This window comes from Aeromonas sp. FDAARGOS 1418 (genome assembly GCF_019048585.1).
GTDB lineage: Bacteria > Pseudomonadota > Gammaproteobacteria > Enterobacterales > Aeromonadaceae > Aeromonas > Aeromonas caviae.
In genome coordinates, this window is the sequence record NZ_CP077387.1 from 1,853,914 (window position 1) to 1,909,860 (window position 55,947).

Consider the following 55,947-nt stretch of genomic DNA (forward strand, 5'->3'; position numbering starts at 1 on the left):
GGGAGGGGATCACCGATCTGCTGTTCAGGGATGCAAAGGGCAAGGTGGCCCATGACTTCCAGGGACGCCTCTCCTTCTCGTGGCCCTTCAGCAAGTGCGCCACCACCATCAATCGCACGCCCACCCATATCCCGGGCTGGCAGCGCCTAGCCTTCGAGCAGGATCCCGCGGGTGAGTACGCACCGCTCTTCCCCTATGGCTACGGGCTCAGCTACGGCAAGCCTTCCCCTGTGGCGGCCCGGGTCAGCAACCTCAATACCCTGACCCTGGATAAACGTACCTTCGGCTGCAACGAGAGCGACCCCGCCAAACTGAGCGCCGCTGACAAGGTGCTCGAGCTGTTCGGGCCAAAAGCGGGTGAAGAACACCGTCTGCGCATGGGGGATGCCAGCAACTGGACGGGGACTGAAGTCTCCGGCAACAGCGTGACCGAGATGACCTTCATCAAGGTTCAGCCCATCGACTACCTGCGCCAGCAGGATGCGCGAGCGGTCACCTTCCTCGGGGCTAACAAGCCGGGTGTCGACTCCGGGGCCACGATCCAGTTGCAGACCACCCAGGTCAAGGGGGCGGATCGTCGCACCTACCTGAAGGGCGAGAGCGAGCTGCAGGTGACGCTGCGGGTGCAGCAGGCGCCAGCGGGGGACATGACGCTGGGGCTGCAGTGTGGCTGGCCCTGCGGCAAGTCCATCGAGATTGCTCCGGCCTTGCGCCAGTTGCCCCCGCAGAAGTGGGTGACCCTGAGTCTGCCCCTGCGCTGCCTCGAAGAGGGCATGGACTTCGCGAAGGTCAATACCCCCTTCATCCTGGGTACCAGTGGACAGGCGCGTATCGACATGGCGACCGTTCGCTGGGTACCGGCTTCTCTGCTGGGGGTCTCAGGGGAAGTGGTCAGGCTCGATTGCCAGGGCAGGTTGAGTCGATAAGCCGTCAGCCAGATGCACCAGGATGCCTGTCGGGCTCCTGGTGCCTTGATAACCGGCTCCGCCCCGATGCGGAGGGAGAGGTGGGAGAGAAGGATGTCGATCGTACAGCGGATCAGATTGGGCTTTACGCTGCTGCTGGTCCTGTTGCTATTGCTCGGGGCCATCAGTTACCTGAAGACGACCTCCATTCACGGTCGTTTCCAGCAGGTGACCGAAGAGGCGACGCCTCAGGCCCTGACCGCCAGCCGGCTGCGCGCCGCGTTGCTGATGGCTGACAGGGACAGCCTGGCGCATCTCGCCATCTGGGAGACGTCGGCGTTCCCCGAGTCCCGTCAGCGTGTTGCCCATGACAAGGTCCGCTATGAGCAGCACATCAAGGCATTCGCGGCCCTGACACTCGATACCGAGAGTGAGCGGCAACTCGCCCGGGTCACCGACCAGGCCCCCCGGCTGTTTACCATCTCTGAGCAGTTGATGAGCCTGCACGAAGAGTCGGTCGAGCTGGAGCGGGTGCTCGCACGGATGCGGAGCGAGCTGCTGCACCTGGACGACAACTACCGTTCGGCGGCGGACCTGCTGGTGCGTTACACGGCGGGGCGGCGCTCTTTGCAGAACAAGGCGGAGCTCATCACCAGCGGTATTGCACGGGATCTCAAGCTGATCCTGCGTGCCGACGGCAACACGGATCTGGTGGCGCTACAGGGGGTGCTGGCCAAAGACATCGACATTGCGAACCAGCGTCTGGAGCGGATTGTTGTCCCCGATGACGTCAAGGCCAGGTTCACCCGCCATGTGGCGCGCATTCCCCAGCAGGTATTTGGCGACAAGGGGCTGATTGCCACCCTGGTGCGCCGTCAGCAAATCAGCCAGCAACTCCATGGCTTGCGTGAGCAGCAGGAGGCGCAGAGCCAGCAACTGGGGGAGGTCCTGGACAGGCTTATCGCCATCAGCAACCAGAGCATGCAGGAGGACAGGCTGAGTGCCGACGTCGCGGTTGACAGCGCCCGCACCTGGATCGTGATGGTGGCCCTGTGTTCCGTGCTCATCGCCCTCATTGTTGCCTGGAGTACGGCCCGCAGCATCCAGGTGCCGCTGGTGCGGATCAATCGGGTTCTCGGTCTGATGGCACAAGGGGACATGACGCTGCGGGTTCGCTACCCCGCCAGGAACGAGCTTGGTGAGGTCGCGAACTCCATCGACCAGCTGGCCCACCACACCAAGACGCTTCTGATGGAGGTCCAGACCGGCTCTGAGTACCTGGTGAGCGAGACGCGCAAGACCGCGGAGATCGGCGAGCAGGTGATGTCGCAGGTGCAGGCGCAGAAGGCCCAGACCGATCAGGTGGCGGCCGCCATTTTCGAGCTGGAGACCAGTGCGACCGAAGTGGCGCGCTCGAGCGATCATGTTCGTCGGGAGGTGGGGGAGGCCAATGACGAGAGCCGGCGCGGACGTCATCTGATACAGGCCAATCGGGATGGCATCGAGCAACTGGCGACCGACATCGCCGGGGCCATGGCGATCACCCGCAAGCTCGAAGGCTACAGCAGCAACATTGGCAACATTCTCGAGGTGATCCGTGGCATGGCTGAACAGACCAACCTGCTGGCCCTCAATGCGGCCATCGAAGCGGCCCGTGCCGGGGAGGCCGGGCGGGGCTTTGCGGTGGTGGCCGAGGAGGTGCGGGCGCTGGCTACCCGTTCACAAGGGGCGACCCAGGAGATCCAGGTGATGATCGACAACCTGCAGGGATGCGCCCGCGATGTGGCGAGCGTGATGGCCCAGAGCCATGAGCAGACCCAGCAGAGTGTGCAGCAGACCCGGGATGTCGAGAGTGCCCTGGCGGGGATTGCCTCGCGCATGGAGGCCATCAAGGAGATTGCGGATCACATGGCTTATGCCGCAGCGGAGCAGATTTCGGTGAGTCAGGGAGTGGCCCAGCACGTGGCGGCCATCGCAGACGTGGCTCACGAGACCGAGCAGGCGTCCCGGGTATTGGCGAGCAGTGGTGAGGTGTTGTCGGGGCTGGCCAGCCAGCAGCAGAGTCTGGTGGCCCGTTTCAAGGTGTAGGAGAGAGGCGATGTGGAAATCTGTGAGTGCCCTACTGGTCTGGGGGCTGAGTACGGCGGCGGTATCCCAGGAGCTGGTGCTGGAAACCTGGCGCGTGGATGACGAGGCGCTCTGGAAGGAGCAGTTTCTGCCCCGTTTTCAGGCGATCCATCCCGAGATCACCCTTAAGCTGCATTCGCAGCGCTCGGCGGATTACGATCGGGAGCTTGCCGAGCGGCTGGCGGCGGGGAAGGCAGGGGATCTCATCACTTGCCGTCCTTATGATCAGTCCCTGCGGCTGTTCCAGCAGGGGCATCTGCTGGATCTGACGGACCTGCCCGGGATGGAGAACTTCCCGAGCTTTGCCAAGGCCGCCTGGCAGACCGACTCCGGGGCCCAGACCTTCTGCCTGCCCATTGCCTCCGTGATCCAGGGTTTCTACTTCAATGTCGATATCTTCAACGCCCTTGGGCTGACACCGCCGCGAACCCGTGCCGACTTCTTCGCCGTGCTGGAGAAGGTGAAGCAGGATGGCCGCTATCTGCCGCTGGCACTGGCGGCTCACGACAGCTGGGTGGTCTCCGAGCTTGGTTATCAGAACATCGGTCCCAATTACTGGCATGGGGAAGATGGCCGCCTGGCGCTGATCAACGGTCAGGCGCGAGTGACCGATGCCCCTTATGTGGCGGCGTTTCGTGAGCTGGCGAGCTGGCGGCCCTACATAGGGGACCATCCTGCCGATGCCACCGAAGCACAGGCGGTGGATGCCTTTGCCGCGGGCAAGGCCGCCATGATAGTGGCGGGCTCCTGGTCGCTGGCCCAGTTCACCGGCAAGGTCAATTTTGGTGCCTTCCCGCCCCCCGTCGCGCAGGAGGGGGACACCTGCTATTTCACCGATCACACCGACATGGGGATCGGCATCAATGCCGCCAGCCCGAACAAGGAGGCCGCCCTGAAACTGGTGGAGTGGATGGCAAGCGCCGACTTTGCCGAACGTTTCTCCAATTCGGTGCCCGGCTTTTTCTCCCTCTCCAATCACTTCTTCGAGCTCAAGGACCCGGTGGCGAGCACCATGATGGGCTGGCGGGATACCTGCGATTCCACCTTGCGTCTGGGGGCGCAGTTCCTCACCCGGGGTGAGCCATCGCTTACCACGGAGCTTGCGGAGGTATCGCAATCCGTGGTGCTCGGCACCATGACGCCGGAAGCCGCCGCCGCGCGCATCCAGCAGGGGTTGGCAAGCTGGTATCCCCCCCAGAAGGCGGCCACGAGAAGAGCCAGTCTGTGTGAAGCGGACGAGCCTCTCCCCACGCTGGCAACCAGCGCGGCCACCGGGACGGAATCCCCCTTCGCAGCGCCTTGACGGTGGTCACGCTCCCGCAGGGATCTGCACACTCCCCAAGGCGCCTTCAGGCGCCTTGTTTCATTCAGGTCGACCGGGTTCATCGGGTTGCCATTGCCATTGCCATTGCCATTGCCAGGCTTTGGCTGGTGTCATGGGCCAGGCCGGATTGAGGGGCCGCAGAAGAGGGACGCCAGGTTGTGCGTGGTCTCTGTGCTATGTCAGAGAGTCAAGGTGGAAGTCGCGGCAGGGACTCGTCGCTCGCTGGACAGGTGGCTGACAAAAGAAAAACGGCCCGAAGGCCGCTTTGCGCTGATGCTGTGCAGGGATCTGATGCTGCGCAGGGAACCGCCCCGGTCTGTGTTCACCCCTTGTACGGCAGTGTGGTATCACGCACCACAATGCTCAATTCGGGCAGTTCGTCCGAGTTCAGCTCCGTGTTCTCGATCAAACCCAACAGAGTCTTGACCATCTTGACACCCATCTCGTAGATGGGCTGGCGCACCGTGGTCAATGGCGGGTTGGAAAAGGTGGAGAAGGGCAGGTCGTCAAAACCGATGAGAGAAACATCCTCAGGCACCCGCAAGCCGCACTGCTTGAGACCCAGAATGGCCCCGTAACAGGTCTGATCGTTGGCGCAGAAGATGGCGGAGAATTTCCGGCCGCTCTCCACCAGCTTCTTGACGGCATTGAGCCCGCCGACTTCGGCGAAATCCCCCTGGATGACCAGGGAGGGGTCATATTCGATACCTGCGCTCACCAGGGCCTGGCGATAGCCATGATGACGCTCGATGGCATCGTTATGATCCGGCAAACCGACGATATGGGCGATGTCACGATGACCCAGATCCAATAAATAGCGAGTCGCCATGTAGCCACCCAGCCGGTTATTGATGCTGAAGGAGTGTACCCGCTCGGTCATGATATTGTGACCTGTGGCCACAATCGGTATTTGCTGGGAAAACTCGAGCAGTGTTTGCTGATTGACGTGGCCGGTCAAAATAATAAGGCCATCAACCCGCCGGGCCACCAGCAGGCGCAACCGCTCAACTTCTTCTTCCGCATTCCAGTGACCACTGACAATCAGCGGTACATACTCCATGCCCTGAAGAGTGTGTTCAACACCCCGCAACATTTCGTTGGAAAATGGACTCTCCACATGTTGGGTCAAAACACCCAGGGTCATGGACTGACCCGTTTTCAAATATTGCGCCATCAGGTTGGGACGAAAATTCAATTCCTGAATGGCATCTTCCACCGCCTGACGTTTATCTGCGGCCACTTTGGCCGAGCCGTTCAATATCCGGGATACAGTGCTTGCCGAGACACCGGCTCGGCGGGCGATATCATAGACAGTGGCTTTTTTCTCCTGAGCTGACTTCGACATCCCCCCTCCGTACTCGACTGTGAAAACCCCTGGTCATGGCCAGTGTTATATGAATATCTTCTTAATAAATCAGCAAGTTAGGATACCCGTTTCCCCTGGTGGTGACAAGCGATGATGCGCCTTGCCAGGGGAGGAAATGCTACTGCTGGGCGGCAAAAAAGACCTCTTTTGCCTTGGTAAAACCGGCTTGCTCGGCGGCTTTGACCCAGGCGAGCGCCTGCTCATAGTTTTTGCTCTGAACGGCAGTGCGAATATGCTGATAATAATCCAGTTCACCCAACGATTTATCTGGTGAGACCATCACGGGCGATATGGTTTTTGCGATCTGCGTCGCATTTGCAGCGGGCTCTGCGTCCAGCGTCAAATATAGGCGTCCGGTAGCAGAGTGAGGCACTTCCACATTGATGAGGCGGGCGACATCCGTGGTGCGATCATATTGCATGGCGCGCTGGAGATCGTCCGGGTTGAGCCGGGTACTGCCCTGCATGTCCTTCGCCGTGGAATAGATCACCATATAGGCGGCCCGAGCGCTGCCGATGGGGGCCGGAATGGTGAATTCCCCCTGAATGTTCTGCCCTGAAATTAACGAACGACCGTCATAACTGAATGTGGAACCGGGAATGGTTTGAACGGCGTTGTATTGCTCGTCCAGCAACAGGATGCTGGGCAGGAAGACGGTATAGTCGACCGGAATGGTTATTTTGACGCGAGTTGCCTGGCTGACTTCGGGCAGCGAGAAGGCCATTACATAGCTTTTGCCTGAATCAAATGCATAGACCTGGCTGTCGGTGCTCACATCGACCCAGCGGCTCTCCTGCCCGAGGGACTGGAAGCGAAGTTCCTTGAATGACTCGACCGCCACCTTGTTCGACAATTGTTCCCGACCTTGCTCAACCTGTTGCTGCAGGGCGGAGACTGCCGATCCTGGCGAATGCTCCGGGCCCATGCCGGCGCATCCGGCCATCAGCAGACTGACCAGGAAAGGCAGACACTGCTTCGTTCCCTTCATCGTGTTTCCTCGTATGCAATGCGGGTCCCCCAAGGGACCCGAGATTATAGTGCAGATAAGTATCGCGACCTAACCTACCACCACATGTCCGCCTGTACACCGACCAGGAAATCTTCCCGGTCTTCCTGCCAGGGGGTCTCGTTGTTGTGATCGACATAGGTCGTCAGAATGCGGATCTCCGGTGAGGGCCCCATGCCGGTATTGACGGTGAAGGTCGGCACTATGCTGACCTTGTGAGAGGTGCCACCCCGTTCGACGTTGTCGATGATCAGGTTGTTTTTCACATATCCGACTTCCGTCTGGATGGAGAAGAACTCATTGATCGGGAATACCGGGCGCAGAGATGCGGCATACCAGGAGTCATGGCCACCCAGCTCGTAGTCGTTGTACTGGTAGGAGAGGGTCGGCAGCAGATGAATATTGGCGCCATACCAGCCACCCCAGAGGAAGAGGCGGTAGGATTGATCGCCTTCCATCACCTTGGACTGGTAGGGTTTATAGCCATCCGCCTTGTCCTGCAGTGTCTTCTGATACAGGGAGCCCTTGCGATACATGGCGGTATTGGTCAGGTTGGCACCCAGCAAGTCCCCTGAGCCCAGCCCACGTCCTGCCTGGGCGATGAACTTGGAGAAGCCGCCCGGCATGAAGAAGAAGTCGTCGCGGGAATAGATGACGGTTCCTTCTGCCCCCTTGGTCGCATATTGCTTGTTGTCGCCGGTGAACTCGTTGCTGGGCATCTGTTTGAGTGCGATCTCCATGTCCCAGGCACCGTAGAGGGCGCTGGTGTGGAGGGTGTGCATGGTGGCTTCAGTGCCATTGGCGCGGTCGGAGTGGCTGGTGTCGTTGCTGTTGATATAGGCAAAATCCCACTTGCCACCCGCCATCTCCATGGCTTTGATGCCGACGCCGGTTCCCGAGTAGTCCGTGTAGAAATAGTCGGTGGTCCAGATGTAGTTCTCGCGGTCGTAATAGCGCAGGCCACCCCACATGGTCCCGGTCGGGGTGATGCCACCCAGCTCCACATAGGTTTCTGACACACCGCTTTCGCGAGGCGCGGCACGGGTTTGCAGGCCGTCGGCATCGGACTCCACCTTGAAGTGGATGTTGACCGACTTGTTGCTGCCCAGATCCCACAACTTGTTCAGGCCCGCTTCCCAGCTGTTGTCCAGCTCGGAGCCCAGGCGCCCCATGGTCTTGTCCATCTCATATTCGTACCCCGCCTTGGCGAAGTTGTCCTTGGCGTCAAACATCGAGCCGGCACGAATATAACCGTGGAAGCCAAAACTCTCGGCGGCATTCGATACTGCGGGCACTGCCAGCCCGCAACATGCCCCGACAAACAAGGCGAGTGACTTCAATTTCATCTTATTGCTCCAATCCGTAGAAAATTATTTTCAATCGATTTCTCGAAGATTCAATGCCTTGTCACTTGATCTGCTGGCAGGGCTGATTGCTGTCAAAGTCCGCCGGGATGGCTGTTTTCAGGGCCACGTTGGTGAAGGCGAAGCGCAGACCGGCCATGGAGTCCCAGGCCCCGCTCAGGTAGAGCGCCTTTTGCACCGAGCCTGTGTTGGCCGCCGGAATGAGAGAGGCGACCGGCAGGATGCAGCGGTACCAGGTGTCGTCATCGGGCACGATGTTGCTGTCCATGGTGAAGAAGGTGCCAAAGTCCGGGCCTGCGGTACCGTCCATGCGGATCTGGATGTTGGGGGAGTCACCGTAGCTGGAGACTTTCAGGTCGAGCAGCATGGCGCCGTCCTGATAGGCGGAGAGATCCCCATTGGCGCTGTCGGTCCCGAGGAAGGCGGCGCCATTGCCTGGCAGGTCCATGGTGATGACCTGGTTTTCATCCGTCAGGGTGCCGCCGAAGCTGGCTGCCGGGTAATCGGCGCTGCGGTCCAAGGCCTGGCTCTTGTCACCGGAGTAGTAGAGCGCGGCATCGGTGGCCACCAGCGCGGGGGCATTGTTGACGCCGGAGCCTGTGTCCGGATTGGTACCTGGATCGGTGCCAGGATCGGTACCGGGATCGGTTCCCGGGTCGGTGCCTGGGTCTGTGCCCGGGTCGGTAGCGCCGCCAGGCGCTTCACAGGTGACCGGGTCGACAACGGGCTTGGCCGAGGTGGTGAGCAGGTACTTGATGTTGGTGATTTCGTAGTTGAAGGCTTCTTTGGTGGCCAGGTGGAACGGTGTGCCCACAGTGGCGAGGTTGATGGCCGTGGCACCGGGGAAGGGCTTCATGCAGTTGATGGGCAGCGTGAGCGTTTCCCAGTCACCGGAACCGGTCAGGGCGCTGGCAATGGGCAGGCTGCTGCGGTTGGGATACTCGTTGTCGATGGAGGCATTGAGCACTTCCGGCACCTTGCTCTTGGTCCGCAGCTGGAACTCGATGAAACCGGAGGCGTATTTGCTCAGGTTCAGAGGGGTGGCGGATTTGAGCATGAAGGTGCCATCTCCGTCACCGGCTACCTGCACATCGGCGGTGTCATCGGTACCGGCATTGTTGATGAGCACGGCGCTGATGCTGGTCATGGCGACGGGAGAAGCGGTGACCGGTTGCAAGCTCCAGTTGTCCTTCTCTGACTGGATGCTGGGGGTTGTACCCCCATTGGCACCGACCCCGAACAGGATCAGGGTGCTGTCGCCAGGGGGCGTGGTGCCACCGTTGTCGCCACCGTTATTACCACCGGTGTTGCCACTATTCGAGTCGATATTATCGGCCCCACCACACCCGCCAAGCAGGGCAGCGGCGATCAACGACGCCAAAAGTCCTTTTTTTGATGCATTCATACTGACCACTCCAATCAATGGGAAAAATATCCACCGCGATGAACCGTCAAGACTCAAACAGACGCTATGCAATCGATGCCAAGACAAATCATGCTGGCTTTATTTTCTTGAAATCGATTTCCAATGCAATGCTTATCCCCTGTGATGATCAAAGTTTGTGTTTCAAATCACAGAAAGCGTGTCCTGATGACCAGCTGATGGGATGTGCAAGAAAGAGTTATCTTTAAATGAAAAGAGTTCATTGTGTTGTTTTTAATGGATTATTTTCTTTTTCTCTTGAGTCTGACGATCAGAGGGAAAGTATCGGAGTAGATCTGCAATGTATCTGAGGTGATTGCGATGTGTCGATTTCTGAGTAACACTTAAATTGACTTCGATTTCATGGCGTATTGAATGAGACTCAGGCTGTCATCAACATTGCGGGGGCCTCTCCAGCGGTTCAGGCACCAGGAGTGTCCAGCCTTGACTGGTGATGGCAGACAGCATGCAGTCGATGAGGCCAATGGCGTCGGTCTTCAGAGCGATGCTGAGGCCGGGTTCCTGCTGGGTCGGCACCGACCCGGGATGGTGCAAGCCCCCTGTGCCAGATAGCAGATCGCCATCTTGGAGAAGACCAAGGATGCACCGGCGACGGAGGGCTGGTCACAAATCCTGGAGAGGCAACCCGCGATAGGGTCGCCCCGCAGCAGCGGCCATGAACCACAGGCCCGGCACCATGGCGCGCTCATCCTCTTCGAAGGAACGCAAAATGGTGCCAGGCATGCATTGCATGATCATCGCCTCCCCAGGGCCAGCAAACCCGCGCAGCGGTCAGCATGATCGGTGCTGTGCTCGCTGTGCCCGCCAGGCCTGAATGCGCGCCTGGGTGCCGATGACGAAGACAAAAAAGACCGGCACGAAGAAGATGGCCAGCAGGGTGCCGCTGATCATGCCGCCGAACACGCCGGTGCCGATGGCATGCTGGGTCTCGGCGCTGGCACCACTGGCAAGCATCAGCGGCACCACGCCGAGGGTGAAGGCGAGCGACGTCATCAGGATGGGGCGCAGGCGCAGGCGGGCGGCGGTCACAGCGGCATCAAGCAGCGAGCGTCCTTCGCCATGCAACTGGCGGGCAAACTCCACGATGAGGATGGCGTTTTTGGCCGACAGGCCGATGATGGTGATCATGCCCACCTTGAAGAAGACGTCGTTGGGCATGCCGCGCAGCATCACCGCCGCCACGGCGCCGAGCAGACCCAGCGGTACCACCAGCATCACGGAGAGCGGGATGGACCAGCTCTCGTAGAGCGCGGCCAGCACCAGGAAGACCACCAGCCCCGACAGCAGCATCAGCAGGGGGGCCTCGGCCGCCGACTGGCGCTCCTGCAGCGACTGTCCCGTCCAGGCCAGGGCGAAGCCTGGCGGCAGTTGCGCCACCAGGCGATCCATTTCCGCCATCGCGGCGCCACTGGACACCCCGGGGGCGGCACTCCCGGAGAGACGCACGGCGGGGAAGCCCTCGAAGCGCATCATCTGTTGCGGCGACTGGCGCCAGGTCGGCGTCACCACCTCCCGCAGGGGCACCATACCGCCGCTGGCATTGCGCACCCGCAGGCCGAGTACGTCATCGAGCTGCATGCGCGCCGACGCGTCGGCCTGCAGGATGACCTGCTGCATGTGCCCGCCGTTGGGGAAATCGTTGATGTAGAGCGATCCCATCGCCGCCGACAGGGTGCTGCTCACGCTGGTGAACGAGAGTCCCATGGCCTCGGCCTTCTGCCGGTTGATCTCGAGGTGAATGCTCTCGCCGGGGGGCAGGCTGTCGGGATAGACATCGCTCACCACTTCGCTTTGGGCCGCCAGTGCCAGCAATTGCGCCTGGGCGGCCAGCAGCGCGGCCTCCCCCTGGTTGGCCCTGTCTTGCAGGAAGAGCGTGAAACCCGAAGAGGTGCCCAGTTCGTCGATGGCGGGCGGCAGCAGGCTCATCACGGTGCCTTCCTTGCTGTTGGCCATGGCGGCCTGTGCCAGCTCTGCCTCTTCGGCGGCCGTGGCACCATGACGCTGGTCCCAGTCTTTGAGCATGGTGAAGGCCATGGCCGCATTGGGGCCGGCGCCGGAGAAGCTGAAGCCCTGTACCACCAGGTTGGTGTCGAGCGCCTCGCGAGAGGCCACATGGGCCTCGAACTCCTTGATGACGGCCAGGGTGCGCTCGCTGGTGGCGCCGGTCGGCAACTGGATGGAGGTCATGAAGTAGCCCTGATCCTCGTCCGGCAGGAAAGAGGAGGGCAGCTGGGTGGCCGCAATGGCCAGCACGGCGCAGAGGGCAAGGAAGGCCGCCATCATCCGTCCGCTGCGCCCGACCAGCCGGGTGACCCGAACGCTGTAGCCTGCGGTGAGCCGCTCGACGCCCCGGTTGAAGGCGCCGAAGAAGCCGCGCTTCTCATGGTGATCCGGGCTGACCGGACGCAGCAGGGTGGCGCAGAGCGCCGGCGTCAGGGTCAGGGCGAGGAAGGCGGAAATCAGGATCGACACCGCCATCGACAGGGTGAACTGCTGGTAGATGACCCCCACGGAGCCGCTGCCGAACGCCATGGGGATGAACACCGCCGTGAGCACCAGAGTGATGCCGATCACCGCCCCGGTGATCTCCTTCATGGCCCGCGATGTCGCCTCTCGGGGCGATAGCCCCTGGGTGGCCATCAGGCGCTCGACGTTCTCCACCACCACGATGGCGTCGTCGACGATGATGCCGATGGCCAGCACCATGCCGAACATGGTCAGGGAGTTGATGGAAAAGCCGGCCAGCAGCATCACCGCGAAGGTGCCGAGCAGGGCGATGGGGGCGACGATGGCCGGGATCAGGGTGTAGCGCAGGTTCTGCAGGAAGAGGAACATCACCAGGAACACCAGCACCATGGCTTCCAGCAGGGTGTGGATCACCTTGTCGATGGAGACCTTGACGAAGGGGGCCGAGTCAAAGGGGATCGAATAGGCCATGCCCGCCGGCAGGGTTGGCGAGAGCTGGGCAAGACGGGTGCGTACCGCATCGGCGGTGCGCACGGCGTTGGCGCCGGGGGAGAGCTGGATGGCGGCGCTGGTGGCAGCCACCCCGTTCTCGCGGTTGGAAAAGGCGTAGGATTGCGCCCCCAGCTCGACCCGGGCCACGTCACCCAGCACCAGCTTGGCGCCATCACTACCGGCCCGCAGCACGATGGCGGCGAATGCCTCGGGAGTGGTCAGCTGCCCCTGTACCGTGAGGGGAACCGTCAGTCGCTGGCCAGGCAGGGCGGGTTCGTCGCCGAGGCGCCCCGGTGCAATCTGCACGTTCTGCTGCTCGATGGCCTGCGCCACCTCGCTGATGGTCAACCCGTAGGCGGCGAGCTTGCCCGGATCCACCCAGATGCGCATGGCCTGCTCGGCGCCGAACAGCTGCACTCGCCCCACGCCGTCGATGCGGCGCAGCTCCTGCACGATATTGCGGGCCATGTAGTCGTTCAGCGCGACCTCATCGAAGCGGCCATCCGGTGAAGTCATGCCGACCATCATCAGAAAACCGGACGAGGCGGACTCCACCTGCAGGCCGGTTTGCCGCACCGCCTGTGGCAAGCGAGGCTCGACCGCCTTGATGCGGTTTTGCACGTCCATCTGGGCCAGCTCCGGATCGGTGCCCGGCTTGAAGGTGGCGGTGATCTGCGCGCTGCCGGAGGCATCTACCGACGACTCGAAGTAGAGCAGGTTCTTCACCCCCGACAGCTCGCGCTCGATCAGGCTCACCACCGCATCGTTCAGGGTCTGCGGCGTGGCGCCCGGATAGGTGGCATAGAGGGTCACCGACACCGGCGCCACCGAGGGATAGCGGGAGATGGGCAGCTTGGGGATGGCGATGACCCCCGCCAGCACGATGAAGAGGGCGATCACCCAGGCAAACACCGGGCGATGAATGAAAAACTGCGGCATGAAATGTCTCCGATTCAACGGTTACCGGCGTCAGCCTGCTGGCTGACGGCGGGGGATTGCCAGGGATGGGCAATGACTAGCGTCCCCGGGGTCAGGCGGTCGATCCCCTCGAGCACCACCCGCTGTCCGGCGTTGAGCCCGGACGTGATGCGGTACTGGCTATTCACCAGTTCAGCGGTGTTGACCGGAACCAGTTGTGCCTGCCCCTGGCCATCCAGCACCCACACGCTGGTCTGGCCCGATGTGCGCACCACCGCCTGCTGAGGCACGCTCAGGGCGTTGGCATAGCGGGCACGGGGAATGCGCGCCTGCACGTAGAGGCCGGGCAAGAGCCGCCGCTCCGGGTTGTCCACCAGTACCCGCAGCAGTACGTCGCCGGTCCCGGCATCCACCTCGATGCCGGAGAAGAGGATGTGCCCCTGCATGCCGAGCGGCTTGCCGTCGCTGCCGAGAATGTCCACCGCCAGTTCCGGTGCCGTCGAACCAGCCTGCTGGCGCAGGGTGTCGAGCACAGAGGCCGGTTGACGCACATCGACGTAGACCTGATCGATCTGCTGGATCCTGGCCATGGGGGTGGCGTCGGTGGGGGACACCAGGGCCCCTTCACTCACCAGCGCCTGATCGATGCGCCCGGCGATGGGGGCCTCCACGCTGGCAAATTGCAGGTTCAGCTGGTGCCGGGCCAGGGTCGCCCTGGCCTGAGCCACGTCGGCGGCCGCCTGATCACGCTGGGAGACGGCATCGTCATAGGTCTGGCGGCTGATGGCCTCGGTGCGCAGCAGCGGCACCAGACGGTCAATCTGGATACGGGCGCGGGCCAGCACGGCCTCCGCGCGCTGCAATGCTGCGGCGGCGCTGTCGACATCCGCCTTGAAGGGGGCCGGATTTATCTGGAACAGCACGGTGCCTGCGCCGATTTCGGCGCCCTGCTCGAACAGGCGGCGCTGCACGATGCCGCTGATCTGGGCCCGAATTTCGGCGCTGCGCACCGCGGCCACCCGGGCGGGCAGATCCTCGCTGATGACCAGGTCCTGACCTGCCAGCGTCATCACCGACACCTGAGGAAGGGCCGGCGCATCTTGCGCTTGCGTCGCCCCATCGCAACCTGCCAACCCGAATGCGGCAATGACGGCGAGCAGGGCGCTCGCATACCGCTGTTTGACAAACATCATACTCACCTCGTTAAACCGTCTCCCGGGCATGGTGCTGCCGCGAGAGCACATCGAACGGGCATTATGGAGAGGGGCTATTGCGAATGATTCGAGGCTTTGTGGAGAATCCATGGAGGCGGTGATAAAGTTCAAGCCCCCCATTTTCGAGTCCGACCATGTCGTATCTTCCTGCTTCCGCCAACCCGGCGGCCCAGTCACTGGTACTGATTGCAGAGGATGAAGCCGAGATCGCCGACATCCTCGCCGCTTACCTGCAACGCCACGGATTGCGCACCCTGCATGCCGCCGATGGCCGCGCAGCCCTGGCCATGCACCAGACATGCAAACCCGATCTCCTGCTGCTGGATGTGCAGATGCCGCAACTCGACGGCTGGCAGGTGCTCAGCGAGATCAGGGCCCGTGGCGACACGCCGGTGATCATGTTGACCGCCCTGGATCAGGATCTCGACAAGCTGATGGGACTGCGCATGGGGGCGGATGACTATGTGGTCAAACCCTTCAATCCGGCCGAAGTGGTGGCCCGGGTGCAGGCGGTGCTCAGACGCAGCCAGGCTGCAAAACAGGCCACGGCTCGGGTGTTGCGGGTCGGCCCCTTCCAGATCGATCTGGAGAGCCACGAGGCCAGCCTTTGCCGCGATGACGGGCAACTGGTGCTGGATCTGACCCTGACCGAGTTCAAGTTGCTCGCCTCCCTGATGCGGGCGCCGAAACGGGTGTTCAGCCGCGCCGAACTGCTGACCCACTGCCTGCCAGAGGGGGATACCCAGGAGCGCACGGTGGACAGCCACATCAGCAAGCTGCGCAAGAAGCTGGAGGCGCACGGCATCCAGGGGGTGCCCGCCAGTGTCTGGGGCGTCGGCTATCGCTTCGGGGGCGATGCGTGACATCGGCACCCGGCCTGCGCAGGCAAATCATCCGCTCCCTGGGGCTGATGGCGCTCGGCATCATCTGCCTCGCGGTGATCGGCACCTATGTGTTCTACGCCATTGCCGTGACCTATGTGCCTGGCAGCATTTCCGAGAGCTGGATGCCCTCCAGGGTCGAGATGATCTGGATTGGCTCGACCATTCTCATTGCATTGGGGATGGCGCTGTACGTGGCGGTGCGCCTCTCTCGGCGCATCCTGACCCCGCTCAATTCGGTGGCGAACAGCCTGCGCGAGGTGGCAGAGGGCAAACTCGATGCGCGCGTGCCGCTGGATGAACAGGCGATCGGGGAGACGGCGCAACTGGTGCGGGACTTCAACACCATGGCCGAGCGACTGCAGAGCATGACCCGCGAGCGGGAGTTCTGGAATGCCGCCATCGCCCACGAATTGCGCACCCCGGTGACCATCTTGCGTGGCCGATTGCAGGGGCTGGCCGAAGGGGTATTTCCGCCAGAGCGTGCGCTCTTTGAAGGCTTGCTGCGCCAGGTGGAGGGATTGACCCACCTGATCGAAGACTTGCGGGTACTCAGTCTCAACGACAGCGGCCACCTGGAGTTGCAACGAGAGGCGATCAGGCTGGCCGACGAGCTTGCCGTGGTGCTCGAGGCGTTTGTCGCCCCCCTGGCCGCGAGCGGTTTCACCCTCAAACAGGAGCTCGATGCCGAGCTCTGTGTCTGTTGCGATGCTCTTCGCATCCGTCAGGCCCTGATGGCGCTGCTGGAAAATGCCCAGAAGCACGCGGTGCCGGGCATGCTGACCGTGCGCCTGCATCGTTCGGGCACCCAGTGCATCCTGAGCGTGGAAGACGAAGGGCCTGGCATCAGCGAGGAGGTCGCCGCCCTTATCTTCGAGGCGTTTCGCCGGGGGGATCCGTCACGCTCACGCAAGAGTGGCGGCAGCGGGCTCGGGCTGGCCGTGGTCAAGGCGATTGCCGAGGCCCACGGCGGCAGCGCGGTTTGCCAACCCGGCGGGCGGGGCGGCACCCTGTTCCTGCTTTCATGGCCCCTCTTGCACCCTGACGGCAGGTCATGACCCCGCGTTGCCCCATCGGCTCGGGATGGGCGCGCCGAGGCGCGTGTGTTGACTGTGATCCAACAGCCCAAAAAAAGCCCATCTCATGGGGAGAGACGGGCTTTTTTTATGGCTATGTCCCAATTACGTGTTGCATCGGGTGCCCTAGCGCCTCATGCAAACACATCTTGGTATTTACCTCCCTGCCGTAACGTTCCAGCATCCTGCGCCAGCCCAGATAATTCCTCAGGTAGTGGGTTGCGACTCCATGGAATCGTTCCATCCACTCCTTCAACCGCCGGTGATATCCGTTCACATGCTGGATGTGGTATGCCCCAATGACTCGCTCACCTCGACGGTTGTACACCACTTGATGTGTTATGCCCCGCGCTTGGCTGAAACTGGCATACACCCCTGCACCATCACTGCAGAGCACTGCATCGGGCGCGATGAGTGGCTGCAACACCGCTTTCACCGTCTGCGCATCCAGCCTTTCCAGCTGAAAGTCGGCTTGATGGCCCGCCCTGTCCTGCACCACCATCACCGGGATGTAATCCCGCCCGGTCCCCCGGGTACGCCCTTTCCCGCCACGATGTCTTGCCGGACGAGGCAACCCTCGCTGCCCCTTGAACGATTCGAGGAAGAAGGTTTCATCCACTTCCACAATGCCTTCTTCCCGTGTTGCCTGGTGGTTTGCCATCGCCTTCAGGAAGCGGTGACGCCACAAGAAGGCGGTGTTCTTGCAAACACCGCAGCGGACGGCGGCCTGGCGGACAGTGAGCCCGTCGATGAGAGCCTGGGCGTAGTCCTCCCAATGCTCAGCCTTACGTAATCTGGCCAAAGGCGTCTTGGTGAGGAGGGAGCTGGTTCGCCGACACTGCTTACAACGGTAACGACGCAGCCCACGGCTCCAGCCCCAGGGGGCCAGCTGGGTGGCATCCGCCTGGCAGTGGGGACAGCCGCAGCATGTGGGTAACTGGGCATGGAGGGACGTAATCGGGTGTGGAGCGGCGAGCTCATGCTGAGCGACACGGCGCTGACGCAGAGTAAGTAATGGAAAGAGGGACAACAGGTGTTGGAAGGCTGGCGTATCCATGATGAAGGTCCTCGCGGTGATGACCTACTTCCAGATTAGCCTTCCAACACATAATTGGGACAGCGCCTTTTTTATGGCTTGCAGGCAGCGCCCTCATGGGGCGCCGGGATCAATGCTCGGCCAGCAGGGGCTCTCCCTCCTGGCGTTTGTCGTGGATGGCAAAGCGATCGACCAGGGTGGCACTGGCGTCGTTCAGGCCGATGACCGCCACCTCTTTCCCCTCACGGCGGAACTTGATGACCACCTTGTCGAGGGCCGTGATGGCGGTGATGTCCCAGAAGTGGGCGTGCGTCAGGTCGATGACCACCTTCTCCACTTCCTCCCTGCAATCGAAACCGGCCAGGAACTGCTCGGCGCTGGCAAAGAAGACCTGGCCCCGCACCAGATAGGTACGCACGGCGCCGCTGCGCTCGCTGTCGCTCTTGACCAGCATGACGCGGGCAACCTTGTGGGCGAAGAAGAGGGAGGCGAGCAGCACCCCCACGAATACCCCGAGTGCCAGGTTGTGGGTCGCGACCACCACGGCGACGGTGGTTACCATCACCAGGTTGGTGGAGAGGGGGTGGCTCTTCAGGTTGCGTACCGACTCCCAGGAAAACGTGCCGATGGAGACCATGATCATCACGGCCACCAGGGCGGCCATGGGGATCTGACGGATCCACTCATCCATGAAGACCACCATCAGGATGAGCAGGGTTCCCGCCACGAAGGTGGAGAGGCGGCCGCGGCCACCGGATTTGATGTTGATGACGGACTGGCCAATCATGGCGCACCCCGCCATGCCTCCCAGCAGACCGGCGCCGATGTTGGCGATACCCTGACCCTTGCACTCGCGGTTGCGATCGCTTGGGGTGTCGGTCATCTCGTCGACGATGGCTGCCGTCATCATGGACTCGAGCAGTCCCACCACCGCCAGCCCCGCTGAATAGGGGAAGATGATGGCCAGGGTCTCCAGATTGAGGGGCACGTCGGGCCAGAGGAAGACCGGCAGGGTATCGGGCAGCTCGCCCATGTCGCCCACGGTACGGATGTCGATGCCCAGGGTGATGGCCACCGCCGTCAGGATGACGATGCACAGCAGGGGGGAGGGGAGCAGTTTGCCCACCACGGGAACGAGCGGGAACAGATAGATGATGCCAAGCCCGGCCGCGGTCATGGCGTAGACCTGCCAGGTGACGTTGGTGAGTTCGGGCAGCTGGGCCATGAAGATAAGGATGGCCAGGGCGTTGACGAAGCCGGTCACCACGGAGCGGGAGACGAATCGCATCAGGCTGCCGAGCCTGAGGTAGCCCGCCGCTATCTGGAAGAGGCCGGTGAGCAGGGTGGCCGCCAGCAGATACTGCAGGCCATGTTCCTTGACCAGGGTCACCATCAGGAGCGCCATGGCGCCGGTGGCGGCGGAAATCATGCCGGGACGACCGCCGACGAAGGCGATGACCACGGCGATGCAGAAGGAGGCATAGAGGCCGACCTTGGGGTCGACGCCCGCAATGATGGAGAAGGCGATGGCCTCCGGGATCAGCGCCAGGGCGACGACGATGCCCGACAGCAGATCGCCCCGTATGTTGGAGAACCACTCTTGTCTTGCACGTTCCAGCATGGGGATTTTCTCGCTCGTTGAGGATCCATGGCCACAGGCCCGCAAATCAGGGGGAATGGCGGGGATCACAGGGTTGCATTGGCTGTTGATGGTCGGGTAAACCGGCCGGTCGGCATAACCGGAGTCAGGCGGCAGAGGCCGCACAGGGCAGGGTCAGGGCGGCGTGACGGCCACCCCAGAGCACATAACAGGCATAAGGGGCGCATGTTAACAGTCGGTGCCAGGCCGGGGAAGTCCGGATTGTTTTATCTAGCACAAGAGCAGCCAACATAGACCAAACAAGGGGGCTCTGCCGCTTTCATAGGAGTGCCCGATGTGGTTATGGCGATAGCGAGGGGGGCAACACCATGGGACCGGCCACCGTACGGGCGGCCTCGTCACCTCGCAGTACCCGTACTATCTCGAGAGCGAACTCGATAGCAGTGCCTGGTCCCTGGCTGGTGATCAGGCGATGGGCTTCATCGGTCACGACCCGCGCCGTGCTCAATTGTGTCGCGGGCAGACGGGCCTGAAAGCCCGGATGGCAGGTGGTGCTCGCATTCCCCAGCAAGCCGTGATGGTGCAGTACCACGGCGGGTGCGGCACAGATGGCGGCGCGCCAGCGGCCGAGGCCTGCCTGCTCCCGTAGCAGGTCGATGGCGAGGGGGGTGTCGCGGATCACTTCGCTGCCGGGCAGACCGCCCGGCACGACCATTGCATCGAAGTCACGGGTGGTCAGCTCGTCGAGATGGCAATCCGCCACCAGTTGCACCCCGCGAGAGGCGCGGATCTGGCGCGCTCCGGTGGGGCAACAGGAGGCCAGCACCACATCGATGCCACCCCGAACCAGGGTATCGACGATGGCAACCGTCTCTATCTCTTCCGACCCGGGGGCCACCAGTACCAGTACGCTCATCCTGCACTCCTTGCTTGCCAGCTCTGCTCAGTGCTTCTCTTTGACGGCCTGATAGAGGCCCTGATTGACCGGCACCGCGATACCGTGAAGGGCGGCCTTGCCCAGCAGGAAGCCGGTGATGGCTTCGATCTCGGTCTCGCGGCCCTGTTCCATGTCCTGATACATGGAAGAGTAATTGTCGGCGGTGAGCTCCACCACCATCATGACACGGCGTAGCAGCTCTTCGCTGCCGGTGGGCTGACCTTCTGCCCGCATGACATCAGCCACTTCCACGCAGATTTGCTGCAGGGCATCGGCAAAACGCGGACCGGTCAATTCGCCGTTCTTGAGCTTGTAGAGCGCGGTGAGGGGATTGATGGCGCAGTTGACGGCGAGTTTCTGCCACTGGCGTGTCAGGATTTGCTCATCCCAACCGGCCTGACCCAGGGCGCTGGCCAGCTCGTCGGCGAGGTGAGCATGGGCACGGGCCGCTTCGTTGATTGGGCCCAGCCAGGTCTCCCCCTTGCCGGTGTGGCGGAACACGAAGTGGCCGCTCTGCATGGCGCCATGGCTGGTGACGCCGGCGATCACCGGGTTGTCGGGGAAGAGTGCGACCACCTGATCGGCGATCCCCATGCCGTTGTGCAGCAGCACGATGGGTACCCCTGCCGCCAGTTGCCCGACCAGGGGAGTGAGGGCCGATATCACCTGCCCCGCCTTGGTCATCACCAGCAGGCGTTTGATGCTGCCCGGCTTGTCGATGAAGGCGCGTTCGATGGCCAGGAGCTGGGTATGCCCCTCAAGGGAGGTAAAGTCGACGCCGGGGTGCAAGGTGGCACGATGGCGCTCGCGCAGCAGGAGGCGGGTTGCTTGGCCGCTTTGGGTCAACAGGGAGGCGAAGACGCCGCCCAGGGCGCCGCAGCCCAGCAAGGTCCACTCGGGAGAGACAGGGTGACGGCGTGTTTTCAGGTTGTTGTCGCGTAATCCGCTTGGCATGAAGAGGCTCGATCATGGGAAGGGCTGCCATCCTGTCAACCGCCAACCCGGGATAAGGGAAGATGTCGCTTGGTGAATACCTGGAACCGGTGCATGAGCTGGTTGCCGGGTCGTGCTCAAGGTTCATGCGCAGCCAGGGAGCCTCATGTATGCATGACCATACGGGTGCCTGGGCTGCACTTCACCGAGTGTCGGACCTCTCGCGACTGCTCCTGAACGGGTTCTAACGGGTCTCACCATTCCTGTGCGCAGGGGATTCTAGCAGAGCAATCCCATCGAAATCAGCAAATTTGCCCGTTTTCTGGTAGATTTGCCCACCTGTCAGCACAACCTGAAGTACAGCATGAGGAGCCCGGCTATGCCGTCATTCGATATTGTCTCTGAAGTCAAAATGAACGAGGTGTTGAACGCCGTTGATAACGCCAACCGTGAACTGGCGACCCGTTTCGATTTTCGTGGTGTGGAAGCCAGCTTCGAATTGAACAAGGAAGAAGTGAAGCTGGAAGCCGACGCCGATTTCCAGCTCAAGCAGATGGTCGAGATCCTGCGTGGCGCCCTGCTCAAGCGCCAGATCGAGAACAGTTCCATGGACGTGGGTGACAGCGTCCACTCCGGCAAGCGCTTCCACCTGACCGTGAAGTTCAAGCAGGGGATCGACAAGGAAGTGGCCAAGAAGCTGGTGAAGCTCATCAAGGATTCCAAGATCAAGGTGCAGGCCGCCATCCAGGGCGACGAGGTGCGGGTCACCGGCAAGAAGCGCGACGATCTGCAAGAGACCATGGCGCTGGTGCGTGGCGCCGAACTGGGCCAGCCGATGCAGTTCCAGAACTTCCGCGATTGATGGCGAACGGGGAGGGCGCGGCTCTCCCCCCACTGCCAGCATGAGGGCATAAAAAAACCGGAGCAGCTGCTCCGGTTTTTTTGTGTCCGTGTGACGAGTTCGATTAGAACTTGTAGGTCACGGAGAAGTAGTGGCCGAAACCAGTGGTCTTCAGACCGTAGGAACCGTTCTGGATGCCGTAGATGTCGTTGAAGTACTTCAGACCGTAACCGACGGCGTAGCGGTCGGAGTGCCAGTACAGACCGTTGAACATGGCGGTACCGTCGGTGGAAGTGTCCTTGGCATCAAACAGGTGATCCAGGTAACCCTGATAGGCTACGAAGCTGCCGTTGGAGAAGGTGTAGAAAGGCTTGAACCAGTTCATGGAGAACTGATAGCCGTTCCAGCCCTGCTCGCCACCGCCTTCATTGACGTGACGGGCATACAGGTTCATGCCCATTTTGCCGAACCAGGGCACCATGACGTCTGCACCCAGACCGGTCATGGCTTCAAACAGACCATCCGGACCACCTACGTTGATCAGGTTGGCGATGTAGACTTCCTGCACCGGGCCGAAGGAGAGATCTTTGCCGGTCATGGCATCGATGGAGATGCGCGGTGCAAATTTGATGAACAGGTTGTCCTGGTTGTGCTTGTCGTCGTGACGGTTCTGGAAGATGTCGAATACGTCGACGTAACCGTACAGATCGAAGATACCGGAACGGCCACCAAACTCCATTTCGAAGTAGGTATCGTTGTAACCACCTTCGGACTCAGCGTAGGGCAGCTGGTCGATGGTGTGCATCACGTTGAACTGGAACCACTTGTAGTCGTTCTTGTGGATGTCGCCGCTGTAGTCGGCAGCGAAGGCCGGAGTGGCGGAGGCAGCCAGCAGACCGGCAGCGATCAGAGTCTTGGTAAATTTGGCCATTTTATTGGTCTCTTGTGCGTTAGTTGAGGTTTTCCGTAGCCTGCCCACAAGGAGCGGGAGGGATTCTAGCCAAATAAATTCAACGGATAAACAAGCACCAGGGAACTTTGTCAGGATTTGTGAATCTAATCACCCCCTAAAATGCGCAAACGCTTGCTATTTGTGCGTTTGTGGTGACAAGGTGCTGCCTCGTTTGGCAACCATGATGATCAGGATCATCACCGGAATGCCGAGCAGACTGGTGCCGATGAAGAAGTGGCTGTAGCCGATCTGCTCCACTACCCGACCGGAAAACCCCGCCAGCAACTTGGGCAGCAACAGCATGATGGAGCTGAACAGGGCGTACTGGGTGGCGGAGAAGGCGACGTTGGTGAGACTCGATAGATAGGTCACAAACGCAGCCGTGGCGATGCCGGCGCTGAGGTTGTCCAGCGAGATGATCAGAGTCAGCAGCTCCAGGTTGTGGCCCACTTCGTTGAGGAGAGCGAACAGCAGGTTGGTGCTGGCGGTCAGCACGGCGCCGAGGAACAGGATGCGCAGGGTGCCAAAGCGCATCACCAGCACGCCCCCGAGCGCGGCCCCCACCAGCGTCATGATGACGCCATAGACCTTGGTGATGGTGGCCACTTCCGTCTTGCTGAACTGCAGATCCACATAGAAGCTGTTGGACATCACCCCCATCACCACGTCCGAGATGCGATAGCAGGCGATAAGCCCCAGGATCAGCAGGGCCGAGGAGCCGTAGCGGCGGAAGAAATCGGCGAAGGGACACCAGATGGCCTCGTAGGTCCAGGCCCCCAGCCCGGCCAGCGTGGGGGACCAACCCCGTGCCAGCAGGGTGGCCTTGCGCGCCATCTGCTGCTCGTCCTGACTCTTGAGATCGATCTGCGGCTCGTGGCTCATCAGGGTGGTGAGGATGCCAAGAGACATCAGCCCTCCCATCAGCAGATAGGTGAGCTGCCAGCCGCGATAGTCATAGCCGCTGTTGCTGCCGAGCCAGGCCGCCAGCGCCAGCGCCCCCGCTCCCGCCATGATCATGGCGAGTCGATACCCCGTCATATAGGAAGCGGCCATGGCCGCCTGCAGCCGCTCGGGAGCCGATTCGATGCGATAGGCGTCGATGACGATGTCCTGGGTGGCAGAGGAGAAGGCCACCAGCAGGGCGAAGAGGGCCAGCTGGGCGAGCTGGGTCTTGGGATCGCAATAGGCCATCCCCACCAGGGAGAGGGCGATCAGCACCTGGGAGAACAGCATCCAGCTGCGTCGCCGCCCAAGCAGCCGTGACAGCAGGGGCAGGGGCAGCCGATCCACCAGAGGCGACCACAGCCACTTGAAACCGTAGGCCAGCGCTACCCAGCTCATGTAGCCGATGTCGGTCAGGCTGACATCCGCCTCGCGCAGCCAGAAGGAGAGGGTGCCAAAGACCAGCAGCAAGGGCAGGCCGGAGGAGAATCCCATGGCGAACAGGATGAGTACCCGCGCTTCCAGATAGACGGCGAGGGCATCTCGCCAGCGGGTGGCGCGGCCCGGTGTGTGGCTGGGCGGGCGGAGATTGTTCAACTGCCTGACTCCTCGGGGAAAAGGGGGTCATTTTGTCAGGTTCGGCAGGCGTAGCCAAGGCAAGCCGAGGGGTGGGCGGCAGGTTTCAGGGGCGCGAGCCGATGCAGTGGTGCGGGCAGGGGCCCTCGTCGGCGAGAAAATTGGCGCAGGCCATGAGTTGCAGACGCAGCGTGTCATCACAGAGGAGGTGCTGCTCATCCCACAGGTGCAGGCTGTGAAGCAGATGCCAGAACACCCCTTCTTGCTCGTTGGCGGGGGCTTTGTCCATGGGGATCACGCAGAGCGCCTGCCAATGGGAGAGGAGCTGCCAGCTCAAGTCTTCCAGCTGCTGATAGGGAATCTTGCGTGCCAGAAAATGGCGAACCGCCTGGGCCAGCGGGCCGGCGTGTTGGGTTATGTAATCATGACAGGTCACCGGCTCCTCCTTCTGGTTCTGCTCCCCGATGCGTGGCACACATCGGGGAGCAGAGTATAGAAAAAGAGACCGGTGACCCGTTCAGGGACGCGGTGGAATGTGATCCGGGCCGCGTTATTTGTCCGCGAGCAGCACCACTTTCTTCAGGATGATGGGGCTGGTGGGGACGTCGTTGGCACGCAGGATGGAGCTGTAGCCGGTCTGGACCTGGGCCAGTTTGTCCAGCACCTCCATCCCCTTCACGACCTGGCCGAACACGGTGTAACCGGCGCCGGCATTGGCGTTGAGGTTGTCGTTGTCCACCAGATTGAAATAGAACTGGCGAGTGGCGCTGTCGACCGCCTGGGTGCGGGCCATGGCGATGGTGCCGCGCTTGTTGGGCAGGCCGCCTCTGGACTCGTTGACCACGGGATCGAAGGTCGGCAGGGGCTGGAACTGCTGGTTGTAGCCTCCACCCTGCACCACGAAGTTCTGGATCACCCGGTGGAACAGGCTGCCGTCATAGCTGCCGTCTGCCACGTAGCGCAGGAAGTTCTTCACGGTCTGGGGCGCCTGTTTGGGGGCCAGCTCCACGACGATGGTGCCATGGTTGGTCTCCATCTGGACTTTTTGACCGGCAAAAGCCAGGGGGGCGATCAGGGTGACCAGTAACCAGAGTTTCTTCATTTATATGTCCTCGCTCAGCTCGGCTGACCCTTGAGATAACCGCGCAGCGCCTCGTCGGCCATGATCTGCTGCAGCACGCTGCCCAGTTGCTGGTTCAGAGTGGATTCCAGATCGGCCATGCTCGGCTCGCCCGGGCCCTCCTTGCTGGAGGACATGTTGAACTGCTTGGTCAGCTTGCTGCCCTGGAAGTCGGCAATCACCTGCAGGCTGACGCGGGACTTGGTGACATAGGTGAAGGTCTTCTCTTCCACAGTGACGGCGGCAGTGGAGATGGCCAGCGTCAGGTTGGTGGTGCCGCTGTTGCCCACTTCCAGGCCCTGGCTGCGCAGCCCTTCCGCCAGTTTTTCAGCCAGCAGGCTGTTGAGAGGCTGACTGCTGTTCACCAGCACAGGAGCCTTCTCTTTCTTCTTGATGGAGAAGACATAGGCGGCTTCACGCTTGTCCACCCCTTCCATGGTGATGCGGTTGCCGGAGTAGTACTGCTGGTTGGAGGGGATGACTTGCGGGTTGAGCAGGGCGCTCTCGGGCCAGTGAGTAGCACAACCGCCCAATACCAGAGCGGCCAGCAGCAAGAGTGACTTTTTCATCATGGGTTTCCTTTAGCTTTATCTTTAGCGTTTGATGGCTTTCAAAATAACGAATTTGCTGTTCGACGCAACGACTTGTGCGTTGCCAAACAGGCGCTTGAGTTTGTTGTGATAGTCCAGATGACGGTTGCCTACTATCCAGAGTTCGCCCCCCTGAGGCAACACCCGGTGGGCATCGCTGAACATCTGCCAGGCGATGTGATCGGTGATCGCCTGCAACTGATGGAAGGGGGGATTGCAGAGGATCCTGTCCGCTGCCCCGACGGGAACGTCATCGAGACAGTTGTTGACCATGAAGTGGGCACGGGGCAGGGCATCGGGCAGGTTGTGCTCGACGTTGAGCCGTGCGGACGCTACCGCCATCCGGGATTCGTCGATGAAGGTCACCTCCACCTCGCTGTCGCGCGCGAGCAGGGAGAGCCCGAGCACGCCATTGCCACATCCCAGATCGATCACTCTGCGGGCACTGTGGATGGGCAGGTTGTCCAGCATGAAGCGGGCGCCGATATCCAGGCTCGTGCGCGAGAACACGTTGGCATGGTTGTGGATGAGCATGTCGGTGCCTTCCAGCGGCCAGACGGTCGGGAAGGGACTGGTCAGGGACGGGCGCTCGGCGGCCGGGGTGCAATGAATGAGGCGCGCCTTCTTCCAGGCGAGCGAGGTGCGGGTCTCCCCCAGATACTTTTCGAACAGCTTGAGGGTGGAGGTGTGGATGTCCTTGGCCTTGCCGGCAGCAATGATACGGGTCGCAGGGGTCACGACCCCGCGCAGGGCAAGCAGTTGCTGCTCCAGCAGCGCCTGATACTTGGAGACCTTGATCACCACCAGGGCGGGGGCATCGGGCAGGGGGGCCAGCGCATCCTGCAGGGTGATGGCGTGGGGATCCAGCCCGTTTTCCGCCAGGTTGGCCAGGGTGGCCCGCTCGCTGATGTGGGAGTCGGTCACGCAGACGGGGGCGTGGGCATGCAGATAGCCTGCCAGGGCGCCGAAGCCGTCGTTCATGATGATGACGGTGCCGTCAGGTGCCTGCTGCGATTCGGCAAGGTGGCTTATCAGGTACTCGTCCGCCGCATCCCAGGCTTGCAGGGGGTCCTGGCTCTGCCGCGGGTAACGATACAGGGTCAGGCGGCAGTGGGCCGTGTCGAGCAGGGTTTGCATAGGCAAGAGTCCAACGTGTGATTGATGAATGGCAACCGTCTGCCCCGTGTTGCCCGGCAGCGGTGAAAGTGGCGCTATTCTAGCGGCGGCGGAGAAATTCACCAGTCCGGTGCGGCGAGAGCGAGCGGATCCTTCGTACCTGATGCATCGGGCGCACAACCCTGGCTACAATGGCCGGATATTCAACGAGGAGTCCTTACCGTGAGCATGCAACAACAGATAGAGGCCAAGCTGGCCGCCGCGCTCTCCCCGAGCCACCTGGAAGTGATCAATGAAAGCTACATGCACAGGGTGGCACCGGGCTCCGAAAGCCACTTCAAGGTAGTCGTGGTGAGCCAGGCGTTTGAGGGACAGCGTTTGCTGGGTCGCCATCGCCAGGTGAACGGGGTGCTGGCCGACGAGTTGGCGGGAGCCATTCATGCATTGGCGTTGCATACCTATACCGAATCCGAGTGGCAGGCCAGGGAGCAGGCGCCAAAGACGCCGGGTTGCGTCAGCAAATCCCCCTTTGCGTGAGCCGTTGGACCTTCTGATGGCGCCTTCCTCGGGCCATTAACAGCGCTATCACGAACGGTGTGCAGCCAGGGATGAGGGGTGTAGCATTATTTTTTCTAATCCTTTTCCTTATGCCTGAAAAATACCTCTATATGGTTATTTTTGCGAAAAGTCCTTTAAAACCACGGTTTGCAAGGACGTGCGCGAAATATTCAGTGAAGGTTAATTTTGTGATAGGGCGGGGATTTTCCCCATTTGGCGTGGCGGCTAACTCGCCTAAGGTGGTAAACTCAGGCGCTTTTGAATGATCCTGTATGTTGCTGATTTGTTTATTTCTTCGACAGTTTTCCGCGATGTTGACGGGCTCATTCAACAACTCGTCGTGATGTATTTCTCGGCGCTAACCAACCTGTCTTCCCTTAACGGTAGTGCAAGTGAGTATGATTACAATTAAAAGAGGACTGGACATCCCCGTGCTGGGTGCTCCGGAGCAAGTAATCTACGATGGCCCGGCCATCACCCGTGTTGCTACACTCGGCGAAGAGTTCGTGGGGATGCGTCCTACTATGTTTGTCAAAGTAGGTGATCGCGTCATTAAAGGTCAGGAGCTCTTCGAAGATAAGAAGAATCCCGGCGTTAAATTCACGGCCCCTGCCACCGGTGTGGTTTCTGAGATCAACCGTGGTGCCAAGCGTGTTCTCCAGTCCGTTGTCATCGACATCGATGGGTCCGACGAGCAGGTGACCTTTGAGCATTTTGCCTCCGCCGAGCTGGCACAGCTCGAGCGTAGCAAGGTGCAAGAGATCCTGGTCGCATCAGGCCAATGGACTGCGCTGCGTACCCGCCCGTTCAGCAAGGTGCCGGCCGTGGGTTCCACCCCGCGCGCCATCTTCGTCACCGCCATGGACACCAACCCGCTGGCCGCCAGTGCGGAGCTGATCATCAAGGAACAGGCCCAGGCCTTCCTCGACGGTCTGGCCGTGCTGACCCGCCTGACCGATGGTACCGTCCACGTCTGCAAGGGCGAAGCCAGCCTGCCGCACTCCTCCCTGGCCCAGGTCAAGGAAGCCGTGTTCGTCGGTCCGCATCCTGCCGGTCTGCCGGGCACCCACATCCACTTCCTGGATCCGGTCGGTGCCAACAAGGTGCAGTGGCACATCAACTATCAGGACGTGATCGCTTACGGCAAGCTGTTCACCACCGGCCAGATCTTCACCGACAAGGTGATCTCCCTGGCTGGCCCGAACGTCATCAAGCCGCGTCTGCTGCGTACCCGTCTGGGCGCCAGCCTCAGCCAGCTGACCAACAACGAGCTGCGTGCGGACGAAAACCGCATCATCTCCGGTTCTCTGCTGAGCGGTGCCAAGGCCGAAGGGGTTCATGACTACCTGGGTCGTTTCCACAACCAGGTGAGCGTGCTGGGCGAAGGCCGTGAGAAAGAGTTCATGGGCTGGGTCAAACCCAGTGCCAACAAGTTCTCCATCACCCGTACCACCCTCTCTCACCTGATGAAGGGCAAACTCATCAACTTCACTACCACCACCAACGGTAGTGATCGCTCCATGGTGCCTATCGGCAACTATGAGCGCGTGATGCCGCTCGACATCCTGCCGACCCTGCTGCTGCGGGATCTGATCTCCGGTGACACCGACAGCGCGCAGGCGCTCGGCTGCCTGGAGCTGGATGAGGAAGATTTGGCGCTCTGTACCTTCGTCTGCCCCGGCAAGACAGAGTACGGCCCCGTCTTGCGTGAGTGCCTGACCAAGATCGAACTGGAAGGTTAAGCGATGAGTTTCAAGCAACTTCTTGAAAATATGGAACATCACTTCGAGCCGGGTGGCAAGTACGCCAAGTACTATGCCCTGTTCGAAGCGGCGTACACCCTGTTTTATACCCCGGGTTCCGTGACCCGCAATGCCGCCCACGTCCGTGATGCGATCGATCTGAAGCGCATGATGATCATGGTGTGGCTGGCTGTGTTCCCGGCCATGTTCTGGGGCATGTACAACGTCGGCAACCAGTCCATCGCCGCCATCGCCCACATGGGCAGCGCGGCCGGTGCCGATTCCTGGCAATACGCCCTGGCCACTCTGTTCGGTGCCTCGCTGGATCCGGCCGTCGCCGGCATCGGCAGCAAGATGCTGATCGGTGCGGCTCACTTCTTCCCGATCTACATCACCGTCTTCATCGTCGGTGGTTTCTGGGAAGTGCTGTTCGCCATGGTGCGCAAGCACGAGATCAACGAAGGCTTCTTCGTGACCTCCATCCTGTTCGCCCTGATCGTGCCGCCCGAGCTGCCCCTGTGGCAAGCTGCCCTGGGTATCACCTTCGGTGTGGTGCTGGCCAAGGAAGTGTTCGGTGGTACCGGCAAAAACTTCCTGAACCCGGCGCTGGCGGGTCGTGCCTTCCTGTTCTTCGCCTACCCGGGTCAAATCTCCGGCGATGCTGTCTGGGTTGCCGTTGACGGCTTCTCCGGCGCAACCGCACTGAGCCAGTGGGCCCAGGGCGGCCAGATGGCGCTGATCAACGGTGCCACCGGTGAAGCCATCAGCTGGATGGATGCCTTCCTTGGCAACCTGCCCGGTTCCATCGGTGAAGTTTCCACCCTGATGATCCTCATCGGCGCGGCCATGATCGTCTACATGCGCATCGCCTCCTGGCGCATCATCGCCGGCGTCATGGTCGGCATGGTCGCGACCTCCCTGCTGTTCAACGTCATCGGTTCCGATACCAACCCCATGTTCAGCATGCCGTGGCACTGGCACCTGGTGCTGGGTGGCTTCGCGTTCGGCATGGCCTTCATGGCGACCGACCCCGTCTCCGCTGCCTTCACCAACAAGGGCAAGTGGTGGTATGGCGCCCTGATCGGCGTGATGGTGGTGCTGATCCGGGTAGTGAACCCTGCCTTCCCGGAAGGCATGATGCTGGCCATTCTGTTCGCCAACCTGTTTGCCCCCTTGTTTGACCATTTCGTGGCGCAGGCGAACATCAAGCGGAGGATCGCACGTGGCGTTTAATAAAGACTCTACTACCGGCACCCTCGCCGTAGTGACCGGTCTGTGTCTGGTCTGCTCCATCGTGGTCTCCGTGGCTGCCGTGGGTCTGCGTCCGGCCCAGCTGGAAAACAAGGCGCTGGACAAGCAAAGCAACATCCTGTCCGTCGCCGGCGTCGACATCAGCGCCGTGGCCAAGCGTGATCTGGCCCAGCTCTATGGCGACAAGATTGAAGCGCGTCTGGTGGATCTGACCAGCGGTGAGTTCGTTGACGGAGACGCCGACAACTTCGACACCAAGGTTGCCGCCAAGGATCCGGCCAAGAGCATCCGTCTGGCCCCGGCCGACGACAAGGCCGGCCTGCGTCAGATCTCCAAGCTGGTTCCCGTGTTCTTCGCGAAAGATGCCGAAGGCAAGGTCGACAACATCATCCTGCCGATCTACGGCCAGGGTCTGTGGTCCACCATGTACGCCTTCGTAGCGGTCGCGGCCGATGGTCAGACCATCAAGGGCATCACCTACTATGACCACGGTGAAACCCCGGGTCTGGGTGGCGAGATCGAGAACCCGGCCTGGCGCGAGCTGTTCGTCGGCAAGAAGCTGTTCGACCAGAACGGTCAGCCTGCGCTGCGTGTGATCAAGGGCCATGCTCCGGCTGGTTCCGAGCATGAAATTGACGGCCTGTCTGGTGCAACCCTGACCGGTAATGGTGTACAGCACACCTTCGACTTCTGGATGGGCCCCAAGGGCTTCGGTCCCTTCCTGGCCAAGGTACGTGCAGGAGAAATCAACAATGGCTGACAAGAGCGAAATGAAAAAGTTGCTGTTGACGCCTGTGCTCGGCAACAACCCCATCGCACTGCAGGTGCTGGGTGTCTGTTCCGCGCTGGCCGTTACCAGCCAGATGAAGACGGCGTTCGTGATGACGCTGGCCGTTACCGCGGTCACCGCCTTCTCCAACCTGTTCATCTCCCTGATCCGCAACCAGATCCCGAACAGCGTGCGGATCATCGCCCAGATGGCGGTGATTGCCTCGCTGGTTATCGTGGTTGACCAGGTGCTCAAGGCGTATGCCTACGACATCTCCAAGCAGCTGTCGGTGTTCGTCGGCCTCATCATCACCAACTGTATCGTGATGGGTCGTGCCGAAGCCTACGCCATGAAGAGTGCCCCGCTGCCCTCCTTCCTGGACGGTATTGGCAACGGTCTGGGTTATGGCGCCGTGCTGCTGACCGTGGCCACCGTGCGCGAGATCCTGGGTTCCGGCACCTGGTTCGGCATCGAGCTGCTGCCGCTGGTGAACAATGGTGGCTGGTATGTGCCCAACGGCCTGCTGCTGCTGCCGCCGAGTGCGTTCTTCATCATTGGTCTGATCATCTGGGGCGTGCGCACCAAGGATCCCAAGCAGGTGGAGGCGAAGGATTAAGGTATGGAACACTATATCAGTCTGTTGATTCGCTCGATCTTCATCGAGAACCTGGCGCTCTCCTTCTTCCTGGGGATGTGTACCTTCCTGGCGGTGTCCAAGAAGGTCAAGACCGCCATGGGTCTGGGGATTGCCGTTATCGTGGTTCAGACCGTTGCCGTCCCGGCCAACAACCTGATCTACAACTACGTGCTCAAAGACGGTGCCCTGGTATCCGGTCTGGATCTGAGTTTCCTGAGCTTCATCACCTTCATCGGGGTGATCGCGGCCCTGGTGCAGATCCTGGAGATGGCGCTGGACAAGTACTTCCCGGCCCTCTACAACGCCCTCGGTATCTTCCTGCCGCTCATCACCGTGAACTGCGCCATCTTCGGTGGTGTCTCCTTCATGGTGCAGCGTGACTACAACTTCGTTGAGTCCGTGGTCTATGGCGTGGGTTCGGGTGCAGGCTGGATGCTGGCTATCGTCGCGATGGCAGGGATCCGCGAGAAGATGAAATATTCCGATGTTCCGGAAGGCCTGCGCGGCCTCGGCATCACCTTCATCACCGCGGGTCTGATGGCGCTGGGCTTCATGTCCTTCTCTGGTATTTCCCTGTAATCGGAAAGGAAATATAGATGGAAATTATTCTGGGTGTGGTCATGTTCACCGTGATCCTGCTGGCCTTGGTGGCAGTCATTCTGTTTGCCAAGTCCAAGCTGGTGACCGCCGGTGACGTGACAATCAGCATCAACGGCGACCCGGCCAAGGCTGTGACCAGCCCGGCGGGTGGCAAGCTGCTTGGCGTGCTCGCCGGCAGTGGTATCTTCGTCTCCTCCGCCTGTGGTGGCGGTGGCTCCTGTGGTCAGTGCAAGGTGCGTGTGAAATCCGGCGGCGGCGACATCCTGCCGACCGAGCTGGATCACATCAGCAAGGGCGAAGCCCGTCATGGCGAGCGTCTGGCCTGTCAGGTCACCGTCCGTTCCGACATGGACATCGAGCTGCCGGAAGAGATCTTCGGCGTGAAGAAGTGGGACTGTACCGTCATCTCCAATGACAACAAGGCCACCTTCATCAAGGAGCTCAAGTTGCAGATCCCCGATGGCGAGAGCGTGCCGTTCCGCGCCGGTGGTTATATCCAGATCGAAGCGCCGGCTCACCACGTGCAGTACAAGAACTTCGATATTCCCGAGGAGTATCGTGGCGACTGGGATCGCTTCAAGATCTTCGAGCTGGAGTCCAAGGTCAACGAGCCGATCATCCGTGCCTACTCCATGGCGAACTATCCGGAAGAGTTCGGCATCATCATGCTGAACGTGCGGATCGCAACCCCGCCGCCCAGCAACTGGACTGCCCCTCCCGGCCAGATGTCTTCCTACATCTTCAGCCTGAAGGCTGGTGACAAGGTGACCATCTCCGGTCCGTTCGGCGAGTTCTTTGCCAAGGACACCGACGCCGAAATGGTGTTCGTCGGTGGTGGTGCGGGTATGGCGCCGATGCGCTCTCACATCTTCGACCAGCTGCGCCGTCTGAAGACCAAGCGCAAGATGAGCTTCTGGTACGGTGCCCGTTCCAAGCGCGAGATGTTCTATGTCGAAGACTTCGACATGCTGCAGGCCGAGAACGACAACTTCCAGTGGCACGTCGCCCTGTCCGATCCGCAACCGGAAGACAACTGGGATGGCTACACCGGCTTCATCCACAACGTGTTGTTCGAGAACTACCTCAAGAACCACGAGGCGCCTGAGGATTGCGAGTTCTACATGTGCGGGCCTCCCGTGATGAACGCCGCCGTCATCAACATGCTGAAAAACCTCGGTGTTGAAGACGAGAACATCCTGCTGGATGACTTCGGTGGTTAATCCATGCACAGCGTTGTAAAGACCTGGCTAGCCTTCGGGCTAGCCTTTTTCTTGACTGGGTGCGGTCAGGAAACGGTCCAGTCGAAGCCGGAGATCCACATCACCGGCAGCACCATGGGTACCTACTACTCCATCAAGGTGGCAGATAGCGCTGTTCAGGATGCCGCCAGGCTGCAAGCCGAGGTCGACGTCTTGCTGGAGCGGGTCAACGATCAGATGTCGACCTATCGCCCGGATTCCGAGCTGTCACGCTTCAACCAGCACAAGAGCAATACCCCTGTGGTGGTTTCCCGCGATACCGCACGGGTGGTAACCGAGGCCATTCACATTGGCCGCGAGAGCCGCGGGGCGCTGGACGTCACCGTCGGTCCTCTGGTCAATCTGTGGGGCTTTGGGCCGGATGCCAGACCGACCAAGGTGCCGTCCGACGAGCTGATCGCCCAGACCCGGCAGAAGACGGGCCTTGGCAATCTGCATGTGATAACCTCTGCCGATGCCGATACCCTGCAAAAGGACATCCCGGACCTCTACGTGGATCTCTCCGCCATTGCCAAGGGGTTTGGCGTGGACAAGGTGGCCGAGTACCTGGAGTCCCAGGGGGCGCGCAACTATCTGGTGGAGATAGGCGGCGAGCTGCGCATCAACGGCGTCAACGGCAAGGGGCATCCCTGGCGTGTCGCCATCGAGAAGCCGACCGTCAATGCTGGTTCCGTACAGGAGGTGATCCTGCCCGGTGACAACGGGGTGGCCACCTCGGGCGAGTACCGCAACTATTACGAGCTGGACGGCAAGCGCTTCTCCCACACCATGGATCCGCTGACGGGCAAGCCCATCCAGCACCGCCTGGTGTCGGTGACCGTCATCCACCCCTCCTGCATGACTGCAGACGGGTTGGCGACTGTGTTCATGGTCATGGGGCCGGAGAAGAGCCTGGCCTATGCCAAGGAACGGGGGCTGGCCATCTTCACCATCACCAAGACGGATGACGGGTTCGAAGAGGCCTATTCGGATGCCTTCAAACCATATCTGGTCAAGAAGTAAGGGGTAACTACATGCAGATCTTTCTGATCACCTTCGGGGTGTTTCTGATGGTCGTGGTGGCCATGGCCATCGGCTACATTTTCCAGCGCAAGTCCATCTCCGGCTCCTGTGGCGGCCTGGGTTCCATCGGGATCGAGAAGGAGTGCGACTGCCCCGAGCCTTGTGACAACCGCAAGAAGAAGATGGCCAAAGAAGAGGCCCGTCGCAAGATGCTGGTGGACAACCGCATCATCTAACGGTGGATATCGCTCTGAAGGCAGCCTTGCAACGAAACGAGCCGACCCCTGGGTCGGCTCGTTTTTATATGTGGCATGGGGTCAGTAGTCATATTGGCTGCATGCCTTTGCCTTGAACTCTTTCTTTCGCTTTGCCAGCTCTTCCCTGGTGCCCAGTTCATCTCCCTGCCTGATGGCGGTTTCCAGTATCTCGATGCGCTTGTACAGCCAGCTGCATTCGGCTGTCGGGTGATCCTTGGCCATGGTCGCTAGCGGCAACAGCAGCAGGCAGAGCCCCGCCCGGATGATGCTCATGCTTCTCCTCCTTGAGTCTCGTGTGGATGTGGCCTTGAGAGTCTATGCCGCCGCGCCCGCGCGCAGACTGGCAGAAATGACAGGCTTGGGGTAGCATGGAACGTCCAACTGGTTATCCATACAGTATTTTTGGCGTTCGACATGTCTCCTCGCCGGATGCCCAGGGTCTATCCCTATGATCTGTTCGGGAGGCTGTCGACACAGCAACAGACACGGCCATGCGCAAGATCATTCACATCGACATGGACTGCTTCTTCGCCGCGGTGGAGATGCGGGACAACCCGGCCCTCAGGGAGGTGCCGCTCGCCATTGGTGGCGCCGCCGACCGACGCGGGGTCATCTCCACCTGCAACTACGTGGCGCGCCGCTTCGGGGTGCGCTCTGCCATGCCGAGCGCCCTGGCCAGAAAGCTCTGTCCGCCATTGGTGCTGATCCCCGGGCGGATGGCCGTCTACAAAGAAACTTCGCGCCAGTTGCGCGCCATCTTCCTGCGCTACACCGAGCAGGTGGAGCCGCTCTCCCTCGATGAAGCCTATCTCGACGTGACCCAGAGCCCCCGCTGCGGTGGCAGCGCCACCCTGATGGCGGCGGAGATCCGTGCCGCCATCAGCGCCGAGCTTGGGTTGACTGCCTCGGCCGGTGTGGCGCCGAACAAGTTTCTGGCCAAGCTCGCCTCCGAGCAGCGCAAGCCTGACGGCCTGTTCGTCATCCGCCCCCAGGAGGTGGACGAGTTCGTGCGCCAGCTCCCCCTTGGCAAGCTGCCCGGCATCGGCCGCAAGACGGCAGAGCGGCTGGAGTCCCTCGGGCTGTATTCGTGCGAAGATGCCCGCCAGCTCGGCAACGAGGAGCTGATCGCCCGTTTCGGCAAGCTCGGGGAGATGCTGGCCGGCCGCATCTGGGGGCATGACGATCAGCCGGTGCAGGCCCGGCGGGTGCGCAAGAGCATCGGTGTGGAGACGACGCTCGCCAGCGACGTGCTGGACGAGGACGCCTGCTGGCAGGTGCTTAGCCGGCTCATTCCCGAGCTGGAGCAGCGTTTTGCCAAGGCCTGCTCTGCGGAGATGCTGATGGGGCAGGGGATCAAGCTGAAGTTTGCCGATTTTCACCAGACCACCGTTTATCGCAAGGGGAGTTATCGGGCGGCCCGCTTCCACGATCTGCTGCACGAGGGACTACAACGGGCTCAAGGAAAGCCCATTCGCCTGCTCGGTCTGGTCGTTGGTTTGCCCGGAGAGGGTGAAATCAATCAATTAAGCCTGGATCTCTGCTGATTTAGTTAAGTTTTTGTATCCAAAACCGATACAGTGTTCACATCTGTAGACGTTAGGAAATAGTGGCATGAGTTCTCTTTCTGTTCAGGGACGGATCACCCTGATCGCCGGTTGCTGTCTGCTGGCCAGTGCCGTCGCGCTGGTGGCTTCTTCTCTTTTCAACGCGGCCCGCATGCAGGAGCAGGTGCTCACCTCCACCACCCTGGAGGGGCAGCACGCGGCAGAAAACTGGATGCAGGCCATGGGAGCGACCCAGGCAGCCCGGGTGACCAGCTACCTCGATGAGGCTTACTTCAGGGCGACCCTGCTTGCCGAGGGCATTCTGTTCCAGCGCAAGAACGCGGCCGACAACTTCGTTCACTCCGAGGCGCTGCGCAATGCCGTCAACCAGCAGTTGCAGGATGCGGCGGAGTCGTCAGCGAACCTGCTCGGTGTCTATGCGGTATTCGAACCCAACCAGCTCGACGGGGAGGATGACAACTATCAGGGGTCGACGGCGCTTGGCGCCAACGACAAGGGGCGTTTTTCCAGCTATTGGGCCAGGGTCGACGGCAAGGTCAGCCTGGAGGTGATGGACGAGGCGATGCTGGCCAACGACAAGCCCTCCGGACACGGCGGCCTTGAGAACGACTGGTACAGTTGCAGCATCCGCAGCAAGGCGCTCTGTCTGCTCGAACCCTATGTGGACGAGGTGGGGACCCAGCAGGTGTTGATGACCTCGGTGACCGTGCCGTTGCTGGACCAAGGCTCCCTGCTTGGCATGGTGGGGGTCGACATCTCCCTGGGGACCCTGCAGAGCCTGGTGGAAGAGATGGGCCGGACCCTCTACAAGGGGCAGGGCAAGGTGCTCCTGCTCAGCAGTGAAGGGCGGGTGGCCGGCGTGGAAGGGTTCCCGGTCGCCCTTGGCAATCTGCTGGAGCAGCAAGGGCTGGCGCAGGATCTCAAGGGGTGGCTGACCAAGGGAGATGTGGTGACGCGCTGGAGCCCGGATGGCGCACTGTTGCAGACCTTCGTGCCGGTCAGCATGCGCGGTACGGATCGCAAGTGGGGCATCTATATCGAGCTGCCCCGCGCCGTGGTGCTCGCCTCGGCCCTGCAACTGCAAGGGGAGCTTGAGGAGCAGGCCCAGCGCAGCGTGGCCACCCAGCTCACCATAGGTGGCGGGATTTCGGCGCTCGCTCTGCTCTGCATCTGGCTGATGGCCCAGCGCATCGTGGCGCCCATCCGCGCCGTGGTGGCACGCCTCAAGGACATCGCCAGCGGGGAGGGGGATCTCACCCAGCGCATCGATCTGCGCAGGGATGACGAGATAGGCGAGCTGGCCAAGTGGTTCAACAAGTTCCTGGACAAGCTGCAATCCACCATCAGCCAGGTGATCGACACCGTTGCGGGCACTCGGGCCAGTGCGGCCCTGGCGGCGCAAGGGGCAGCCCGTACCAGCGCCGGCATGCAGTCCCAGTATCAGGAGGTGGATCTGGTGGCGACCGCGTTTGAAGAGTTGAGCGCTACCGCCCTGCAGGTCGCCGGCAATGCCAATGCGGCGGTGGCGGCGGCCGATGAGGCCGACACGGCGGCCCAGGAGGGCAAGTCCGTGGTGGCGCAGACCCAGGAGGCCATGTCCAGACTGATGACGGTGATAAGCGATGCCAAACCAGTGGTGGAGCACCTCTCTGCCAACAGCGACAACATCAACGACATCCTGGTGGTGATCCAGGGGATTGCCGAGCAGACCAACCTGCTGGCCTTGAACGCGGCCATCGAGGCGGCCCGAGCCGGTGAGCAGGGGCGCGGTTTTGCGGTGGTCGCCGACGAGGTGCGCAACCTGGCGGGCCGAACCCAGAACGCGATCGTCGAGATCCAGAACCTTATCGGCCAGTTGCAGTCGGGGACGGAGGCGGTGGTGAAGGCGATCCTGACCGGTCATCACCAGGCGGATCTGACCCTCACCAAGGTGGAGCAGTCGGTCAGCGTGCTGGAGCAGATCATCCAGGCTGTCGGCACCATCCACCAGATGAACGAGCAGATCGCGAGGGCCGCGCAGGAGCAGAGCGGAGTGGCGGACGAGATCAATCGCAACGTCAGCAACATTCGCGATGTGAGCCATACCATTCGGGCGGAAGCGGCGACCTCCGCCGACAACGGGCGCGAGCTGTCGCAACTGGCGGACAAGCAGCAGCAACTGGTGGGCCAGTTCCGGGTGTAGGGGAGGATAAGAAAAAAGGCGCCATCCAACCGGAGGCGCCAAACACATTCAGATGACAGACTGGGTTAAATCGACCTGATTTAGCCCTTCTTCCCGCAGAGGAAGAAACACAACACCACAATTACTGTCGACTCACTCACAAAAACCACATGTAAACCAACATGGAAGAGAAGGTGTGAGCCATATGACAACGAATTGCGTGGCGAATTATGTTTATTCACTGGTCGACCCGCAACCGACAATTTATAATGCGCCCCATTAGAAAAATTCATCGTCGGCCGATTCCATGTCTCGTCGTTTACCTCCGCTCAATGCACTGAAAGCGTTTGAAGCCGCGGCTCGTCACTTGAGCTTTACCCGCGCAGCAGAAGAGCTGTTCGTGACCCAGGCAGCCATCAGCCACCAGATCAAGGCGCTGGAGGAGTATCTCGGCATCAAGCTGTTTCGCCGAAAGAATCGCTCCCTGCTACTGACCGAGGAGGGGCAGAGCTACTTCCTCGATATCAAGGACATCTTCGCCTCCATCTCCGAGGCGACCGACAAGCTGCTGGCCCGCAGCGCCAAGGGGGCGCTCACCGTCTCCCTGCAGCCGAGCTTCGCCATCCAGTGGCTGGTGCCCCGTCTGGTCAAGTTCAGCGAACGCCACCCGGACATCGATGTGCGGATCAAGGCGGTGGACATGGACGAGGGGTCGCTGACCGACGACGTGGACGTGGCCATCTACTACGGCCGCGGCAACTGGCCGGGTCTTCGTTCGGACAAGCTGCACACCGAATATCTGATCCCGGTCTGCTCGCCCCTGTTGCTGACCGGCCCCAAGCCGCTGCGCACCCCGGACGATCTGACCCGCCACACCCTGCTGCACGACACCTCCCGGCGCGACTGGAAGGCCTGGTTCCGCCAGCTCGACATCGATGCCCCCAATGTCAACCAGGGGCCCATCTTCAGCCACTCCACCATGGTGATCCAGGCGGCGATCCACGGTCAGGGGGTGGCGCTCGGCCACAGCGTGCTGGCCCAGCCGGAGATCGAGGCGGGTCGTCTCATCTGCCCGTTCGAACAGGTGCTGGTGAGCAAGAACGCTTTCTATCTGGTGTGTCAGGAGCAGCAGTCCGATCAGGGCAAGATAGTGGCCTTCCGTGACTGGATGCTGGAACTGGTGGAGCAGGAAGAGGCCCGCAGGCGTGCCCGCCTTGCCGATGCCTGAGGAGTTGACCTGGTGACTGACCTGACAAGAGAGGGGGCGAGTGACGCCCCCGTTCGCATTCTGCTGGCCCACGGCGCGGGGGCGGGCATGGAGCACAGCTTCCTGGCCGAGTTGTCGCGACTGCTGGCGGGGCCGGATATCGAGGTGGTGCGCTTCAACTTCCCCTACATGACCAAACGGGCTCAGGACGGCAAACGCAGGCCGCCGGACAGACAACCCGTGCTGCTGGCTCACTGGCGCGAGATGGTGCGTCAGTTTGCCCATCCCCGGCTGTTTCTGGCGGGCAAGTCCATGGGGGGGAGGATGGCGGCCGAGCTGTTTTGCGAGGGGGACGACGAGATGGATGCTGCAGGATTGATCGTTCTCGGGTATCCTTTCCACCCCCCGGCCAAGCCCGACGCATGGCGGGGCGAGGTGCTCAAGCAGATCACGACGCCCACGCTGCTGCTGCAGGGGGAGCGCGATACCTTCGGTTCCCGCGCCGAGCTGGCCGATTTCCCCTTCTCACCCGCCGTATCGGTCCACTGGCTGACCGACGGGGATCATGGTTTCAAACCGAGAAAGGCGAGCGGCATGAGCGAGCAGGAGAACCTGCGCCTGGCCGCGGAGCGGATCAAGGGTTTTATCGCGGCGGTGGGCCGCTCCTGACCATCTCGAGCGGGTCGAGAGAAGAAGCGTGCAAGGAGAGAAGATGCAGATCCAACGACATTGGCTGGTGCTGGCGGGCTTCTTCGGCCTGACGGCCACCATGCTCGGGGCCTACGGCGCTCATGGGCTGGCGGCGACCGGCATTGCTCCTTCGTTGCTGGCGGCGTTCAACACCGCCGTGCAATACCAGTTTTTCCACGCCCTGGCCCTGCTGGTGCTGGGGTTGTGCGGCGTGCGCGGCAAGGTGATCACCTTCGCGGGCGCCGTCTTTGTGCTGGGGATCCTGGGATTCTCCGGCAGTATTTACGCCATGGTGCTGCTTGGCAGCAAGGGGTTGGGGCTCATCACCCCGGCCGGTGGCCTCTGTTTTATGTTGGGATGGGCGGCTCTGATGTGGGCCGGCTGTCGTCTTGGAGGAAAGAATGAATAATCTGCTGCTTTATTGCCGCCCGGGTTTTGAGAAAGAGGCGGCGGCAGAGATCACCGAGCGTGCCGGCAACATGCAGTGCTACGGCTTTGCCCGGGTCAAGGACGACAGCGGCTATGTGATCTTCGAGTTGTATGACGAGGAGCAGGCCGATCTGCTGGCGCGCAAGTTGCCGTTCCGCGAGCTCATCTTCATTCGCCAGATGCTGGTGGTGACCCACGAGCTGAAAGATCTGGAAATAAGCGATCGGGTCTCTCCCATCCTGGAGGCGGCGAGTGGCTACGCCATCTGCGGGGATCTGCGGGTGGAGACGGCCGACACCAACGAGGCGAAGGAGCTCTCCGCCTTCTGCCGCAAGTTCACCGTGCCGCTTCGCCAGGCGCTGCGCAGCAACGAGATCCTGACCAAGAAGGAGACCCCGAACCGTCCCGTGTTCCACGCCTTCTTCCTGGCCAATGACCACCTGATGCTGGGGTACTCCTACTCCTTCAACAACTCTGCCTTCCACATGGGGATCCCGCGCCTGCGATTCCCGGCCGATGCCCCGAGCCGCTCCAGCCTCAAGCTGGAAGAGGCGTTCTACGTCTTCGTGCCGAAGGAAGAGTGGGACTTGCGCCTGTGCTCCGGCCTGAAGGCCGTGGATCTTGGCGCCTGCCCGGGTGGCTGGACCTATCAGCTGGTGCGTCGCGGCATGATGGTGACGGCGGTGGACAACGGCATGATGGCCCAATCCCTGATGGACACAGGTCAGGTGAAGCATATCCGTGACGATGGTTTCGTGTGGCGGCCGAGCAAGAAGAATACCTACTGGCTGGTGTGCGACATGGTGGACAAGCCGGCGCGAGTGACCCACATGGTGGCCGACTGGTTCAGGGAGAACGACTGTCAGGAAGCCATGTTCAACCTCAAGCTGCCGATGAAGAAGCGCTACGCCGAGGCGGTGCACAACATCGAGGTGCTGCGCGGACTGCTGGCGGAGATCGACAGCGGTTTCATCATTCAGGCCAAACAGCTCTATCACGATCGCGAAGAGATCACGGTGCACGTTTACAACAAGTTCTGGGTCTCCAAGCTGGCACCCAAGTCCTGAAGCAGCATCGGGAACAGGGCATGAAAAAACCGGACGGCGACGTCCGGTTTTTTTGTGTCTGGGTCATCAGAATCGGTAGTCCAGACGCATCATGGACTCGTCGTCGGTGATCTTCAGCTCAATTTGCAGGGGAATGGTCTTGTCACTGGGGTTGAACTGCATCTTGACGCCATCCCCGCGAAGCTTGACCGAGGTGTTGATGCCGCCAGCGTTGAACTTGATCCTGGGCTTTTGCTTTTCGAAGGAGAGGCTGACGCTCTTCTCTGCCGTGAGGTTCAGCTTCTGATAGGGGGTGACCTGCCGATTGCCGTTGCTGTCGGTGGTGATATCCACCCCCAGAGAGAGCGGCTTGGGCTGTTTGAGCAGATCGTTGGTATCCAGGGTGGATTGCCAGGTCCGCTTGGCTGGCGCCTCGTGCTGGGGGGGCGGCGTCAACCAAGCATTGTCGACTGGCCTGTCTAATGCCGTGGCACTGCTGCTGACAATCAGCAAGATGAAAGTAGCACGCATGGTGGATCTCCTTATCCCTCATATCAACATAGTATTCATCTGGCGAGGGAGGTAGGGAGGCGTTGGCATAAAACAAAGGGAGCCGAAGCTCCCTTTTAAAATCATATGGTTGGACTCTATTTATAGACGGTCGATGATGGCCTGGGTGAATTCGCTGGTGGACGCTGTGCCCCCCAGGTCACGGGTCACCCGATCACCGGACTCGATGGTTGCCCGCACGGCCTCGCGAATGCGCTCCGCCTTGTCCTGCATGCCGAGATATTCCAGCATCTGGATGGAGGCGAGGATCACCGAGGTGGGGTTGGCGATGTTCTTGCCGGCGATGTCCGGCGCAGAGCCGTGTACCGCTTCGAAGATGGCGGCCCCTTCACCGATGTTGGCACCCGGCGCCATGCCCAGCCCCCCCACCAGACCGGCACAGAGATCCGAGAGAATGTCGCCGAACAGGTTGGTGGTGACCATCACATCGAAGCGCTCCGGGTACATCACCAGGTTCATGCAGGCGGCGTCGACGATCATCTCCTCGTTCTGGATGTCCGGGTAGCGGGCCGCGACCTGACGGGCCACTTCCAGGAACAGGCCGGAGGTGGACTTGAGGATGTTGGCCTTGTGGATGATGGTGACCTTCTTGCGTCCTTCCTGGCGCGCCAGCTCGAAGGCGAAGGTGACGATGCGCTCGGCCCCTTCCCGGGTGATGATGCTCATCGCCTCGGCGCTCTGGTTGTCATCGCTGCGCTTCTGGCCGGCACCGGAGTACATGCCTTCGGTGTTTTCGCGCACAGTGATGATGTCGATGTTGTCGTAACGACTCTTGGTGCCCTTGAAGGAGAGGACGGGGCGCACGTTGGCGTAGAGATTGAACTTCTTGCGCAGGGAGACGTTGATGGAGGTGAAGCCGCCGCCGACCGGAGTGGTGAGCGGGCCTTTCAGGCTGACCTTGTTCTTCTCGATCAGGTCGAGGGTGGCCTGGGGCAGCAGCTCGCCATGTTTTTCCAGGGCCACCAGACCGGCGTCTGCGTATTCGTAGTCGAAGTCACAACCCGCGTGGGTCAGGATCTGGATGGCGGATTCGATGATGCTGGGGCCGATGCCGTCGCCCGGGATGACGGTAATCTTTCTTTTTGACATGAGGCGTATCCACTTCTAGGGAACAGAGGGGGAGGATTCGTCGGCTTTATACCATTTTTGCACCACATCCTCCATGTTTCTTTACATTTTACCCATTTATGTCAACAGGTACGGCCTGTCTTGGGAAATGGTGTGCTGGGGATCACGCCCCGGCATCAGGGACGGGAGGGTAGCGGATCTCCCGCAGGTTGAACCCGAGCGGGATATCGTGCTGCAGTCGGACCAGGCGTTGGGCCAGCAGGGCCTCTTCCCGGTGCTGGCGCAGCTTGAGCAGGGGTCTGGTGGCCTCCTCCCGTTCACAGGCCTCCAGCATGGCAGCCAGGTCCCCGTATTGCTGCAGCAACTGGGTGGCGGTCTTGGGGCCGATGCCGGGCACCCCCTTGATGTTGGAGCCGCCGATACCGGTCAGGGCCCAGAAGTCCACGAGCTGGGTCGGTGTAACGCCGTACTGCTGCTGGACGAAGGCGGCATCCAGCCAGCGTTTGTTGAAGTAATCCCGCACCCGGATCTGCGGGCAGATGAGCTGGCAGAACCCCTTGTCGGTGGAGATAATGGTGGCGCTGGCGCCGTGCTGGGCAATGCCGCTTGCCAGGGTGGCGATGAGATCGTCCGCCTCGTCGGTCTGGGAGAGCAGGGCATCCACACCGCACTCCCAGAAGGCGTCCTGCAGGTCGGCAAGCCCTTCCCTCAGCTCATCCGGCATGGGGGTGCGGCCCTCCTTGTAGGGGGGATAGAGCGTCTTGCGCCAGCTGTGGACCTCACCGTCAAAGACCGCGATGGCGTGGGTCGGCTCGCTGGCCGCCAGGAGCTTCTTGCAGGTGTTGATGAGGTTGGCACGGGTGGCGAGCAGGGCCTGAGCCGGGGTCAGTCCCTGCTGGCTCTGCACCGCGTGCAGTCGGCGGATGAGGTTGAGGGCATCGATGATGAGCAGGTGTGGCATGGGGCACTCCGGGCGTCGGGGAGTGCCATTGTAACAATGGTGGCGTCTCCTGCTAACCCCGTAGAAGACCATTCAATGAAAGAGGGGCCCATGGGCCCCTCCGGTGCATTGTGGTGTCCCGACTATTTGACTATCTCGTAGCAGGGAACGTACTGGCTGCCCGGCAGCTTCATGCGCTGCTGCTTGACGAAGCTTTCCAGCAACCTGTCCATCAGGTGCATCAGCTCCTTGTCGCCGTGCAGCTTGAAGGGACCCTTCTTCTCGATGGCCCTTATGCCCCCTTCCTTGACGTTGCCTGCGACGATGCCTGAGAAGGCGCGGCGCAGGTTGGCTGCCAGCAGCTGGGGCGGCTGGTTGCGATGCAGATCCAGGCTGGCCATGCTGGCGTGATCCGGCTCGAACGGCAGCTGGAACTCGGGCTCGATCCGCAGGGACCAGTTGAAGGAGTAGGCATCTCCCACAGACTTGCGGTATTCGCGGATCTTCGGCATCGCCTCCTTCATCACGCGGGCCACCTCGGGCGCATCGCCGATGATGATCCGGTAGAGACTGGTGGCGGCTTCCCCCAGGGTTGCCTTGACGAAGTCGTCGATGGCGCGGAAGTAGTCGGCGCTCTCTTTCGGGCCGGTCAGCACGATGGGGATGGGTTGGCGATCGTTGGCCGGGTGCATCATGATGCCGAGCAGGTAGAGCAGCTCCTCGGCAGTGCCGACCCCGCCCGGGAAGATGATGATGCCGTGACCCAGACGCACGAAGGCTTCCAGCCGCTTCTCGATGTCCGGCAGGATCACCAGCTCGTTGACGATTGGGTTCGGCGGTTCGGCGGCGATGATGGAAGGCTCGGTGAGACCGATGTAACGGCCGTTGCGCACCCGCTGCTTGGCGTGGCCGACGGCGGCCCCCTTCATGGGGCCCTCCATGGCACCCGGACCGCAGCCGGTACAGATGTTGAGCTCGCGCAGACCCAGCTCGCTACCCACCGCCCGGGTGTACTGGTATTCCACCTCGTTGATGGAGTGGCCGCCCCAGCAGACCACCAGGTTGGGATCGGCGCCGGGCAGGATCGCCTTGGCGTTGCGCAGGATGGCGAACACCACGTTGGAGATATGGGTAGAGCTGGTCAGGTTGACCAGACGATTGGACTCGAGCTGGGTCGACACATAGAGAATGTCCCGCAGCACGGAGAACAGATGCTCCTGGATGCCGCGAATGATCTCGCCGTCGACGAAGGCGTGCTCGGGGGCGTTGAACAGCTCGAGCTTGACCCCGCGCTCGCGCCGGATCACGTGAATATCGAAGGATTTGAAACGTTCCAGTATCTCTTTGGAACTGTCGGTATGGCTGCCGGAGTTGAGGACCGCCAGCGAGCAGTTGCGAAACAGTTGATAGATATCGCTGGAGGCCGTCTGCTTGAGGCGATCCACCTCGAGCTGGGACAGCAGGTCCATGCTGCCCACGGGATTGATGTGTGTAATCATAATTTCCCCTTTCACTCGCTTGTTATCGTTGTGCTTTCCCTGGGGAGAAAACGGGATGCTTTGGCATCCCTCGGGTTCGATAGTAGAGGCAAGGGGGTGGGCAGGGGAATAGGGGGACTGTGCGTTTGCCGCTTTTTTAGCCGCCCCTCAAAGCGGATTCAGGCGAGATTGACCTGATCCCGGCCGGAGTGCTTGGAACTGTAGAGCGCCTTGTCGGCGCGCTCGAACGCATCCGTGGTATGGTCGCCGGTCCGAAACAGGGTGGCACCGATGGAGATGGTGATCTCGACCCTGGCATCGCGAAAGCGGAACGGGATGCTCTTGATGGTCTGACGCAGGTTCTCCAGCGGCTTCTGGTACTTGTCCGGATTGATGTTCGGCAGCAGGACCACGAACTCCTCACCGCCAAAGCGGGCGATGAAGTCGGTGTCGCGCAAGGCGTTCTGCAGGGCCTTGGCAACCACCTTCAATGCCTTGTCGCCGGCCATGTGGCCGTAGTTGTCATTGATGTGCTTGAAGTGGTCGATGTCGATGATGGCCAGGCACAGGGGGGTGCCATAGCGTAGCCAGCGTTTGTATTCGAGCTCGAGCCGCTCGTCCAGGGCCGCCCGGTTGTGTACCTGGGTCAGGCTGTCGAGGAAGAGCTTGTGTTTCTGGATGGTGAGCCGCTTCTTGTACTCGGCGGTCTCGTCCTTCATCAACCTGAGCTTGGCTTCCATGTTGGAGAGGTGGGTGAGCAGGTGGCGCTCGCGGTTGGCCATCTCCTCCCGCTCCTGCTGCAGCCGGCGGATGGTGTCCAGATGCTCAGAAATGGCGCCCCTGAGTATCTGTGGCGAGTCATGGGCTGCCATGGCGCGATCGATGGCGGCGAGTTCCCGCTCCAGCGCCTGTCCGCTGAGATGGGCGGCATTTTGCAGCGCCCGCCCTTCATCCAGGGATTCGGTAAAGCTGTAATGGACCGAGGAGAGACTCTCGTTCAGGGTGCTGAGAAACGCCTGGGAGGCTTTGCGCTCTTCCCGGGTACCCTCGATGATGAGTTCGATGATCTGCAGGCAGACTTCGGCCAGCAGGGCAGGGGTGATGCCCCCGAGCAACTGGCGGCGGATGTCTGCGAGGCTCTCGCCCACGGCGCCGGCAAAGTCGAGCTCGGTGATGAGACGCTGCAACTCGTCTGAAATCTGGGCATGTGCCTTGATGTCAAAGGAGTCGGTAGGGGCCGGGCTGGAGAGCTCGGTGGGGATCTCCGCCGAAGGGGGGAACAGCGGCTTGCGCGGCAGCAGCTGGATTTTGATCGCCTGCTGGTAGAACTCCAGCAGCCGGATCACCTTCTTCTGGTGATCGCCGATGCCGTAACTCTCCGGGCTGGCGAGAAACTCCTTGAGGGCGCGGCGGGTATCTTCCGGAAACCCCTTGATGGTTTTGAGCTGTTTGCTGCCGAGATCGATGGCTGCCCGGGTCAGGCTGATGGACTCTTCCATGGTGTGGCTGTGCTGCTGCAACAGCTTCTCGATGGCGATCAGATCGGCATCGATGGAGGTGAGCGGAGGGTTGCCTTCAAGTTTCTGCTTGAGCTTGGCGAGCCGGTTGTCGAGCTCGCGATCGTGGCCACGACAGGCTTGCATCAACTTGCCGATGAACTGGATACTGCGGGTGCGTTCGGCATCGGAGAAGCTCGCCATGCCGTCAAGCTCCTGCTGTTTCTGCTGGAGGGATTCCCTGAGTCTTGCCAGTTGTCCTGTTACGGCAGCCATATCATTCATTCTTCAGGTCGCCCTGTTGTCATTATCGTTTTTGTTTCGTCCAGCAACAGAAAGCCAATCTAAGACCCCGTTGAGTACCTTTTTGTCACGGATTGTCCGCAACCTTCGTCCGTGAAAGCGCAAGCCAGTTAACCCATTGCTTTTCATGAGAAGAATTTACTTTTACCAGTCCCTTGTCAATTGCCATCAAGCAGCATTGCCACACATCTCCGTTAAAAAATGCGGCCTGCTGGCAATCGATGGCGGCCAGCTCAAGCCAGACGCTCTGCTGGCATTTTTCGCTGAGCTGAATGGCACCCGAGAGGGCCAGGTAGCAGAGATCGAACAGGCCGTGGTGATCGAGGGCCATGGCCGCCTTGGGCAGGAAGGGATGACTGACGATGCCGAGGCTGATGCGCCTGTCCAGCGGGTGCTCGCAGGGGAAGGCTGCCAGGGTGTCGAGCAGGGTCTGGGCCAGCTGATGCAACTGGGCCACGTGGCGCTGGGGCACCACATAGAGCAGGTGGCCTTCGCGCAGGTCGTAGATGCGGCCATCCTGCGGGGTCAGTTCGTTGACGTAGCGGCCGAAGGCCTGCTCTATCTCGCGGCTGACCTGATAGCCGTGCTGTTCCAGACTGTTGATCAGGAAGGGAACCCGGAACAGCAGGTAGTGCAGCTTGTCGTCAAATTCGCTGGTGGGGCGTTCGCTCAGGTACCAGCGCTCGGATTTTTGCTGGCGCTTGGCCATCTCCCGCGGCCAGCGACTCATCAGTCGCTGCCAGTTGGCCAGGCCGCTGCGCGGCTCTACCAGCAGGGCTTCTCCCAGCTGTTTGGCATGAAGGCGTGCGACCCGCAGTTTCAGCCAGAGGGTGAAGAACAGATAGATGAAGAGTGCCAGCAGCAGCCCGGTGCTGACGCTGGTCCAGAGGTATCGCTCCTGCTGGTGCTGGCTGGCGTCGAGTTGCTGTTCCAGCTCCTTGACCTGTTGCACCCGCTCCACCTGGGCGTAGTTGTCGCGCACCGCCTCCTGCTCCAGCGCCAGCTGCTGCTGGCGAACCAGTTCGCTGCGCTGGTGGTAATTCTTGTAGCTCTCCAGGGCCTGCTGGAGGTAACCCTTCTGCTCATAGGCGACGGAGAGCAGGCGGAAGATCTCGAATTGGCGCCGGATGTCCCCAATCCGGTTGGCCAGGGTGAGAGCGTTCTCCAACTGCAGGATGGCGATGCCCGCCTCCTGCTGCTTGAGGTGCAGCTCTCCCAGCAACAGCAGGGTGTCGATGAGCGACTCCTTGTCATCCCCCAGCTCATGGGACTGGCGTGCGGCGTTCAGGTAGTTTCGCGCCAGGTTGAGATTGCCGGTCTGCAGGTAGGTTTTGCCTATCTCGAACTTGAGGTGGGCGATGCGGGTACGGTTGCTGCTCTCGTCCAGCAGGTCGAGGGCATTGAAGAAATAGACCAGCGCCATGTTCATCTCGCCCTGATCCCGGTTGAGGCGGGCGAGCACGATCAGGGCGTCGCTCAGCATGGAGGAATTGCCGAGGGCATGAAAATAGTTGGCCGCCTCGCTGGCGTATTGCAGCGCTTTTTGTGGCTCCTGCTCTTCCTGATAGAGGCTGACCATCTGGTTCGAGAGCAGGCCGAGGAAGAGGGGATCCTGCAGGGGCTTGGCTTGCTGTTGTGCTTCGATGTACTCCCCCAGTGCAAGCTGGGGCTGACCCAGAGCCTGATAGAGATCCCCGCCCACGGCGCTGGTCCAGGCCCTGGCCAGAGGCTGTTTGGCGTGATCCGCCCATTTGCGGGTCTCGGCCAGCTGCTGTTTGGCGAGATCGAATTGCCGCTCCTCTATGCTGGCGTTGACGCGCAGCAAGCGGCTGTAGACCTGCAACTGGCTCTCCTTGAGGTCGGGATTGGCCAGCAGTTTGTCGAGTTTGTCGAGCAGGGGGGCCGCGGCGCCATGGGTATGCTGTTGCAGGTTGCGGCTTCGAACCAGCAGATAGAGCCCATGGGCCTGCAGCTCGAACTGCTGCTCTTTCTCGGCCATGGCGATGCCCTGCTCGAAGGACTCCTGTGCCTGGGCGAACTGCCCTAGCTGCTGCAGACACTCCCCCTTGAGCAGATAGGCGCCCGTGGTCTGGGTGGCGGTACCGTAGTTCAGCATCGGCTCGCGATAGCCGTACTCCTGACGGTTGCTGATGATCTGCTTGGGATTGTTGGCCGTGCGTTCGAGGAAGGAGGTGGCAATCTGGGCACATCTGGCGGGATCGGTCAGCACCAGGGTCTGGGCCTGCTGCAGGTCGATGGACAACTGCTCCTTGGCCAGATCCAGATCAGGAGCCGACAGGGAGGACATCATCATTGCCAGAAAAAACAGTTGATTCATTGGATTAAGAACGGCACGGAGGTGCAGGCATGTTATCCAAGCCCACCCCCGCCCGTCCAGAGTTTACTGAGGTGATGCGCAGCGGGCCGCAGCCCGCAGGATGGTGGCGCCGGTGATTACTGGCGAATGAGGCGCAGGTTCGCTGGAACCGGCTCCCAGTCGCTGCGGAAGGGGTTGATGTCCAGGCCGCCGCGGCGGGTGTAACGGGCATGGACGGTCAGTTGTTCCGGGGCGCAGAAGTGCTTGAGATCGGTAAAGATGCGCTCGATGCACTGCTCGTGGAACTCGTTGTGCTGGCGGAACGAGATGAGGTAGCGCAACAGCTTCTCCCGGTCGAGACGCGGGCCGCGATAGTGGATCACCACGGATCCCCAGTCCGGCTGGCTGGTCACCAGGCAGTTGGACTTGAGCAGGTGGCTGTGCAGGGTCTCCTCCACGATCTCGCGACCGGCGGCCCCTTGCAGCAGGGTCTCGTCAAACTCGTAGCCGTCCACCTCGATATCCAGGCTGTCGATGCACTCACCGGGCAGCTGGGCTATCTGGTGGGGGGCCTGGTCGAGGGTGAAGAGGGTGACGCTCACCGGGGCACCAGCGCAGCCACTCAGGTCCTGAACCAGCAGCGCCTGCACCGCCTCCAGGGAGTCGCAGCGGGTCTGGTTGAAGGAGTTCAGGTAAAGCTTGAACGACTTGGACTCGATGAGATTCGGGCTGGTAGCAGGCACAAAGACCTCCCCGATGGCAACCACGGGCTTGCCTTTGGCATTGAGCCAGGAGAGTTCATACAGGGTCCAGACGTCGCACCCCTGGAAGGGCAGTTCACCTCTCAGGCCAAGATCGTCGCGGTTCAGGCTGCGTGGCACGGGCTGCAGCAGACTCGGGGTGTACTGGCTGATGTAGGCGGACTGCTGCCCCAGGCTCAGGCCTTGCAGCGCACTGGCGCCGGCGTATCTCTCTTGTTTGCTCATGCTGGTTTGCTCACGCTTGTCTGATAAGGGGTTTGATGGTGCAATGGCCCGATTTTTCGATCAGGTACTTGCGGCCATCAGAGGCCGCTATTGTGGGGAATATCGATGTCGGATCAAGTCCTGTCTGCCCTGAAGCAGTTCTTTTTACGCTGGCAGCGCGATGGTGAAGGAAGGCGGGGGCTGCCCCTGTGTGACTGGGAGGCCGACTGGCGCTCTCCTTGCGAGCTGGATGAACCCAGGGAGGGGCGGGTCGCCTGGCGTCCGTTCCAGCGGGAGCAGGCAGCCGACTTCACGGCCATGGCGAACGCCCTGGAGCTGACCCTGCATCCCAGCGCCATCGCCCTGTTTGGCCACTGGTTCAGCCGCCCTCTGTCCTGCTCTTTCAAGGGGTTGCGCATCGAACTCATCCTGCCGTGGAACGATGCCGATCTGGATCTGCTCAAGGAGAACCTCATTGGCCACCTGCTGATGCTGCGCAAGTTGAAGCGATCCCCTTCACTCTTCATTGCCACGACCCGCAACGAGATGACGCTGGTCTCCCTCGATAACGAGAGCGGCCAGGTGTGGCTGGAGTGGCTGGACTCCGGGCGGCGCCTGACGCTGGCCTCCTCGTTGCCGGCCTTTCTGGCGCGACTGGAAACCTTGCCCCAGTGATGCCCCAAAAGAGAGGGCCTTGCCACCTGGCAAGGCCCTCTCTTTTTATTGCGCCATTGTGCGCGGTAGGCTCCTACTCCTTGAAGTCCCAGGAGAGGTTGGAGACCAGCCTGCAAGGCTCGCACCTGAAGTCGAAGATCTCGTGCAGGGGGGCGGCCAGCGCCCATGGGCCACCACAGCCAGGGCAGGGGCGAGCCCGCTCTTCGGCGGCGCTCAGGCCACCTACCCGGTAGAGATAGTAATAGGTGGGGATGCCGCTCAGGAGCTCCAGCCGTCTGGCGAGATCGCTGCCCCGGCGATGAAGGCGGCTGCCCACCTCGCCGATTTCGTGCAGGGCGGCGTGTTCGGCGATGGAGCCGTTCATCTGCAACTGATCGCAGGCTTCCCAATCTTCCTGCCACTTGATGATCTGCTTGTGGTCACCGTTGGCGACGGCGGGCAGCCGATAGAGCGGGATGGGAGCGAAGTGGTCGCCGCAGCGCAGGGGAGAGCAACTGTGCAGGAAGCTGGTGTAGAGCAGCATCCAGCTGGGACGCTCCCCCTGCTCTGCGCACGGGTCCGTACTGTCCGAGAGCAGATCCGCCCCTTGCAGGTGGAGTTTGGGGGCGAGCAGGCCCGCCTGGTGCAGACCTTGCTCGGCAAGGGTGACCAGCTCGCTCTGGTTGTCAGGGTGCAGGCTGTCCTGCTCCGGGCAGACCACCCGGCTGACGAAATAGCCTTCGTGCATGCTGGTGGGAAACTCCCGCCCCAGGATCTGCCCCTGATAGCGCAGCATGTCGAGGTAGTGGACGATGGCCCGTTCGGCCTCCCCGAGGGAGGTATCGCGGTAGCACTCAAAGGTGAGTTCGAGGATATGCATGGCGATGGGTCAATCCGGCTTCTGGTTGAGCAGCAGATCGGTGAGGCGATCGACCTTCTGCTCCAGCCGGGCGAGCTGCTCGCTCAGTTGCTGAAGAGTGACGCTTTCCGTGGCCAAGGGGGACGCCTCGGGGGCACTGGCGGGGGCGGGCGCTGTCGACGCGGGCTGGGGTTGTTGCTTCCACTGGCTCAACACCTTGAGCAGCTCGGCCATGGGCACGGGATGGCTGAGGCGGGCCTTGACCATGGCGGTAGAGGGGGTGATCCCCCTGGCACTGAGTTCGTTGGCTATCTGGATGATCTCTTGGGCTGACATCTTGGCTCCTGCACGGCCGTCTTGCTGCGGGTGGATAGTGGCACAGAGCTTAATCAAAGCCTGTCCATCAGGAAAGCGGAGCGAAGGGCGTGGGTGGCGAGAGGGAGGGGATTGGCGGCTCCGCGTCTACCCAACGCTGGCCGCCGGGAGTACGGGGATCAGGTCCCCTGGCGCAGCATCACATCCAGCTGGTCGATGGCTTCCGCCCAGTCGGCGTCGTGGCTGAGGGCATCGCGCAGAAAGCCTGCCTGGGAAGGAGTCCAGAACGGCGCGTCGGGCAACTGGGTATGGCGATCGATGGGATGGTCGCGGATAAAACGCTGCTGGCTGATGTCGTCACTGGCCAGCCCCAGCTGGGCAAACAGGGCGGCCATGTCATGGGTGAGCAATTCCATCTCGGTACTCCTTGGAAGGGGGCTGTGGAAGAGTATAGCCAGCCCCCGTGCTCTCAAATCTAGGAGGGGAGACGATGGGGTGGCAGCTCGACACCGGCGACATGCAGCCCCTGCATGCAGAGCTGCCCCTGATAATGGCTCTCTCCGTCGCTGGAGAACTCGAACTGGTAGTAGGTGAGCAGGCGCAGGGGCTTGTGCCCCAGGGCGCGGTGTGTCCGCGCCAGCGACAGCAGTTGCAGGTCGTGGTGCTGGCAGTAGCGGCGCATGTATTGCCAGGCCAGCTCCGCCTGGCGGCGCTGTTGCCAGAAGGCCCAGCCAACGAGGCCGAGCAGCAAGATCCCAAGCATTTCTCCCATCAGCGGGTTCCTTCTGTGATGTGTGTGGGGCCCTATTCACCTCAGGCAACAGGGCCGTCGTGCCGGGCCTAGGTGGAAGCGAACAGGCGACCGATGGCCAGACCCAGGGCCTCGCTGCGTTCGGGGTCACGCAGTTTTGCCAGCATATCATTGCGCAATGCCGGTAGCGTGACGAGCTCGGCAAATACCTGGTTGAAGAACTGGGTGGGTTGCAGGGCGAGCTGCTCCAGAAACAGGCCGAGCAGTTCGGGGTGTTTCAGATCGGGCCAGAGGCGGCCAGCGATGGCGAGGAGCAGGGAGGGACTTGGCCGGGTTTGCAGCAGGGTCAGCAGCTTGTTGGTGCGCAGTCCGTTGCCCAGGCAGGAGGCCAGTGCCCGGCACAGATAGGCCAGGGTTTCGGGGTCAGGCTCGGCGCACTCCTGCTCCTTGCCGATGCGCTCCAGCAATGCGCCTTGCAGGGCAGGAGGCAGGGGGGCGTTCTCCAGGCTCTGGCACAGGGCGTAAAGAGGGGCCTGCGGCAGTACGGGCAAGGCCTTGCAGACCAGTGCCAGGTTGCGTTCAACCTGCAGCCGCTCCGCGAGATCTGCAAACCCTTGCAGTCCCAGGGCCTGCCACCCCTCTTCCCCCGGCGCCGCCAGATAGTGGCAGAGGGCCTCGTAGTAAGCGGAAGGGGCTTGTTCCAGCTGGCGGGCCAGCTTGGCGTGCACACTGGCCATCTTGGCCTCGGCCGGACGGAAGGTGTAGGGGTTGTCCGCCAGACGCTGGGCCTTCTCTTCGTCCAGTTCACCGGTGAGCTTGTAGCCCAGAGTCTCTACCACCTGATCCATGAAATGCTTGGGGCCGCTGGAGATGAGCAGGCCGCGTTCATCGAGGGCGAACTTGAGGAACCAGAGGTAGTGCCTGGATTCGGTTGGCTGGAAGAAGTGCACGCCGAGCCAGGCGTGCTGCTGCAACGGCCAGGGGTAGGGCTCCTGCTGCTGCTCGATGCGCACGAAGAGGTCGCTGGGGAGCGAGCGCACCTGGCGGCCCAGATCGAACAGCTGGAACTGGGTATCGGCCTGGGTCAGAAACTCGGTCAGGGTGTTGATGGAAGACATGAAGAGATCCCGCTTGAAGATAATGGGGGCGATTATAAGGGGGCTGCACCAGATAGCCAGAGGCGGTGATGCAGGGTATGAAGGTGACGGCAACATGGCAGCCATTGCGGGGTCGGTGTATAGTAGCGCCCCTTTTTGATGGCCGTATTGAGTGGGGCCCCGTCGCAGACCGGGCCCGCGATGAGGAAGTGAGCGAGATGAATCAATATCTGCTGGTTGCCGGTCTGCTGGGAGAGCTGACTGCCGAGTTGCAACGTCTGGAACGCTGGCAAGCCGACCATCCGGGGAGCGAGGCGCTGGCAAGCGAGCTGCCGTTCTGTGTCGATACCCTGAGTTTCGATCAGTGGCTGCAGTTCGTGCTGATCCCGCGCATGGAACAACTGGTGCTGCTGCAGGCTCCGCTGCCGACCAGCGTCTCCCTCTATCCCATGGCGAGTGAGGTCTATAAAGAGGAGCTGGCGGAGGTCGAGGCCCTGCTTCGTCTGATCGCCCGTTTCGATCTGCTGCTCTCCGGCAAAGTGGTCGAACAATGATGGACGAGCAGACCCGGACAGCGGATGCCTTGCAGCCGACTCTGCTCTATCAGGATGACTGGCTGGTGGCGGTGAACAAACCGTCCGGTCTCCTGGTGCACCGCAGTTGGCTCGACAAGGCCGAGACCCGTTTCGCCATGCAGATGACCCGGGATCTGATCGGTGGTCGTCATGTCTACCC

The 55,947-nt window shown here is 61.4% G+C and carries 53 protein-coding genes (2 of these 53 cut by a window edge); 24 read left to right on the forward strand and 29 right to left on the reverse strand.

Going from position 1 to position 55,947, the window contains the following annotated elements; all coding sequences use genetic code 11:
• From I6L48_RS08925 to I6L48_RS08935, 3 genes are all read left to right on the forward strand, one after another.
• Window positions 1-926: the final stretch of a glycoside hydrolase family 3 protein gene (locus tag I6L48_RS08925; RefSeq protein ID WP_216987983.1), read on the forward strand. It extends 1,753 nt beyond the left edge of the window; only the last 926 of its 2,679 coding nucleotides appear in the window; its start codon lies off the left edge, out of view; it ends in the stop codon at window positions 924-926.
• 93 nt (window positions 927-1,019) lie between these two features.
• Window positions 1,020-2,993, forward strand: a complete 1,974-nt coding sequence (locus I6L48_RS08930) for a methyl-accepting chemotaxis protein (RefSeq protein WP_216987984.1) — start codon at window positions 1,020-1,022, stop codon at window positions 2,991-2,993.
• Window positions 2,994-3,003: 10 nt separating this feature from the next.
• Complete coding sequence (locus I6L48_RS08935; RefSeq protein WP_039041339.1) at window positions 3,004-4,335, forward strand: ABC transporter substrate-binding protein; 1,332 nt, start codon at window positions 3,004-3,006, stop codon at window positions 4,333-4,335.
• A 343-nt stretch (window positions 4,336-4,678) separates the two neighbouring features.
• Here I6L48_RS08935 and I6L48_RS08940 read toward each other — a convergent pair whose 3' ends face one another.
• From I6L48_RS08940 to I6L48_RS08965, 6 genes are all read right to left on the reverse strand, one after another.
• The gene (locus I6L48_RS08940; RefSeq protein ID WP_039041338.1) at window positions 4,679-5,701 is read right to left on the reverse strand and encodes a LacI family DNA-binding transcriptional regulator; all 1,023 of its coding nucleotides are present in this window, start codon (window positions 5,699-5,701) and stop codon (window positions 4,679-4,681) included.
• 139 nt (window positions 5,702-5,840) lie between these two features.
• Window positions 5,841-6,710 carry a MalM family protein gene (locus I6L48_RS08945; protein WP_039041337.1) on the reverse strand — a complete coding sequence of 290 codons (870 nt, stop codon included), beginning with the start codon at window positions 6,708-6,710 and terminating at the stop codon, window positions 5,841-5,843.
• A 74-nt stretch (window positions 6,711-6,784) separates the two neighbouring features.
• The gene (locus I6L48_RS08950; protein WP_039041336.1) at window positions 6,785-8,074 is read right to left on the reverse strand and encodes a carbohydrate porin; all 1,290 of its coding nucleotides are present in this window, start codon (window positions 8,072-8,074) and stop codon (window positions 6,785-6,787) included.
• Window positions 8,075-8,135: 61 nt separating this feature from the next.
• A complete protein-coding gene (locus tag I6L48_RS08955) occupies window positions 8,136-9,473 on the reverse strand; it encodes a putative glycoside hydrolase (RefSeq protein WP_124814158.1) in 1,338 nt (445 codons plus the stop codon).
• 834 nt (window positions 9,474-10,307) lie between these two features.
• Window positions 10,308-13,433, reverse strand: a complete 3,126-nt coding sequence (locus I6L48_RS08960) for a multidrug efflux RND transporter permease subunit (RefSeq protein WP_216987985.1) — start codon at window positions 13,431-13,433, stop codon at window positions 10,308-10,310.
• A gap of 14 nt (window positions 13,434-13,447) precedes the next feature.
• Window positions 13,448-14,605 (reverse strand): efflux RND transporter periplasmic adaptor subunit, encoded by a 1,158-nt coding sequence (locus I6L48_RS08965; protein WP_216987986.1) that lies wholly within the window; start codon window positions 14,603-14,605, stop codon window positions 13,448-13,450.
• Window positions 14,606-14,760: 155 nt separating this feature from the next.
• On the opposite strand from I6L48_RS08965, the gene I6L48_RS08970 reads away from it, so the two are divergent.
• Together I6L48_RS08970 and I6L48_RS08975 are read left to right on the forward strand one after the other, a co-directional pair.
• Window positions 14,761-15,489 carry a response regulator gene (locus tag I6L48_RS08970; protein WP_113070621.1) on the forward strand — a complete coding sequence of 243 codons (729 nt, stop codon included), beginning with the start codon at window positions 14,761-14,763 and terminating at the stop codon, window positions 15,487-15,489.
• Entirely contained in the window at window positions 15,486-16,565 is a 1,080-nt protein-coding gene (locus I6L48_RS08975) for an ATP-binding protein (RefSeq protein ID WP_113069806.1), read from the forward strand. The genes I6L48_RS08970 and I6L48_RS08975 overlap by 4 nt, the downstream gene beginning before the upstream one ends.
• A gap of 112 nt (window positions 16,566-16,677) precedes the next feature.
• Here I6L48_RS08975 and I6L48_RS08980 read toward each other — a convergent pair whose 3' ends face one another.
• The 4 genes from I6L48_RS08980 to I6L48_RS08995 all read right to left on the reverse strand — a co-directional run bounded on the left by I6L48_RS08980 (window position 16,678) and on the right by I6L48_RS08995 (window position 21,110).
• On the reverse strand, window positions 16,678-17,640 hold the full coding sequence (locus I6L48_RS08980) for an IS1595 family transposase (RefSeq protein WP_041215707.1): 963 nt from the start codon (window positions 17,638-17,640) through the stop codon (window positions 16,678-16,680).
• Between the two features lie 109 nt (window positions 17,641-17,749).
• Complete coding sequence (locus I6L48_RS08985; protein WP_113069807.1) at window positions 17,750-19,240, reverse strand: SulP family inorganic anion transporter; 1,491 nt, start codon at window positions 19,238-19,240, stop codon at window positions 17,750-17,752.
• A gap of 319 nt (window positions 19,241-19,559) precedes the next feature.
• Window positions 19,560-20,135 carry a DJ-1 family glyoxalase III gene (locus I6L48_RS08990; protein ID WP_113069808.1) on the reverse strand — a complete coding sequence of 192 codons (576 nt, stop codon included), beginning with the start codon at window positions 20,133-20,135 and terminating at the stop codon, window positions 19,560-19,562.
• Between the two features lie 27 nt (window positions 20,136-20,162).
• The gene (locus tag I6L48_RS08995; protein WP_113069809.1) at window positions 20,163-21,110 is read right to left on the reverse strand and encodes a ketopantoate reductase family protein; all 948 of its coding nucleotides are present in this window, start codon (window positions 21,108-21,110) and stop codon (window positions 20,163-20,165) included.
• Between the two features lie 358 nt (window positions 21,111-21,468).
• On the opposite strand from I6L48_RS08995, the gene I6L48_RS09000 reads away from it, so the two are divergent.
• The gene (locus I6L48_RS09000; RefSeq protein ID WP_010673357.1) at window positions 21,469-21,951 is read left to right on the forward strand and encodes a YajQ family cyclic di-GMP-binding protein; all 483 of its coding nucleotides are present in this window, start codon (window positions 21,469-21,471) and stop codon (window positions 21,949-21,951) included.
• A gap of 103 nt (window positions 21,952-22,054) precedes the next feature.
• Here I6L48_RS09000 and I6L48_RS09005 read toward each other — a convergent pair whose 3' ends face one another.
• From I6L48_RS09005 to I6L48_RS09030, 6 genes are all read right to left on the reverse strand, one after another.
• Window positions 22,055-22,861, reverse strand: coding sequence for an outer membrane protein OmpK (locus tag I6L48_RS09005; protein WP_039040713.1), 807 nt, complete (start codon window positions 22,859-22,861; stop codon window positions 22,055-22,057).
• A 156-nt stretch (window positions 22,862-23,017) separates the two neighbouring features.
• On the reverse strand, window positions 23,018-24,319 hold the full coding sequence (locus I6L48_RS09010; protein ID WP_041215845.1) for an MFS transporter: 1,302 nt from the start codon (window positions 24,317-24,319) through the stop codon (window positions 23,018-23,020).
• A 187-nt stretch (window positions 24,320-24,506) separates the two neighbouring features.
• Window positions 24,507-24,836 (reverse strand): hypothetical protein, encoded by a 330-nt coding sequence (locus I6L48_RS09015; protein ID WP_048208190.1) that lies wholly within the window; start codon window positions 24,834-24,836, stop codon window positions 24,507-24,509.
• Window positions 24,837-24,950: 114 nt separating this feature from the next.
• Entirely contained in the window at window positions 24,951-25,502 is a 552-nt protein-coding gene (locus I6L48_RS09020; RefSeq protein ID WP_010673361.1) for a peptidylprolyl isomerase, read from the reverse strand.
• A 14-nt stretch (window positions 25,503-25,516) separates the two neighbouring features.
• The gene (locus I6L48_RS09025; protein WP_039040711.1) at window positions 25,517-26,089 is read right to left on the reverse strand and encodes a YajG family lipoprotein; all 573 of its coding nucleotides are present in this window, start codon (window positions 26,087-26,089) and stop codon (window positions 25,517-25,519) included.
• A 24-nt stretch (window positions 26,090-26,113) separates the two neighbouring features.
• Window positions 26,114-27,247 carry a methyltransferase gene (locus tag I6L48_RS09030; protein ID WP_113069810.1) on the reverse strand — a complete coding sequence of 378 codons (1,134 nt, stop codon included), beginning with the start codon at window positions 27,245-27,247 and terminating at the stop codon, window positions 26,114-26,116.
• A 207-nt stretch (window positions 27,248-27,454) separates the two neighbouring features.
• On the opposite strand from I6L48_RS09030, the gene I6L48_RS09035 reads away from it, so the two are divergent.
• The 9 genes from I6L48_RS09035 (at window position 27,455) to nqrM (ending at window position 35,280) form a co-directional block, all read left to right on the forward strand.
• Window positions 27,455-27,763 carry a BolA family transcriptional regulator gene (locus I6L48_RS09035; protein ID WP_010673364.1) on the forward strand — a complete coding sequence of 103 codons (309 nt, stop codon included), beginning with the start codon at window positions 27,455-27,457 and terminating at the stop codon, window positions 27,761-27,763.
• Between the two features lie 419 nt (window positions 27,764-28,182).
• The gene (locus I6L48_RS09040; RefSeq protein WP_029313920.1) at window positions 28,183-29,526 is read left to right on the forward strand and encodes a Na(+)-translocating NADH-quinone reductase subunit A; all 1,344 of its coding nucleotides are present in this window, start codon (window positions 28,183-28,185) and stop codon (window positions 29,524-29,526) included.
• 3 nt (window positions 29,527-29,529) lie between these two features.
• Window positions 29,530-30,759 (forward strand): NADH:ubiquinone reductase (Na(+)-transporting) subunit B, encoded by a 1,230-nt coding sequence (locus I6L48_RS09045; protein ID WP_010673367.1) that lies wholly within the window; start codon window positions 29,530-29,532, stop codon window positions 30,757-30,759.
• Window positions 30,749-31,537 (forward strand): Na(+)-translocating NADH-quinone reductase subunit C, encoded by a 789-nt coding sequence (locus I6L48_RS09050; RefSeq protein WP_029313922.1) that lies wholly within the window; start codon window positions 30,749-30,751, stop codon window positions 31,535-31,537. The genes I6L48_RS09045 and I6L48_RS09050 overlap by 11 nt, the downstream gene beginning before the upstream one ends.
• The gene (locus I6L48_RS09055) at window positions 31,530-32,162 is read left to right on the forward strand and encodes an NADH:ubiquinone reductase (Na(+)-transporting) subunit D (protein ID WP_005303545.1); all 633 of its coding nucleotides are present in this window, start codon (window positions 31,530-31,532) and stop codon (window positions 32,160-32,162) included. The genes I6L48_RS09050 and I6L48_RS09055 overlap by 8 nt, the downstream gene beginning before the upstream one ends.
• A gap of 3 nt (window positions 32,163-32,165) precedes the next feature.
• The gene (nqrE, locus tag I6L48_RS09060; protein WP_005303538.1) at window positions 32,166-32,762 is read left to right on the forward strand and encodes an NADH:ubiquinone reductase (Na(+)-transporting) subunit E; all 597 of its coding nucleotides are present in this window, start codon (window positions 32,166-32,168) and stop codon (window positions 32,760-32,762) included.
• Between the two features lie 17 nt (window positions 32,763-32,779).
• Window positions 32,780-34,003, forward strand: coding sequence for an NADH:ubiquinone reductase (Na(+)-transporting) subunit F (nqrF, locus tag I6L48_RS09065; protein ID WP_010673369.1), 1,224 nt, complete (start codon window positions 32,780-32,782; stop codon window positions 34,001-34,003).
• Between the two features lie 3 nt (window positions 34,004-34,006).
• Window positions 34,007-35,044, forward strand: coding sequence for an FAD:protein FMN transferase (locus I6L48_RS09070; protein WP_029313924.1), 1,038 nt, complete (start codon window positions 34,007-34,009; stop codon window positions 35,042-35,044).
• Window positions 35,045-35,055: 11 nt separating this feature from the next.
• Window positions 35,056-35,280 carry a (Na+)-NQR maturation NqrM gene (gene nqrM, locus I6L48_RS09075; RefSeq protein WP_010673371.1) on the forward strand — a complete coding sequence of 75 codons (225 nt, stop codon included), beginning with the start codon at window positions 35,056-35,058 and terminating at the stop codon, window positions 35,278-35,280.
• A gap of 81 nt (window positions 35,281-35,361) precedes the next feature.
• Here the strand turns inward: nqrM and I6L48_RS09080 are convergent, their stop codons facing one another.
• On the reverse strand, window positions 35,362-35,574 hold the full coding sequence (locus tag I6L48_RS09080; protein ID WP_039040708.1) for a hypothetical protein: 213 nt from the start codon (window positions 35,572-35,574) through the stop codon (window positions 35,362-35,364).
• 218 nt (window positions 35,575-35,792) lie between these two features.
• Between I6L48_RS09080 and dinB the strand changes: the two genes are divergently transcribed.
• From dinB to rlmM, 6 genes are all read left to right on the forward strand, one after another.
• Window positions 35,793-36,845, forward strand: coding sequence for a DNA polymerase IV (gene dinB, locus I6L48_RS09085; RefSeq protein WP_113069811.1), 1,053 nt, complete (start codon window positions 35,793-35,795; stop codon window positions 36,843-36,845).
• Between the two features lie 67 nt (window positions 36,846-36,912).
• Complete coding sequence (locus I6L48_RS09090) at window positions 36,913-39,048, forward strand: methyl-accepting chemotaxis protein (protein ID WP_039040706.1); 2,136 nt, start codon at window positions 36,913-36,915, stop codon at window positions 39,046-39,048.
• Between the two features lie 286 nt (window positions 39,049-39,334).
• On the forward strand, window positions 39,335-40,255 hold the full coding sequence (locus tag I6L48_RS09095) for a transcriptional regulator GcvA (protein WP_029313926.1): 921 nt from the start codon (window positions 39,335-39,337) through the stop codon (window positions 40,253-40,255).
• A gap of 12 nt (window positions 40,256-40,267) precedes the next feature.
• A complete protein-coding gene (locus I6L48_RS09100; protein ID WP_216987987.1) occupies window positions 40,268-40,903 on the forward strand; it encodes an alpha/beta fold hydrolase in 636 nt (211 codons plus the stop codon).
• A gap of 43 nt (window positions 40,904-40,946) precedes the next feature.
• Window positions 40,947-41,333, forward strand: coding sequence for a DUF423 domain-containing protein (locus I6L48_RS09105; protein ID WP_010673377.1), 387 nt, complete (start codon window positions 40,947-40,949; stop codon window positions 41,331-41,333).
• Complete coding sequence (gene rlmM, locus I6L48_RS09110; protein WP_041211280.1) at window positions 41,326-42,420, forward strand: 23S rRNA (cytidine(2498)-2'-O)-methyltransferase RlmM; 1,095 nt, start codon at window positions 41,326-41,328, stop codon at window positions 42,418-42,420. Before I6L48_RS09105 ends, rlmM begins: the two co-directional genes overlap by 8 nt.
• Window positions 42,421-42,486: 66 nt before the next feature.
• On the opposite strand, the gene I6L48_RS09115 is transcribed toward rlmM, so the two are convergent.
• From I6L48_RS09115 to queF, 7 genes are all read right to left on the reverse strand, one after another.
• Window positions 42,487-42,930: a hypothetical protein gene (locus tag I6L48_RS09115; RefSeq protein ID WP_216987988.1), complete on the reverse strand. Its 444-nt coding sequence runs from the start codon at window positions 42,928-42,930 to the stop codon at window positions 42,487-42,489.
• A 120-nt stretch (window positions 42,931-43,050) separates the two neighbouring features.
• Window positions 43,051-44,058 (reverse strand): isocitrate dehydrogenase, encoded by a 1,008-nt coding sequence (locus I6L48_RS09120; protein ID WP_010673380.1) that lies wholly within the window; start codon window positions 44,056-44,058, stop codon window positions 43,051-43,053.
• Window positions 44,059-44,200: 142 nt separating this feature from the next.
• Window positions 44,201-44,998 carry a flap endonuclease Xni gene (gene xni / locus I6L48_RS09125; protein ID WP_042015872.1) on the reverse strand — a complete coding sequence of 266 codons (798 nt, stop codon included), beginning with the start codon at window positions 44,996-44,998 and terminating at the stop codon, window positions 44,201-44,203.
• Window positions 44,999-45,120: 122 nt separating this feature from the next.
• Entirely contained in the window at window positions 45,121-46,476 is a 1,356-nt protein-coding gene (ppnN, locus tag I6L48_RS09130) for a nucleotide 5'-monophosphate nucleosidase PpnN (protein ID WP_010673382.1), read from the reverse strand.
• A gap of 158 nt (window positions 46,477-46,634) precedes the next feature.
• The gene (locus tag I6L48_RS09135) at window positions 46,635-48,236 is read right to left on the reverse strand and encodes a diguanylate cyclase (protein WP_216987989.1); all 1,602 of its coding nucleotides are present in this window, start codon (window positions 48,234-48,236) and stop codon (window positions 46,635-46,637) included.
• Between the two features lie 85 nt (window positions 48,237-48,321).
• The gene (locus I6L48_RS09140; protein WP_103858152.1) at window positions 48,322-50,592 is read right to left on the reverse strand and encodes a hypothetical protein; all 2,271 of its coding nucleotides are present in this window, start codon (window positions 50,590-50,592) and stop codon (window positions 48,322-48,324) included.
• Window positions 50,593-50,708: 116 nt separating this feature from the next.
• A complete protein-coding gene (queF, locus tag I6L48_RS09145) occupies window positions 50,709-51,557 on the reverse strand; it encodes an NADPH-dependent 7-cyano-7-deazaguanine reductase QueF (RefSeq protein ID WP_010673385.1) in 849 nt (282 codons plus the stop codon).
• A 105-nt stretch (window positions 51,558-51,662) separates the two neighbouring features.
• Here queF and syd point away from each other — a divergent pair, with 105 nt between their 5' ends.
• The gene (syd, locus tag I6L48_RS09150) at window positions 51,663-52,211 is read left to right on the forward strand and encodes a SecY-interacting protein (protein WP_216987990.1); all 549 of its coding nucleotides are present in this window, start codon (window positions 51,663-51,665) and stop codon (window positions 52,209-52,211) included.
• Window positions 52,212-52,284: 73 nt separating this feature from the next.
• Here syd and I6L48_RS09155 read toward each other — a convergent pair whose 3' ends face one another.
• The 5 genes from I6L48_RS09155 to I6L48_RS09175 form a co-directional block, all read right to left on the reverse strand.
• Window positions 52,285-53,070, reverse strand: a complete 786-nt coding sequence (locus I6L48_RS09155) for a Zn-ribbon-containing protein (RefSeq protein WP_216987991.1) — start codon at window positions 53,068-53,070, stop codon at window positions 52,285-52,287.
• A 9-nt stretch (window positions 53,071-53,079) separates the two neighbouring features.
• On the reverse strand, window positions 53,080-53,385 hold the full coding sequence (locus tag I6L48_RS09160; protein WP_052816317.1) for a DNA-binding protein: 306 nt from the start codon (window positions 53,383-53,385) through the stop codon (window positions 53,080-53,082).
• A 158-nt stretch (window positions 53,386-53,543) separates the two neighbouring features.
• Window positions 53,544-53,780: a DUF2789 domain-containing protein gene (locus tag I6L48_RS09165; protein ID WP_039039420.1), complete on the reverse strand. Its 237-nt coding sequence runs from the start codon at window positions 53,778-53,780 to the stop codon at window positions 53,544-53,546.
• Between the two features lie 59 nt (window positions 53,781-53,839).
• Complete coding sequence (locus I6L48_RS09170; RefSeq protein WP_039039421.1) at window positions 53,840-54,136, reverse strand: DUF3301 domain-containing protein; 297 nt, start codon at window positions 54,134-54,136, stop codon at window positions 53,840-53,842.
• 68 nt (window positions 54,137-54,204) lie between these two features.
• Window positions 54,205-55,233, reverse strand: a complete 1,029-nt coding sequence (locus I6L48_RS09175; protein WP_216987992.1) for a DUF3549 family protein — start codon at window positions 55,231-55,233, stop codon at window positions 54,205-54,207.
• Between the two features lie 197 nt (window positions 55,234-55,430).
• Here I6L48_RS09175 and I6L48_RS09180 point away from each other — a divergent pair, with 197 nt between their 5' ends.
• Both I6L48_RS09180 and truC read left to right on the forward strand, forming a co-directional pair.
• Window positions 55,431-55,766 (forward strand): YqcC family protein, encoded by a 336-nt coding sequence (locus I6L48_RS09180; RefSeq protein WP_010673392.1) that lies wholly within the window; start codon window positions 55,431-55,433, stop codon window positions 55,764-55,766.
• Window positions 55,763-55,947: the 5' portion of a tRNA pseudouridine(65) synthase TruC gene (gene truC / locus I6L48_RS09185; protein WP_010673393.1), read on the forward strand. Its footprint extends 595 nt past the window's final position; only the first 185 of its 780 coding nucleotides appear in the window; it begins with the start codon at window positions 55,763-55,765; the stop codon falls past the right edge of the window. The genes I6L48_RS09180 and truC overlap by 4 nt, the downstream gene beginning before the upstream one ends.

Excerpts from the sequence above, each read along its gene's own strand:
- ppnN (WP_010673382.1), bottom strand. The coding sequence starts at position 46,476 with ATGATTACACACATCAATCCCGTGGGCAGCATGGACCTGCTGTCCCAG.
- I6L48_RS09010 (WP_041215845.1), bottom strand. The coding sequence starts at position 24,319 with ATGGGATTCTCCTCCGGCCTGCCCTTGCTGCTGGTCTTTGGCACCCTC.
- I6L48_RS09160 (WP_052816317.1), bottom strand. The coding sequence starts at position 53,385 with ATGTCAGCCCAAGAGATCATCCAGATAGCCAACGAACTCAGTGCCAGG.
- I6L48_RS08980 (WP_041215707.1), bottom strand. The coding sequence starts at position 17,640 with ATGGATACGCCAGCCTTCCAACACCTGTTGTCCCTCTTTCCATTACTT.
- I6L48_RS08945 (WP_039041337.1), bottom strand. The coding sequence starts at position 6,710 with ATGAAGGGAACGAAGCAGTGTCTGCCTTTCCTGGTCAGTCTGCTGATG.
- syd (WP_216987990.1), top strand. The coding sequence starts at position 51,663 with ATGTCGGATCAAGTCCTGTCTGCCCTGAAGCAGTTCTTTTTACGCTGG.
- I6L48_RS09090 (WP_039040706.1), top strand. The coding sequence starts at position 36,913 with ATGAGTTCTCTTTCTGTTCAGGGACGGATCACCCTGATCGCCGGTTGC.
- nqrE (WP_005303538.1), top strand. The coding sequence starts at position 32,166 with ATGGAACACTATATCAGTCTGTTGATTCGCTCGATCTTCATCGAGAAC.
- I6L48_RS08970 (WP_113070621.1), top strand. The coding sequence starts at position 14,761 with ATGTCGTATCTTCCTGCTTCCGCCAACCCGGCGGCCCAGTCACTGGTA.
- I6L48_RS09040 (WP_029313920.1), top strand. The coding sequence starts at position 28,183 with ATGATTACAATTAAAAGAGGACTGGACATCCCCGTGCTGGGTGCTCCG.
- queF (WP_010673385.1), bottom strand. The coding sequence starts at position 51,557 with ATGAGCAAACAAGAGAGATACGCCGGCGCCAGTGCGCTGCAAGGCCTG.
- I6L48_RS09165 (WP_039039420.1), bottom strand. The coding sequence starts at position 53,780 with ATGGAATTGCTCACCCATGACATGGCCGCCCTGTTTGCCCAGCTGGGG.
- I6L48_RS09180 (WP_010673392.1), top strand. The coding sequence starts at position 55,431 with ATGAATCAATATCTGCTGGTTGCCGGTCTGCTGGGAGAGCTGACTGCC.
- nqrM (WP_010673371.1), top strand. The coding sequence starts at position 35,056 with ATGCAGATCTTTCTGATCACCTTCGGGGTGTTTCTGATGGTCGTGGTG.
- I6L48_RS08985 (WP_113069807.1), bottom strand. The coding sequence starts at position 19,240 with ATGCTGGAACGTGCAAGACAAGAGTGGTTCTCCAACATACGGGGCGAT.
- I6L48_RS09140 (WP_103858152.1), bottom strand. The coding sequence starts at position 50,592 with ATGAATCAACTGTTTTTTCTGGCAATGATGATGTCCTCCCTGTCGGCT.
- I6L48_RS09105 (WP_010673377.1), top strand. The coding sequence starts at position 40,947 with ATGCAGATCCAACGACATTGGCTGGTGCTGGCGGGCTTCTTCGGCCTG.
- I6L48_RS09025 (WP_039040711.1), bottom strand. The coding sequence starts at position 26,089 with ATGAAAAAGTCACTCTTGCTGCTGGCCGCTCTGGTATTGGGCGGTTGT.
- I6L48_RS09005 (WP_039040713.1), bottom strand. The coding sequence starts at position 22,861 with ATGGCCAAATTTACCAAGACTCTGATCGCTGCCGGTCTGCTGGCTGCC.
- I6L48_RS08935 (WP_039041339.1), top strand. The coding sequence starts at position 3,004 with ATGTGGAAATCTGTGAGTGCCCTACTGGTCTGGGGGCTGAGTACGGCG.
- I6L48_RS09035 (WP_010673364.1), top strand. The coding sequence starts at position 27,455 with ATGCAACAACAGATAGAGGCCAAGCTGGCCGCCGCGCTCTCCCCGAGC.
- I6L48_RS09115 (WP_216987988.1), bottom strand. The coding sequence starts at position 42,930 with ATGCGTGCTACTTTCATCTTGCTGATTGTCAGCAGCAGTGCCACGGCA.
- xni (WP_042015872.1), bottom strand. The coding sequence starts at position 44,998 with ATGCCACACCTGCTCATCATCGATGCCCTCAACCTCATCCGCCGACTG.
- I6L48_RS09000 (WP_010673357.1), top strand. The coding sequence starts at position 21,469 with ATGCCGTCATTCGATATTGTCTCTGAAGTCAAAATGAACGAGGTGTTG.
- I6L48_RS09170 (WP_039039421.1), bottom strand. The coding sequence starts at position 54,136 with ATGGGAGAAATGCTTGGGATCTTGCTGCTCGGCCTCGTTGGCTGGGCC.
- I6L48_RS08930 (WP_216987984.1), top strand. The coding sequence starts at position 1,020 with ATGTCGATCGTACAGCGGATCAGATTGGGCTTTACGCTGCTGCTGGTC.
- I6L48_RS09155 (WP_216987991.1), bottom strand. The coding sequence starts at position 53,070 with ATGCATATCCTCGAACTCACCTTTGAGTGCTACCGCGATACCTCCCTC.
- I6L48_RS09030 (WP_113069810.1), bottom strand. The coding sequence starts at position 27,247 with ATGCAAACCCTGCTCGACACGGCCCACTGCCGCCTGACCCTGTATCGT.
- I6L48_RS08940 (WP_039041338.1), bottom strand. The coding sequence starts at position 5,701 with ATGTCGAAGTCAGCTCAGGAGAAAAAAGCCACTGTCTATGATATCGCC.
- I6L48_RS08995 (WP_113069809.1), bottom strand. The coding sequence starts at position 21,110 with ATGCCAAGCGGATTACGCGACAACAACCTGAAAACACGCCGTCACCCT.
- I6L48_RS09095 (WP_029313926.1), top strand. The coding sequence starts at position 39,335 with ATGTCTCGTCGTTTACCTCCGCTCAATGCACTGAAAGCGTTTGAAGCC.
- I6L48_RS09175 (WP_216987992.1), bottom strand. The coding sequence starts at position 55,233 with ATGTCTTCCATCAACACCCTGACCGAGTTTCTGACCCAGGCCGATACC.
- I6L48_RS08990 (WP_113069808.1), bottom strand. The coding sequence starts at position 20,135 with ATGAGCGTACTGGTACTGGTGGCCCCCGGGTCGGAAGAGATAGAGACG.
- I6L48_RS09045 (WP_010673367.1), top strand. The coding sequence starts at position 29,530 with ATGAGTTTCAAGCAACTTCTTGAAAATATGGAACATCACTTCGAGCCG.
- I6L48_RS09080 (WP_039040708.1), bottom strand. The coding sequence starts at position 35,574 with ATGAGCATCATCCGGGCGGGGCTCTGCCTGCTGCTGTTGCCGCTAGCG.
- I6L48_RS09135 (WP_216987989.1), bottom strand. The coding sequence starts at position 48,236 with ATGAATGATATGGCTGCCGTAACAGGACAACTGGCAAGACTCAGGGAA.
- dinB (WP_113069811.1), top strand. The coding sequence starts at position 35,793 with ATGCGCAAGATCATTCACATCGACATGGACTGCTTCTTCGCCGCGGTG.
- I6L48_RS08950 (WP_039041336.1), bottom strand. The coding sequence starts at position 8,074 with ATGAAATTGAAGTCACTCGCCTTGTTTGTCGGGGCATGTTGCGGGCTG.
- I6L48_RS08965 (WP_216987986.1), bottom strand. The coding sequence starts at position 14,605 with ATGATGTTTGTCAAACAGCGGTATGCGAGCGCCCTGCTCGCCGTCATT.
- I6L48_RS09020 (WP_010673361.1), bottom strand. The coding sequence starts at position 25,502 with ATGAAGAAACTCTGGTTACTGGTCACCCTGATCGCCCCCCTGGCTTTT.
- rlmM (WP_041211280.1), top strand. The coding sequence starts at position 41,326 with ATGAATAATCTGCTGCTTTATTGCCGCCCGGGTTTTGAGAAAGAGGCG.
- I6L48_RS08960 (WP_216987985.1), bottom strand. The coding sequence starts at position 13,433 with ATGCCGCAGTTTTTCATTCATCGCCCGGTGTTTGCCTGGGTGATCGCC.
- I6L48_RS09070 (WP_029313924.1), top strand. The coding sequence starts at position 34,007 with ATGCACAGCGTTGTAAAGACCTGGCTAGCCTTCGGGCTAGCCTTTTTC.
- nqrF (WP_010673369.1), top strand. The coding sequence starts at position 32,780 with ATGGAAATTATTCTGGGTGTGGTCATGTTCACCGTGATCCTGCTGGCC.
- I6L48_RS09120 (WP_010673380.1), bottom strand. The coding sequence starts at position 44,058 with ATGTCAAAAAGAAAGATTACCGTCATCCCGGGCGACGGCATCGGCCCC.
- I6L48_RS09055 (WP_005303545.1), top strand. The coding sequence starts at position 31,530 with ATGGCTGACAAGAGCGAAATGAAAAAGTTGCTGTTGACGCCTGTGCTC.